52 protein-coding genes and 1 pseudogene (1 of these 53 running past the window's edge) are annotated in these 57017 nt (G+C 72.5%); 30 read left to right on the forward strand and 23 right to left on the reverse strand.

Features of this window, described 5'->3' with window-relative positions; all coding sequences use genetic code 11:
- Window positions 1-233: 233 nt before the first annotated feature.
- Window positions 234-1757, reverse strand: coding sequence for an FAD-dependent oxidoreductase (locus KUM38_RS31620; protein ID WP_217134503.1), 1524 nt, complete (start codon window positions 1755-1757; stop codon window positions 234-236).
- A gap of 86 nt (window positions 1758-1843) precedes the next feature.
- On the opposite strand from KUM38_RS31620, the gene KUM38_RS31625 reads away from it, so the two are divergent.
- Complete coding sequence (locus KUM38_RS31625; RefSeq protein WP_217134505.1) at window positions 1844-2245, forward strand: helix-turn-helix transcriptional regulator; 402 nt, start codon at window positions 1844-1846, stop codon at window positions 2243-2245.
- Window positions 2242-2727 carry an SRPBCC domain-containing protein gene (locus KUM38_RS31630; protein WP_217134507.1) on the forward strand — a complete coding sequence of 162 codons (486 nt, stop codon included), beginning with the start codon at window positions 2242-2244 and terminating at the stop codon, window positions 2725-2727. Before KUM38_RS31625 ends, KUM38_RS31630 begins: the two co-directional genes overlap by 4 nt.
- A 61-nt stretch (window positions 2728-2788) precedes the next feature.
- Here KUM38_RS31630 and KUM38_RS31635 read toward each other — a convergent pair whose 3' ends face one another.
- From KUM38_RS31635 to zapE, 5 genes are all read right to left on the reverse strand, one after another.
- The gene (locus KUM38_RS31635; RefSeq protein ID WP_217134509.1) at window positions 2789-4183 is read right to left on the reverse strand and encodes an alkaline phosphatase PhoX; all 1395 of its coding nucleotides are present in this window, start codon (window positions 4181-4183) and stop codon (window positions 2789-2791) included.
- A gap of 90 nt (window positions 4184-4273) precedes the next feature.
- Window positions 4274-5095 (reverse strand): slipin family protein, encoded by an 822-nt coding sequence (locus KUM38_RS31640; protein ID WP_254398063.1) that lies wholly within the window; start codon window positions 5093-5095, stop codon window positions 4274-4276.
- A 164-nt stretch (window positions 5096-5259) separates the two neighbouring features.
- Complete coding sequence (locus KUM38_RS31645; protein WP_308409104.1) at window positions 5260-6726, reverse strand: SulP family inorganic anion transporter; 1467 nt, start codon at window positions 6724-6726, stop codon at window positions 5260-5262.
- Between the two features lie 8 nt (window positions 6727-6734).
- A complete protein-coding gene (locus KUM38_RS31650; protein WP_217134513.1) occupies window positions 6735-7316 on the reverse strand; it encodes a carbonic anhydrase in 582 nt (193 codons plus the stop codon).
- Window positions 7317-7711: 395 nt separating this feature from the next.
- Window positions 7712-8815 carry a cell division protein ZapE gene (gene zapE, locus KUM38_RS31655; protein ID WP_217134515.1) on the reverse strand — a complete coding sequence of 368 codons (1104 nt, stop codon included), beginning with the start codon at window positions 8813-8815 and terminating at the stop codon, window positions 7712-7714.
- A 37-nt stretch (window positions 8816-8852) separates the two neighbouring features.
- On the opposite strand from zapE, the gene KUM38_RS31660 reads away from it, so the two are divergent.
- From KUM38_RS31660 to KUM38_RS31685, 6 genes are all read left to right on the forward strand, one after another.
- On the forward strand, window positions 8853-9647 hold the full coding sequence (locus KUM38_RS31660) for a pyrimidine reductase family protein (protein ID WP_217134517.1): 795 nt from the start codon (window positions 8853-8855) through the stop codon (window positions 9645-9647).
- 194 nt (window positions 9648-9841) lie between these two features.
- On the forward strand, window positions 9842-10315 hold the full coding sequence (locus KUM38_RS31665; RefSeq protein ID WP_217134521.1) for an indole-3-glycerol phosphate synthase: 474 nt from the start codon (window positions 9842-9844) through the stop codon (window positions 10313-10315).
- A gap of 98 nt (window positions 10316-10413) precedes the next feature.
- Window positions 10414-11802 carry a UDP-N-acetylmuramate--L-alanine ligase gene (gene murC / locus KUM38_RS31670; RefSeq protein ID WP_217134523.1) on the forward strand — a complete coding sequence of 463 codons (1389 nt, stop codon included), beginning with the start codon at window positions 10414-10416 and terminating at the stop codon, window positions 11800-11802.
- Between the two features lie 14 nt (window positions 11803-11816).
- Window positions 11817-12224 (forward strand): peptide-methionine (R)-S-oxide reductase MsrB, encoded by a 408-nt coding sequence (msrB, locus tag KUM38_RS31675; protein ID WP_217134525.1) that lies wholly within the window; start codon window positions 11817-11819, stop codon window positions 12222-12224.
- A 224-nt stretch (window positions 12225-12448) separates the two neighbouring features.
- Window positions 12449-13177 carry a response regulator transcription factor gene (locus tag KUM38_RS31680; RefSeq protein ID WP_217134526.1) on the forward strand — a complete coding sequence of 243 codons (729 nt, stop codon included), beginning with the start codon at window positions 12449-12451 and terminating at the stop codon, window positions 13175-13177.
- Between the two features lie 2 nt (window positions 13178-13179).
- Window positions 13180-14292, forward strand: a complete 1113-nt coding sequence (locus tag KUM38_RS31685; RefSeq protein ID WP_217134527.1) for a sensor histidine kinase KdpD — start codon at window positions 13180-13182, stop codon at window positions 14290-14292.
- Between the two features lie 55 nt (window positions 14293-14347).
- Here the strand turns inward: KUM38_RS31685 and KUM38_RS31690 are convergent, their stop codons facing one another.
- Window positions 14348-15856 (reverse strand): DUF4246 domain-containing protein, encoded by a 1509-nt coding sequence (locus tag KUM38_RS31690; protein WP_217134529.1) that lies wholly within the window; start codon window positions 15854-15856, stop codon window positions 14348-14350.
- Window positions 15857-16337: 481 nt separating this feature from the next.
- On the opposite strand from KUM38_RS31690, the gene KUM38_RS31695 reads away from it, so the two are divergent.
- The 3 genes from KUM38_RS31695 to KUM38_RS31705 all read left to right on the forward strand — a co-directional run bounded on the left by KUM38_RS31695 (window position 16338) and on the right by KUM38_RS31705 (window position 17904).
- Window positions 16338-16874 (forward strand): sigma-70 family RNA polymerase sigma factor, encoded by a 537-nt coding sequence (locus tag KUM38_RS31695; RefSeq protein WP_217134531.1) that lies wholly within the window; start codon window positions 16338-16340, stop codon window positions 16872-16874.
- Window positions 16871-17632, forward strand: coding sequence for a hypothetical protein (locus KUM38_RS31700; RefSeq protein WP_217134533.1), 762 nt, complete (start codon window positions 16871-16873; stop codon window positions 17630-17632). Before KUM38_RS31695 ends, KUM38_RS31700 begins: the two co-directional genes overlap by 4 nt.
- 92 nt (window positions 17633-17724) lie before the next feature.
- Window positions 17725-17904 carry a hypothetical protein gene (locus KUM38_RS31705; RefSeq protein WP_217134535.1) on the forward strand — a complete coding sequence of 60 codons (180 nt, stop codon included), beginning with the start codon at window positions 17725-17727 and terminating at the stop codon, window positions 17902-17904.
- 117 nt (window positions 17905-18021) lie between these two features.
- Here the strand turns inward: KUM38_RS31705 and KUM38_RS31710 are convergent, their stop codons facing one another.
- Both KUM38_RS31710 and KUM38_RS31715 read right to left on the reverse strand, forming a co-directional pair.
- On the reverse strand, window positions 18022-19425 hold the full coding sequence (locus KUM38_RS31710; RefSeq protein ID WP_217134537.1) for a cell wall metabolism sensor histidine kinase WalK: 1404 nt from the start codon (window positions 19423-19425) through the stop codon (window positions 18022-18024).
- Window positions 19426-19463: 38 nt separating this feature from the next.
- Complete coding sequence (locus KUM38_RS31715) at window positions 19464-20153, reverse strand: response regulator transcription factor (RefSeq protein WP_217134538.1); 690 nt, start codon at window positions 20151-20153, stop codon at window positions 19464-19466.
- A 149-nt stretch (window positions 20154-20302) separates the two neighbouring features.
- Here KUM38_RS31715 and KUM38_RS31720 point away from each other — a divergent pair, with 149 nt between their 5' ends.
- From KUM38_RS31720 to KUM38_RS31730, 3 genes are read left to right on the forward strand one after another with little or no spacing between them, the layout of a single operon-like run.
- The gene (locus KUM38_RS31720; protein WP_217134540.1) at window positions 20303-21643 is read left to right on the forward strand and encodes a ferric reductase-like transmembrane domain-containing protein; all 1341 of its coding nucleotides are present in this window, start codon (window positions 20303-20305) and stop codon (window positions 21641-21643) included.
- A 28-nt stretch (window positions 21644-21671) separates the two neighbouring features.
- The gene (locus KUM38_RS31725) at window positions 21672-22070 is read left to right on the forward strand and encodes an FMN-binding protein (RefSeq protein WP_217134542.1); all 399 of its coding nucleotides are present in this window, start codon (window positions 21672-21674) and stop codon (window positions 22068-22070) included.
- A gap of 1 nt (window position 22071) precedes the next feature.
- On the forward strand, window positions 22072-22812 hold the full coding sequence (locus KUM38_RS31730) for an FAD:protein FMN transferase (RefSeq protein WP_217134544.1): 741 nt from the start codon (window positions 22072-22074) through the stop codon (window positions 22810-22812).
- A 174-nt stretch (window positions 22813-22986) separates the two neighbouring features.
- On the opposite strand, the gene KUM38_RS31735 is transcribed toward KUM38_RS31730, so the two are convergent.
- The 4 genes from KUM38_RS31735 to KUM38_RS31750 form a co-directional block, all read right to left on the reverse strand.
- A complete protein-coding gene (locus KUM38_RS31735; protein WP_217134545.1) occupies window positions 22987-23745 on the reverse strand; it encodes an SDR family NAD(P)-dependent oxidoreductase in 759 nt (252 codons plus the stop codon).
- A 25-nt stretch (window positions 23746-23770) separates the two neighbouring features.
- Window positions 23771-25117 carry an MFS transporter gene (locus tag KUM38_RS31740; protein WP_217134547.1) on the reverse strand — a complete coding sequence of 449 codons (1347 nt, stop codon included), beginning with the start codon at window positions 25115-25117 and terminating at the stop codon, window positions 23771-23773.
- A 79-nt stretch (window positions 25118-25196) separates the two neighbouring features.
- Window positions 25197-25781 carry a TetR/AcrR family transcriptional regulator gene (locus tag KUM38_RS31745; protein ID WP_217134550.1) on the reverse strand — a complete coding sequence of 195 codons (585 nt, stop codon included), beginning with the start codon at window positions 25779-25781 and terminating at the stop codon, window positions 25197-25199.
- Between the two features lie 139 nt (window positions 25782-25920).
- Entirely contained in the window at window positions 25921-26763 is an 843-nt protein-coding gene (locus tag KUM38_RS31750; protein ID WP_217134551.1) for an aminoglycoside phosphotransferase family protein, read from the reverse strand.
- Window positions 26764-27202: 439 nt separating this feature from the next.
- Between KUM38_RS31750 and KUM38_RS31755 the strand changes: the two genes are divergently transcribed.
- From KUM38_RS31755 to KUM38_RS31775, 5 genes are all read left to right on the forward strand, one after another.
- On the forward strand, window positions 27203-27505 hold the full coding sequence (locus KUM38_RS31755; protein WP_217134553.1) for a hypothetical protein: 303 nt from the start codon (window positions 27203-27205) through the stop codon (window positions 27503-27505).
- 152 nt (window positions 27506-27657) lie between these two features.
- Entirely contained in the window at window positions 27658-28788 is a 1131-nt protein-coding gene (locus tag KUM38_RS31760; protein ID WP_217134555.1) for an ABC transporter ATP-binding protein, read from the forward strand.
- A complete protein-coding gene (locus KUM38_RS31765) occupies window positions 28785-29483 on the forward strand; it encodes an ABC transporter permease (RefSeq protein WP_217134557.1) in 699 nt (232 codons plus the stop codon). The genes KUM38_RS31760 and KUM38_RS31765 overlap by 4 nt, the downstream gene beginning before the upstream one ends.
- Window positions 29480-30145 (forward strand): ABC transporter permease, encoded by a 666-nt coding sequence (locus KUM38_RS31770; RefSeq protein ID WP_217134559.1) that lies wholly within the window; start codon window positions 29480-29482, stop codon window positions 30143-30145. Before KUM38_RS31765 ends, KUM38_RS31770 begins: the two co-directional genes overlap by 4 nt.
- Before the next feature lie 74 nt (window positions 30146-30219).
- On the forward strand, window positions 30220-31179 hold the full coding sequence (locus KUM38_RS31775) for an ABC transporter substrate-binding protein (protein WP_217134561.1): 960 nt from the start codon (window positions 30220-30222) through the stop codon (window positions 31177-31179).
- Between the two features lie 43 nt (window positions 31180-31222).
- Here the strand turns inward: KUM38_RS31775 and KUM38_RS31780 are convergent, their stop codons facing one another.
- The 5 genes from KUM38_RS31780 to KUM38_RS31800 are packed head-to-tail and all read right to left on the reverse strand — an operon-like array spanning window position 31223 to window position 36080.
- Window positions 31223-31819: an ATP/GTP-binding protein gene (locus KUM38_RS31780; RefSeq protein ID WP_217134563.1), complete on the reverse strand. Its 597-nt coding sequence runs from the start codon at window positions 31817-31819 to the stop codon at window positions 31223-31225.
- Window positions 31806-32165: a DUF742 domain-containing protein gene (locus KUM38_RS31785; RefSeq protein ID WP_217134565.1), complete on the reverse strand. Its 360-nt coding sequence runs from the start codon at window positions 32163-32165 to the stop codon at window positions 31806-31808. The genes KUM38_RS31780 and KUM38_RS31785 overlap by 14 nt, the downstream gene beginning before the upstream one ends.
- Window position 32166: 1 nt before the next feature.
- Window positions 32167-32598: a roadblock/LC7 domain-containing protein gene (locus tag KUM38_RS31790; protein ID WP_217134567.1), complete on the reverse strand. Its 432-nt coding sequence runs from the start codon at window positions 32596-32598 to the stop codon at window positions 32167-32169.
- Between the two features lie 29 nt (window positions 32599-32627).
- Complete coding sequence (locus KUM38_RS31795; RefSeq protein ID WP_217134569.1) at window positions 32628-35018, reverse strand: nitrate- and nitrite sensing domain-containing protein; 2391 nt, start codon at window positions 35016-35018, stop codon at window positions 32628-32630.
- Window positions 35019-35069: 51 nt separating this feature from the next.
- Entirely contained in the window at window positions 35070-36080 is a 1011-nt protein-coding gene (locus KUM38_RS31800; RefSeq protein ID WP_217134572.1) for a substrate-binding domain-containing protein, read from the reverse strand.
- A 757-nt stretch (window positions 36081-36837) separates the two neighbouring features.
- Between KUM38_RS31800 and KUM38_RS31805 the strand changes: the two genes are divergently transcribed.
- The 5 genes from KUM38_RS31805 to KUM38_RS31825 all read left to right on the forward strand — a co-directional run bounded on the left by KUM38_RS31805 (window position 36838) and on the right by KUM38_RS31825 (window position 43618).
- Window positions 36838-38640, forward strand: coding sequence for a S8 family serine peptidase (locus KUM38_RS31805; RefSeq protein WP_217134574.1), 1803 nt, complete (start codon window positions 36838-36840; stop codon window positions 38638-38640).
- 255 nt (window positions 38641-38895) lie between these two features.
- A complete protein-coding gene (locus KUM38_RS31810; protein WP_217134575.1) occupies window positions 38896-39543 on the forward strand; it encodes a ScbR family autoregulator-binding transcription factor in 648 nt (215 codons plus the stop codon).
- Between the two features lie 41 nt (window positions 39544-39584).
- Window positions 39585-40763: a damage-control phosphatase ARMT1 family protein gene (locus KUM38_RS31815; RefSeq protein ID WP_217134578.1), complete on the forward strand. Its 1179-nt coding sequence runs from the start codon at window positions 39585-39587 to the stop codon at window positions 40761-40763.
- Between the two features lie 94 nt (window positions 40764-40857).
- Window positions 40858-43017: a germacradienol/geosmin synthase Cyc2 gene (gene cyc2 / locus KUM38_RS31820; protein ID WP_217134579.1), complete on the forward strand. Its 2160-nt coding sequence runs from the start codon at window positions 40858-40860 to the stop codon at window positions 43015-43017.
- A 55-nt stretch (window positions 43018-43072) separates the two neighbouring features.
- The gene (locus tag KUM38_RS31825; RefSeq protein WP_217134580.1) at window positions 43073-43618 is read left to right on the forward strand and encodes a PDZ domain-containing protein; all 546 of its coding nucleotides are present in this window, start codon (window positions 43073-43075) and stop codon (window positions 43616-43618) included.
- Here the strand turns inward: KUM38_RS31825 and KUM38_RS42425 are convergent.
- Window positions 43611-43709: pseudogene (locus tag KUM38_RS42425) on the reverse strand (phosphodiesterase); the annotation flags it as partial. The gene KUM38_RS31825 and the pseudogene KUM38_RS42425 sit on opposite strands and share 8 nt — an antisense overlap.
- 221 nt (window positions 43710-43930) lie before the next feature.
- Here KUM38_RS42425 and KUM38_RS31830 point away from each other — a divergent pair.
- Window positions 43931-45058, forward strand: a complete 1128-nt coding sequence (locus KUM38_RS31830) for an aminopeptidase P family protein (protein ID WP_217134581.1) — start codon at window positions 43931-43933, stop codon at window positions 45056-45058.
- A 49-nt stretch (window positions 45059-45107) separates the two neighbouring features.
- Window positions 45108-46076 carry an aminoglycoside phosphotransferase family protein gene (locus KUM38_RS31835; RefSeq protein ID WP_217134583.1) on the forward strand — a complete coding sequence of 323 codons (969 nt, stop codon included), beginning with the start codon at window positions 45108-45110 and terminating at the stop codon, window positions 46074-46076.
- Window positions 46077-46212: 136 nt separating this feature from the next.
- On the opposite strand, the gene treZ is transcribed toward KUM38_RS31835, so the two are convergent.
- Entirely contained in the window at window positions 46213-47958 is a 1746-nt protein-coding gene (gene treZ, locus KUM38_RS31840; RefSeq protein ID WP_217134584.1) for a malto-oligosyltrehalose trehalohydrolase, read from the reverse strand.
- Window positions 47959-48133: 175 nt separating this feature from the next.
- Here treZ and KUM38_RS31845 point away from each other — a divergent pair, with 175 nt between their 5' ends.
- The 3 genes from KUM38_RS31845 (at window position 48134) to KUM38_RS31855 (ending at window position 50582) form a co-directional block, all read left to right on the forward strand.
- The gene (locus tag KUM38_RS31845; RefSeq protein ID WP_217134586.1) at window positions 48134-48685 is read left to right on the forward strand and encodes a DUF1707 and FHA domain-containing protein; all 552 of its coding nucleotides are present in this window, start codon (window positions 48134-48136) and stop codon (window positions 48683-48685) included.
- A 128-nt stretch (window positions 48686-48813) separates the two neighbouring features.
- On the forward strand, window positions 48814-50157 hold the full coding sequence (locus tag KUM38_RS31850; protein ID WP_217134715.1) for a M14 family zinc carboxypeptidase: 1344 nt from the start codon (window positions 48814-48816) through the stop codon (window positions 50155-50157).
- An 11-nt stretch (window positions 50158-50168) separates the two neighbouring features.
- The gene (locus tag KUM38_RS31855) at window positions 50169-50582 is read left to right on the forward strand and encodes an SSI family serine proteinase inhibitor (RefSeq protein WP_308409105.1); all 414 of its coding nucleotides are present in this window, start codon (window positions 50169-50171) and stop codon (window positions 50580-50582) included.
- 41 nt (window positions 50583-50623) lie between these two features.
- Here the strand turns inward: KUM38_RS31855 and KUM38_RS31860 are convergent, their stop codons facing one another.
- The 3 genes from KUM38_RS31860 to glgX all read right to left on the reverse strand — a co-directional run bounded on the left by KUM38_RS31860 (window position 50624) and on the right by glgX (window position 56570).
- Window positions 50624-51874: a M14 family zinc carboxypeptidase gene (locus KUM38_RS31860; RefSeq protein ID WP_217134588.1), complete on the reverse strand. Its 1251-nt coding sequence runs from the start codon at window positions 51872-51874 to the stop codon at window positions 50624-50626.
- Window positions 51875-51939: 65 nt separating this feature from the next.
- Window positions 51940-54303 carry a malto-oligosyltrehalose synthase gene (gene treY / locus KUM38_RS31865; protein WP_217134591.1) on the reverse strand — a complete coding sequence of 788 codons (2364 nt, stop codon included), beginning with the start codon at window positions 54301-54303 and terminating at the stop codon, window positions 51940-51942.
- 128 nt (window positions 54304-54431) lie between these two features.
- Entirely contained in the window at window positions 54432-56570 is a 2139-nt protein-coding gene (gene glgX, locus KUM38_RS31870) for a glycogen debranching protein GlgX (protein ID WP_217134594.1), read from the reverse strand.
- Window positions 56571-56841: 271 nt separating this feature from the next.
- Between glgX and KUM38_RS31875 the strand changes: the two genes are divergently transcribed.
- Window positions 56842-57017 carry the 5' end (the start) of an SAV2148 family HEPN domain-containing protein gene (locus tag KUM38_RS31875; protein WP_217134717.1) on the forward strand. The gene runs 1096 nt beyond the window's last position, so 176 of the gene's 1272 nt are visible here — the first part of the coding sequence; it begins with the start codon at window positions 56842-56844; its stop codon lies off the right edge, out of view.

A 57017-nucleotide genomic window follows, 5' to 3' on the forward strand; every position in this document is an offset into this window, starting at 1 on the left:
GGGGAGGAGGACGCGGAGGGTACGGAGGGCGCGGGGCGGGGCGCCTGGCGGGCGGGGGGAGGGGCGGCGCAGGCGGCGAGGGCGGTGGCCAGCACGCATACGGCGGCTGCTCGACGTACGGGAGTGATCACCGTATGACGATATGGTCATATTCATAGCATTCGTGTTGTTGTCTGTCCCGGCCGGTCTCCGCATCACCCGGGTGGGTGGGCGCCCGCCCCTGCCGCACCGCCTCAGATGTCGCGCCGCTCCAGCGGTCGCGTCGCCGGGCCCTGGATGACCTTGCCGTCCGTGTCGAAGCGGGACCCGTGACAGGGGCACTCCCAGGCGCGTTCGGCGGCGTTGAAGTCCACCAGGCAGCCCAGGTGGGTGCAGCGGGCGGAGACGGCGTGCAGGGTGCCGTCGTCGTCGCGGTAGACCGCGAGCCGGCCGCCCGACGTGCGGACCACGGCCCCCTCGCCCGGCGGCAGTGCCTCGGCCGGCGGGGCCGGTCGCAGCCGGTCGCCGACGAAGTGCCGCGCGACCTCGGCCTGGGTCCTGAGGAAGGACGGGGCCTCGCGCAGGGCCGAAGCCAGTCGGCGCGGGTCGTACAGCCCGCTCCACGCGCACTCCCGGCCGGTGATCTGCGCGGTGAGCAGCAGGCCCGCCATCATGCCGCCGCTCATGCCCCAGCCGCCGAAGCCGGTGGCGACGTAGGTGTGCCGGGCGCCCGGGTGCAGCGGGCCGACGAGCGGCACGGTGTCGGTGGGGTCGTTGTCCTGGGTGGCCCAGGAGTGGGTGAGCTCCACGTCGGGGAAGTGCGTGCGGGCCCAGGCGGAGAGGCGGTCGAAGAGGGCGCGGGTGTCGCCCGTGCCCGGCGTGAAGTGCTCGCCGGTGATCACCAGGAGGCGGCGGGTGCCGTCGTCGCCGTAGGGGGCCGTGCGGACCGAGCGGGTGTTCTCCTCGGGGGTGATGTACATGCCGTCCGGGTCCTGGCCGGCGGGGACGGGCCCGGCGACGACCAGTTCGCGGCGCGGGGAGAGGCGGGTGAACAGCAGCGCCCGGTCGAAGACCGGGTAGTGGGTGGCGACCACGACGTCCCGGGCCGTCACCGTCGCCCCGGCCGCCGTCGACAGGCGGCACGGTGTGCCCTCCTCCAGGCCGAGGACGGTGGTGTCCTCGTGGATGCGTCCGCCGTGCGCGACGATGTCGTCCGCGAGGGCCAGCAGGTACTTGCGGGGGTGGAACTGCACCTGGTCCGTCACCTCGACGGCGCCCGCCACCGGGAACGGCAGACCCGTCTCCGTCACGAAGGAGGCCGGCAGGCCCGCCTCCCGCGCCGCCTCGGCCTCCGCGCGCAGCTCCTCCACCCGGTCCGCGTCACGGACGTAGGTGTACGCGCTGCGGCGCTCCCACTCGCAGTCGACGCCGAGCTCCTCCACGACCCGGGCGGTGTGCTCGATCGCCTCGGACTGCGAACGGGCGTACAGACGCGCGCCCTCGGTGCCCCGGGTGCGGCGCAGCTTGTCGTAGACCAGTGTGTGCAGGGCGGTGACCTTGGCCGTGGTGTGCCCGGTGACGCCGGCCGCGACCCGTCCGGCCTCCAGCACCGCGACGCTCTTCCCCGCCCGCGCCAGCTCCCGGGCCGTGCACAGGCCGGCGATGCCCGCGCCGATCACGGCCACGTCGACATCGAGGTCCCCGGTCAGTGCGGCGTGCCGGCCGCCCGGTGCGGTCTGGAGCCAGTACGAGCCGCCTGCCTGCTGCTTCTCCGTCATGCGGCGCCGAGTACCCCGGCGCCGCCGGTTCACCGTCCGGGCGGCCCTCTTGCACGGCGGCCGGCCCGGGACTAACGTACAACCAAATGGTTGTAGATGGGGTCGACGAGACCGACGAAACCGTGGACCGGCTGTTCCACGCCCTGGCCGACGCGACGCGGCGCGACATCCTCCGCCGCTGTGTCCGGGGTGAGCTGTCCGTGTCACGCCTGGCCGCGGCATACCCGATGAGCTTCGCCGCGGTGCAGAAACACGTCACGGTGCTGGAGCGGGCCGGTCTGGTCACCAAGGAGCGACGCGGACGGGAGCAGCTCGTGCGCACCGATCCCGATGCGGTGGGCCGGGCGCGGCAGGCCCTCGACGAACTGGAGTCGGCCTGGCGGGCGCGGGTGGACCGGATGTCCGGTCTGCTCACGGAGGACGTCGGGACCGGCGACTCCGGGGCCCCGGCCCACGACGAGAACACGACGGAAGGACCGGACAGATGACTGTCACCAGCGTGGACAAGGACCTCGACAAGCTGACGCTCACCCTCGTCGCCGACTTCACCGCTCCCGTGGAGCGGGTGTGGCGGCTGTGGGCCGACCCGCGGCTGCTGGAGCGCTGGTGGGGCCCGCCGAGCTACCCGGCGACCTTCGAGGAGCACGACCTGACGCCCGGCGGCGGCGTGAAGTACTTCATGACCGGCCCGGAGGGCGAGAAGTACGGCGGCTGGTGGCGGGTCTCCTCGGTCACGCCGCCGACCACCCTCGAGTTCACCGACGGCTTCTCCGACCAGGAGGGGAAGCCGAACCCCGAGATGCCGACCACCTCGGTACGGATGACGCTCACCGAGCACGGGGGCGGCACCCGGATGGAACTGCGGTCCGTCTTCGACACCCGGGAGCAGATGGAGCAGCTGGCCGAGATGGGCATGGTGGAGGGGATGAGCCAGGCCGTCGGCCAGATGGACGCGCTTCTGGCGGGCTGAACGCCGTGCCGGGACGGAGGGCGGCGCACCGCCCTCCGTCCCGCTCGCCGTGCGGCTGCGGCTACCCGCGCCAGGGGCCCGTCACGGCGAACGTCGTACCGGGGTCGTAGCAGTTGACGTACATCGTGCGGCCGTCCGGGGAGAAGGTGACACCGGCGAACTCGCCCCACTCCGGGTCCTCGGGGGTGCCGACGTTCTGGCGGTTGCGGGCCATCGCGTAGACCTCGCCCCGGCGCGTGACGCCGTAGACGTGCTGGGCGCCTCCGCCGTCCTCGCACACCATCAGGCCGCCACCGGGCGCGAGGCAGATGTTGTCCGGTGACTCGCCGGGCAGCCGGACGTCGGTGTCCGGGCCGAAGACGATCACCAGGGTGAGGCGGCGCCGGTCCGGGTCGTAGCGCCAGATCTGGCCGTAGTGGTCGGCCGCCGAACCCTCGGCGCTGCGGGCGAAGGACGACACGAAGTAGACCGAGCGTCCGCCCCAGTAACAGCCCTCCAGCTTCTGCGCGTGGGTGATGCCCTTCGGGCCGAAGTCCTGGTGGCGGATGGGTGTTCCGGCGGCTCCCGGGTCCGGTACGTCCACCCACTCGATGCCGTCGAAGCGGGCACCGATGTCCTGGATCGAGGACAGGTCGGGCACCCCGGGCACCCGCATGGCCTGGAGCCGGCCGCCCGCGCGCAGCGAACCGGTGCCGCCCAGGGGTTTCTCCGGCAGGAAGCGGTAGAAGAGGCCGAAGGGCCGTTCGAAGGCGTCCTCGGTCTCGTAGACCACGCCCCGCTTCGGGTCCACGGCGACCGCCTCGTGCTGGAAGCGGCCCATCGCGGTCAGCGGTACGGCGCCCGTGCGGCGCGGGTCGGCGCCGTCGACCTCGAAGATGTAGCCGTGGTCCTTGGCGTAGCCGCCTGTGCCGGCCTTGTCCTCGGTCTCCTCGCAGGTCAGCCAGGTGTCCCAGGGGGTCGGTCCGCCCGCGCAGTTCACGGCCGTACCGGCGATCGCGACCCGTTCCGACAGCACCCGGCCGCGGTGGTCCAGGGTGAGTGCCGTACAGCCGCCCTTGCCCTCCGGGTCGTAGGTCAGGCCGTCGACCACCGGGACCGGGACCCTGCCGGTGGCGCGGTTCTCGTGGTTGCGGACCAGGTGGACGCGGCCGTGGCGGCCGGCGAAGGCGGCCATGCCGTCGTGGTTGGAGGGGACCGGGCCCTCGCCGGAGCGCAGCGGGTCGCCCTCGCGGGAGAGGACCTCGTAGCGGAAGCCCTTCGGCAGGTCGAGCAGTCCGTCGGGGTCGGGGACCAGGGGGCCGTAACCGCTGTGGCCGAGGTTCCGGGCGGCGGCGGTGCCGGTGAAGAGTTCGGAGAGGGCGCCGGTGAAGGCGATGCCGATGCCGAGGGCACCGGAACGGGCGAGCACCTGACGCCGTGTCGCGGGGGAACCGGTGGTGGACCCGGTTTCTGACATGGGGAAACCTTCCTGCTGGCGGACAGGAACTGTGACCCGGTCGTGTCTATCACCTGGTGCGGGTCCCGGGAACCACGCGCGTAGCACGTGTCACGGCCCGGGGCGGGGGCCGTCGGGCTCCGGGCGGGGTTCCGCCGGGTGGTCCGGCGCGGGTTGCTGGGCCCGTTCGAGGAAGCGGAGGAGTTCGACGGGGAAGGGCAGGACGAGGGTGGAGTTCTTCTCGGCGGCGACGGCCACGATGGTCTGCAGCAGGCGCAGTTGGAGGGCGGAGGGGGTCTCCGACATCTCCTGGGCGGCCTCGGCGAGTTTCCTGGACGCCTGGAGTTCGGCGTCGGCGTTGATGACGCGGGCCCGGCGTTCGCGGTCGGCCTCGGCCTGGCGGGCCATGGACCGCTTCATCGTGTCGGGCAGGGAGACGTCCTTGATCTCGACGCGGTCGATCTGCACGCCCCAGCCGATGGCGGGGCTGTCGATCATCAGCTCCAGGCCCTGGTTCAGCTTCTCGCGGTTGGACAGCAGGTCGTCGAGGTCGCTCTTGCCGATGATCGACCGCAGCGAGGTCTGCGCCATCTGGGACACCGCGAACCGGTAGTCCTCGACGTTGATGATGGCCGCCGGCGCGTCGACGACCTTGAAGTAGACGACCGCGTCGACCCGTACGGTCACGTTGTCCCGGGTGATGCCCTCCTGGGCGGGGACCGGCATCGTGACGATCTGGAGGTTCACCTTGTGCAGGCGGTCCACGACGGGGACGACGAGGGTGAAGCCGGGCGGGCGCGCGGTGCCGTGCAGGCGGCCGAGGCGGAGGACGACGCCGCGCTCGTACTGCTTGACGACCCGGGCCGCCGCGAGGAGGTAGGCGGCTGCGGCTGCGGCGGTGCCGGCGGCTGCGGTGAGCAGTTCCTCGACCATGGTGACCTCCCGGTTCAGAGGTCTGCTGTGCTTGCTTTCGTCCGCTGCTGCAACGATATGCCCGGTGTTCGGTGCGGGGCCACGCCGGGTGGGCGGTGGGGGCGGGACGGGAAGGGGCGGCGGGGCCGCATGCCGACACGGCCCCGCGCCCCTGGGAAGCGCCCCTAATGTGTCGCGACCGGTGTCTCCGTGAGTTTCACCGGGGCCGTGCCCGGTGTGCTGTGGCGTTCGGACCAGTTCTTCAGGGCCGTGTGACAGGCGTGGTCCAGGTGGTGGAGGCCGGTGAGGTCCAGTTCGACGGGACGGTCCTGGGGGAGGGACTCCAGGGTGTCCAGGATCTTCGGGAGGCGCAGGAAGGTCGCGTTGCCCGACAGGTACACCTGGAGGGGGCCCGCCCCCTTGTCTATGACCTCCAGCTTCGCCTGCGAGGCCTCCCAGGCCGTCTTGGCGACCGACAGGGCCAGACCGATCAGCACGCCCTCGAACATGTTGACCACGACGATCGACACGGCGGTGACCACCAGGATCAGCGCCTCGCCCCGGTGGCCCCGCCAGAGCGCGGCCACGGCCCGGAACGGGATCAGCTTCCAGCCGGCGTGGACCAGGATGCCGGCCAGCGCGGGCAGCGGAATCAGTGCCAGCGCGGACGGCAGCAGCGCGGCGAACAGCAGCAGCCACACGCCGTGCAGCACCCGGGACGCCTTGGTCCTGGCGCCCGCCCGGACGTTGGCCGAGCTGCGCACGATGACCGCGGTCATCGGCAGCGCGCCGAGGACCCCGCAGACCGCGTTGCCCGCGCCCTGCGCCATCAGCTCCTTGTTGTACTGGGTGCGCGGACCGTCGTGCAGCCGGTCCACCGCGGCGGCGCTGAACAGGCTCTCGGCGGAGGCGATCAGGGTGAAGGCGACGATCGTGCCGAGGATGCCGATCTCCAGCCCGCCGAAGGCGTCCGCGCCGGGCGGCTGGACGGCGTCGAGCAGGCCCTGCACCTCGACCGTCGCGACGGGCACGCCGAACGCGAGGGTGACCGCCGTCGCCAGCAGGACCGCCGCCAGCGCGCCCGGTACGGCGCCGGCGGGGCCCGGCATCCGGCGCCACAGCACCATCACGGCGACGGTGCCCGCGCCGACCGCGAGCGAGGCGAGCGCCTCGGTGCTGCCGAGCGCGTCCGCGGCGGCCCCCGGCAGCCCGAGGATCTTGTCGACGCCGGAGGCGGGCGCCGACAGCCCGGCGGCCGCGTAGAGCTGGCCCGCGATGAGCACGAGACCGATGCCGGCCAGCATGCCCTCGACCACCGAGAGGGATATGGCGCGGAACCAGCGTCCGAGCCGCAGCGCGCCCATGGCCAGCTGGAGCAGCCCGGTGGCCAGCACGATCACGCCGAGCGCGGGCAGCCCGTAGGTGTCGACGGCCTCGAAGACCAGCACGGTCAGCCCGGCGGCCGGACCGGACACCTGCAGGCTGCTGCCCGGCAGCAGACCGGTGACCAGCCCGCCCACGATGCCGGTGACCAGGCCGAGTTCGGCCGGGACACCGGAGGCGACGGCGACGCCCACGCAGAGCGGGAGCGCGACGAGGAACACGACGAGTGAGGCGGCGAAGTCCTGCCGCAGGTGGGGGAACCTGGACACGGCCGTGCTCACAGCGCCTCGAAGGCGTCGGTGTCCGCGCGGTGTTCGCGTACGGCTCCGGTGTGCACCTCGTAGTACCAGCCGCGCAGCCGGAGCCGGCCCGAGGCCAGCCGCTGCTCGACGCACGGGTACGAGCGCAGCCGCAGCAACTGGGCCAGGACGTGGTGCTGGACCGCCTCCGCGCAGGCCGGGTCCGTCGCGTCGGCCGACGCCGGCTCGTCGGCGGCGTGCGCCAGCCAGTCGCGCACGGCGGGCACGGCGTCCAGGTCGTCGCCGCGCACCAGCGCGCCGATGGCCCCGCAGTGGGAGTGGCCGCAGACCACGATGTCCGTCACGCCGAGGACCCCCACCGCGTACTCGACGGTGGCCGCCTCGGCGGTGGGGCGCCCGGGGGCGTACGGCGGGACGATGTTGCCCGCGGTGCGCAGCTCGAAGAGCTCGCCGGGCCGGGCGCCCGTGATCAGGGCCGGTACGACCCTGGAGTCGGAACAGGTGATGAACAGGACGTCGGGGGATTGACCCTCGGCGAGGCGGGCGAACTCCTCAGGGCGCTGTCCGAACGTGCGGGCGTTGTCGATGAGGGGCTGCATCTGGTGATTCCTCCTGGCGCGCGTGGGGGCGCGTCGGACGGGCATGACAAAGGTCGGACGCCGCTGACCCATGGCCCTTGCCTCACGAAATGTATACGCGGGTGTGAAGGGTGTGGGAAACGCGAAGAAGTGAAGCGCAGGTAAAGCGACGGCAAGGGACCGGGGTGGGGCCGCAGTCGCCGGACCTCGGGACATGCGTGCTTCGCAAGGCGGTTCGCACCTCTTCCGCGCGCCAAGGCTTGGTCAACGGTTGGTCAAGAAACACATTAACCCTGCAAAGTCGTTTGCAGGGTTAACTCAATGTTTCGTGGCGAAGAGAGCCCGAAAAGAAAGGGTGGGTTGGCGCGAATACGCCTCTGATCGACGACGGGTCGATCAGGTGTCCGACGTGCGGTTCAGCGGGCCTCGGCGAGCCGTCCCGCGTCGCGGGCCAGCGCGGTGAGCCGCGAGATCGCCCGGAAGTACTTCTTGCGGTAGCCGCCCTCGAGCATCTCCTCGCTGAACAGCCGGTCGAACGGCAGCCCCGAGGCGAGTACGGGCACCTCACGGTCGTAGAGCCGGTCCGCGAGGACGACGAGCCGGAGCGCGGTCGACTGGTCCGGCACCGGACGCACCCCGGTGAGGCACACCGCGCGGAGCCCGTCGGTCAGGGCGCCGTAGCGGCTGGGGTGGACCCGCGCGAGATGGTCCAGCAGATCGGGGAAGGCGTCGAGCGAGGCGCCCTCGGTGGCGTGCGCCGTCCGCGTCACCAGTTCGTCGGAGTGCGGCGCCGGCGCCTCGGGCAGACCCCGGTGGCGGTAGTCCTCGCCGTCGATGCGCAGGGCGCGGAAGTGGGCCGACAGGCCCTGGATCTCGCGCAGGAAGTCGGCGGCGGCGAACCGGCCCTCGCCGAGCTTGCCCGGCAGCGTGTTCGAGGTGGCGGCGAGTGCGACACCGGCCTCGACCAGCTTGCCCAGCAGGGTGGAGACGAGAACGGTGTCACCCGGGTCGTCCAGCTCGAACTCGTCGATGCACAGCAGGCGGTGCCCGGAGAGGGTCTTCACGGTCTGCTGGAAGCCGAGGGCGCCGACCAGGTTGGTCAGCTCCACGAAGGTGCCGAACGCCTTGCGGGAGGGCTCGGCGGGGGTGGCGTGCCACAGGGAGGCCAGCAGGTGGGTCTTGCCGACGCCGTAGCCGCCGTCGAGGTAGACGCCGCGCGGCCCGGCCGGGGCCTTCTTCGGCGCCTTGCCGAAGCCGAACAGCCGGCGCCGGCCCGAGTCGCCGGCCGCCGCCCCGTCGAGACCGGCCGCGAAGCCCTCGAGGACGCGCACGGCCTCGGTCTGGCTCGGCTGGTTCGGGTCCGGTATGTAGCTGGCGAAGCGGACCGAGTCGAACCGCGGCGGCGGCACCATCTCGGCGACGAGCCGGTCCGCGGGCACGTGCGGCTCACGGGCGCACAGGGACAGCGGAGCCACGTCGGCTGCCGGACCGGGACGGGAGGCGGAGGAGGAGGACGACACGGTCCCCCATGCTACGGGCCGTGGAACACTGCTCGGCATGCGACGCCTGTTCCCCGTGACCGACGTGACCGACGAAACAGCAGCTCCCGGCGGGGAGGAGGGCCGTGAGTGGAGCCTCGCCGAGCTGGCCGCCGCGTACGCCTACCCCGAGCCGGGGCCCGGCGGCCGGGAGCCGTGGCTGCGGGCCAACATGGTGTCCACCCTCGACGGGGCCGCCCAGCACGACGGCCGCTCGCAGCCCATCTCCTGCCCGGCCGACATGCGGATCTTCGGCACGCTGCGGGCGCTCGCCGACGTCGTGGTCGTCGGCGCGCAGACGGTACGGCAGGAGGGCTACCGTCCGGCACGCGCACGCGCGGAGTTCGCGGCCGCGCGGGAGGCGGCCGGGCAGGGGCCCGCGCCCGTGATCGCGGTGGTGACGGCCGGCCTGGACCTGGACTTCTCGCTGCCGCTGTTCACCTCCCCCCTGATGCCCACACTGCTGCTGACCGGCGCCGGGGCCGCCCCGGACCGCGTGGCCGCCGCCGAACGGGCGGGCGCCCGGGTGATCACCGCAGGGGAGGGGGGAGCGGTGGACCCCGCGCGGGCGGTGCGGGCCCTCGCGGACCTCGGACACACCCGGCTGCTGACCGAGGGCGGGCCGCGACTGCTGGGCCAGCTGGTGGCGGCCGGGGTGCTGGACGAGCTCTGTCTGACCGTCTCGCCGATGCTCACCGCCGGTGACGCGCAGCGCATCGCCGGCGGACCGTCCGTAACGCTTCCGAGGCGCTTCACGCTGAAGTCGATGTTGGAGGAGGACGGTTTCCTGTTCACGCGATACCAGCGGTCCTGACGCCCGAGGGAGCGCCCGACGGTGGCCGTTGGTCCGGCGATCGGCGGAACGCATTCGTCCGGCCGGCGCGGGAAGGGGCAACACTGAATCCGGCAGTACCCGTGCGAACGCGGGCAGGATGGTTTCCGCGGGGCCTGGCCCGGCCCACGGAGCAGAGAGGGGCCCTAGGGTCCTCCGAGGAGAAGGGGCGCCTGGTGTTCACAAGCGTACTGATGATCGAGAAGGCCCTGACGGCCGCCGACGTGGAGTTCGTCACCACCTTGCACGGCGACGAGCCGGTCTCCTTCCACGTGCTGCTCCAGCCACGCGGTGAACAGGCCGACCGGCTGCTGAGGGCCATCGACGACGTCGCGCTCGGCGAGCTCGACGAGGCCGTCCGCGAGGGCGAGACCCCCGAGGGCGAAGAGGCCAGGAGCATGGGGGAACGGGCCCTGGCGGTCTCCCTGCAGGCCCTGCGCGCGACCGGCGACACGGCGGACGGCCGCCTCATCGGGGACCACCCCCTGGACGCGCTGAAGGCCATGGTGGAGGAGGTCGGGGCGGACGAGGTGATCGTCCTGACCGACCCGCACTACGTGGAGGAGTTCTTCCACCGGGACTGGGCCTCCCGGGCCCGGCACAAGGTCGGGGTGCCGGTGCTGAAACTCTTCTCGCACAGCAAGGCATAGGCTGGGGCGGCGCTCTCCCGGCCCTCCCGGCTTTCCCGGCTCTCCGGCGAGAGCGCGAAGACCGCCGTCCCGCTCGTCGCACCACTGGGAGAACACGCATGGCACCCGGCCTTCCTACCGCCATGGACCGACCGCACTTCATCGGCATCGGCGGCGCCGGGATGTCGGGCATCGCCAAGATCCTCGCCCAGCGCGGCGCGAAGGTGGCCGGCAGCGACGCCAAGGACTCCCCGACCGCCGACGCCCTGCGCGCGCTGGGCGCCACCGTGCACATCGGCCACGCCGCCGACCACCTCGCCGACGACGCCAGCTGCGTGGTCGTCTCCTCCGCGATCCGCGAGGACAACCCCGAGCTGGTCCGGGCGGCCGAGCTGGGCGTCCCGGTGGTGCACCGCTCCGACGCCCTCGCCGCCCTGATGGACGGACTGCGGCCGATCGCGGTGGCCGGCACCCACGGCAAGACCACCACCACCTCCATGCTGGCCGTCTCCCTCACCGAGCTGGGACGGGAGCCGTCGTACGCGATCGGCGGCGACCTGGACGCCCCCGGCTCCAACGCGGTGCACGGCGCGGGCGAGATCTTCGTCGCCGAGGCCGACGAATCGGACCGCAGCTTCCACAAGTACGCGCCCGAGGTCGCGATCATCCTCAACGTGGAGCTGGACCACCACGCCAACTACGCGTCCATGGAGGAGATCCACCAGTCCTTCGAGACGTTCGTCGGCCGGATCGTGCCCGGCGGCACCCTGGTGATCTCCGCGGACCACGAGGGCGCCCGCGAGCTGACCCGCCGGCTGGACGGCTCGGTGCGGACCGTGACGTACGGCGAGTCGGCGGACGCCGACGTGCGGGTGCTGTCGGTCGTCCCGCAGGGGCTGAAGAGCGAGGTGACCGTCGAGTTCGACGGCGCCCCGCTCACCTTCACCGTCTCCGTCCCCGGCCGGCACTACGCGCACAACGCGGTGGCCGCGCTCGCCGCGGGCGTGGCGCTCGGCATCCCGGCCGCCGAGCTGGCCCCGGCGCTGGCCGCGTACACCGGGGTGAAGCGGCGCCTCCAGCTCAAGGGCGAGGCCGCCGGCGTGCAGGTCATCGACTCCTACGCGCACCACCCGACCGAGATGACCGCCGACCTGGAGGCGATGCGCGCCGCCGCCGGGGACGCCCGCATCCTCGTCGTCTTCCAGCCCCACCTCTTCTCCCGCACCCGCGAGCTGGGCGAGGAGATGGGCCAGTCCCTGTCCCTGGCCGACGCCTCGGTGGTGCTGGACATCTACCCGGCCCGCGAGGACCCGATCCCCGGCGTCACCAGCGAGCTGATCATCGAGGCCGCCCGGGCGGCCAGCGCGGACGTCACCGCCGTCCACGACAAGGCGGAGATCCCCGAGGTGGTCGCGGGAATGGCGAAGCCCGGTGATCTCGTTCTCACCATGGGAGCGGGCGACGTCACCGACCTCGGCCCGCGGATCCTGGACCGTCTGTCGAAGTAAGGGGCTGGAAGCTCATGCCGTACGACGTGGAGAAGCCGGACGAGCAGTGGCGCGCGGAACTGTCCCCGTCCGAGTACGCCGTTCTGCGCCAGGCGGCCACGGAACCCGCCTTCACCGGCGAGTACACCGACACCAAGACCACGGGCGTCTACTCCTGCCGCGCCTGCGGCGCCGAGCTGTTCACCTCGACCACCAAGTTCGAGTCGCACTGCGGCTGGCCGTCCTTCTACGACCCGAAGGACACCGACGCCGTGGAGCTGGTGGAGGACCGGTCGCACGGCATGGTGCGCACCGAGGTGCGGTGTGCGCGGTGCGGTTCGCACCTTGGGCACGTGTTCGAGGGTGAGGGGTATCCGACGCCCACGGACCAGCGGTACTGCATCAACAGCATCTCGCTGAGGCTGCAGCCCGCCGAGAGCTGATCCGTACCCGCCTGCCGCCCACCGGCCGGTGAGCGGCAGGCGGTCGAGGAGCGGCACGAGGACGGCCCGACCGGTCAGCCGGGCGCGCGGGCCGGGGGAGGCGGCGGTCACGGCTCCCGCCCCGCGAACGCGAGAAGGACACGGCGGGCATCGGCTCCTTACGGAACGCGGACGTCGGCGGCCCGGCCGCACCGCTCGCGCGCGCGGGGTGCGAGGCTGGCCGCATGGAGCAGCGACCACCGAACGCCGAGGCCGGAGCCCGGGTCCTCGTCGTCGACGACGACCCCACCGTCGCCGAGATCGTCACGGGCTACCTCGACCGCGCCGGGTACGTCGTCGACCGGGCCGGGGACGGCCCCGACGCGCTCGCCCGCGCGGCGGCCCACTGGCCGGACCTCGTCGTCCTCGACCTCATGCTGCCCGGCATGGACGGTCTGGAGGTGTGCCGCAGGATGCGCGGGCAGGGGCCCGTGCCGGTCATCATGCTCACCGCGCGCGGCGACGAGGACGACCGCATCCTCGGCCTGGAGGTCGGCGCCGACGACTACGTCACCAAGCCGTTCAGCCCGCGCGAACTCGTCCTGCGCGTCGAGTCCGTACTGCGCCGCACCCGACCCGCACCGGTCGCCGCGTCCGGCCTGCTGCGGGCGGCCGGTCTCGCCGTCGACCCCGCCGCCCGCCGGGCCACCAAGAACGGCACCGAACTCGCCCTCACCATCCGTGAGTTCGACCTGCTCTCCTTCTTCCTGCGGCACCCCGGGCGGGCCTTCTCGCGTGAGGAGCTGATGCGGGAGGTGTGGGGCTGGGACTTCGGCGACCTGTCCACCGTGACCGTCCACGTGCGGCGGCTGCGCGGCAAGGTGGAGGACGATCCGGCGCGGCCCCGGATCGTCCAGACCGTGTGGGGCGTCGGCTACCGCTTCGACCCCGCCGCCGGCTCCGGGGAGGAGTGAGCGTGCGGGACATGCTGCTCATCGCCCTGTTCGCCTTCCTCGGCGCCGCCGCGGCCGGAGCGCTCGGCGCGTGCGTGCTGCTGCTGATCCGGCGCCGGTCGCTCATCGCGCACCTCGCGGTGGTCGCCGGGGTCGCGGTGGCGGCGATGCTCGCGGGCACCCTCGCCGTCGCCCAGGCCATGTTCCTGTCGGCGCACGACCTGAGCGTGGTGACGACGGTCGTCGCCATGGCCGCCGTGGTCTCCACGGTCACCGCGCTGCTGCTGGGCCGCTGGGTCGTCGCCCGCAGCCGTGAACTGGCGCTCGCCGCCCGCTCCTTCGGCGACGGCGGGGACTTCGCCGCGCCCGAGCGCCCGTCCACCGCCGAACTCGCCGCGCTCAGCCGCGAGCTGGAGGCGACCAGCGTCAAGCTCGCCGAGTCCCGGGATCGCGAACGCGCCCTGGAGTCCTCCCGCCGCGAACTCGTCGCCTGGATCTCCCACGACCTGCGCACCCCGCTCGCCGGACTGCGCGCGATGGCCGAGGCGCTGGAGGACGGGGTCGCCGCCGAACCCGACCGCTACCTCAGACAGATCCGCACCGAGGTGGAGCGGCTCAACGACATGGTCGGCGACCTCTTCGAGCTCTCCCGCATCCACGCCGGCACGCTGCCCCTCTCGCTCTCCCGGATCTCCCTGTACGACCTGATCGGCGACGCCCTCGCCGGCGCGGACCCGCTCGCCCGCGAGCACGGCGTACGGCTCGTCGGGGACCGGGTGGAGCCGGTGCCGGTGGAGGTGGACGGGCGGGAGATGAGCCGCGTACTGGGCAATCTGCTGGTCAACGCGATCCGCCGGACCCCGGCCGACGGCACGGTCGCCGTCTCCGCGCGGCGCTCGGACGAGGGCGTGGTGCTGTCCGTGACGGACGGCTGCGGCGGCATCCCCGAGGAGGACCTGCCCCGTGTCTTCGACACCGGCTGGCGCGGCACCCACGCCCGGACCCCGCCGGGCGGCGCGGGACTCGGCCTCGCCATCGTCCGCGGCATCGTCGAGGCCCACCGCGGCAGCGCCGCCGTCCGCAACGTCACCGGCGGCTGCCGCTTCGAGGTGACGCTCCCGGCGACGGACGGCTGACTCACCCGCCCCGTGGGGCCCCGCCGGGCACCTGCCCGGCGGGGCACGAAGAGGGTCAGTGCTCGCAGAGGGAGAATTCCCGCTCGTAGAGCTGCTCGTTGTGTTCGGCGACGAAGAACTTGCGTTCGTGCATGAGTTGTTCGCGGTAGTCCTTGGCCTCTTCCAGCGTCATGGTCGACGTGTCGGACCATGGCTGCTGCGGTGGCACGTCGGATGTCGAGACGATCTTCTCCGACGGGTCGACCAGGAAGAACGCGAGGATCTTGCGATGTCCCGGGCGGGTGGGGTCCGCGAGGCGGAACGAGCCGACACGGTGCTGCAGGATGTTCGGGAACGCCAGGCAGCGGCCCGCCGGCGTCGACGCCGATCCCAGCACCTGGCTCAGCGCGTCCTCGTTCTCCAGGCCGTAGACCTCACGCATGCCGTTGTCGTCGTTCTGCTCGTACTCCGGGTCGTCGAGTGCCGCCCGGAAGCTCAGCCGGCTCTCGGTGATGTTCTCGCTGTCCCAGTAGTAGATGCCGGTCGAGACGATCCGCTCGTTCAGCATCCCCTCGACATGCCAGGAGCCGCCCGCGTACTCGGGCTTGTCCGGCGTGAGATGAATGGTGGCGAGCTTGACGATGACCTGGAGACGGCGGCCGCGCAGATCGACCCGGACGGATTCGTCGGGCGACTCGGGCGGGGTGAAGACCGGGGCGTCCGGGACGACCGGGCGACGGTTCTCCCACCAGTCGTCCGAGGCCTTCCCCCATTCGCGGACGGCTTCCGCGTGGGCCGCGGCGTCACTGAAGAAGGACTTGTCCGGATACACCGGCTTCGAGTCGTACCAGCGGTAAGGATCGACGTCGATCCGCAGCGGCCTCGGACAGCGCAGATCGGTGAGCACGTTCTCCCACAGCGGGCGGAAGCGCGCGAACAACTCCGGCAGCACGGCGGCCAGTTCGCGATGACGCTCGGGGTGGACGTTGTTGACGTACGACCGGAAGACGACATCGCCGTCCTCACTGACGTCGACGTCCGTGGGCAGCCACTGGAACTTCTCCGAGAACTCGTACTTCGAGTAGTGGTCCGTCGTGTTCCGCCAAGCCCGCTCGGGCTCCCCGCTCACCCCTCTCACCAGGCAGAACAGTGAGGGATGCACCAGATCCAGTACCTGGCCGTCGGATCCGGGATGCCAGTCCTGCTCCGCTTCGGGGACCTGCTCCAGGACCCGGACCGCCTCGCGCAGCCGGGCCCTGAGCTCGTCGTCGACCAGTGTGTCCGACTGCCACACCCCGTCGACGGCGGACACCTCGATGCCGGTTCGTCCGTCCCGCAGCGCGGCGTAGTGCCGGAGTTCGTCCAGCACATAGCGAACCTGCGCCTCGGTGAGCCCCTGGGCGACCGCTTCCCGCGTCCACCTGGCGACGATGTCGGCGTCGTTCATCTTGTCGAACCACCCGGGCTTCGCCCGGATGAGTGCGCTGCACTGCATCATCTCAAGTTCCCGCAGCGTTCGGGGGGTCGCGAACGGTAGGGAACGGGCAGCGTGAAAGGGCAGCGGGAAAGCAGACAGGCCAGACAATTCTCTTGGTCCCCCCAGTCGGTGTGCGGTGGCGGGAAGGATACTTCAGCGGACTGACACCGCGGCCCGCTCGTGGCGGCACGGGGAGGCGGCGCCCCGATCGCCCGCCGGCCGTGGGCCCGCCCGGCCGGTGCCGGGCCCGGATCTGCTCCGGACGGTCGCCGTCCCGTCCGTCCCGGGACCGCGTGGTCGAGCGCAACAGTGGCTGATTCGAAGGGATTTGGCCGAGATGCTGTGGCCTCGATCTGTGACGTCCGTCACCTGGAGCGACTTCACGAGGTGAGTGTCCGTCTTTCCCGGGAGATCGACGTCGCAGCTCAGATGGGATCTCCACCCCCGGTTCATGATCACCGAAGGTGACCGTTGAAATTCGGATGGTCATATTTGCGGTCGCGTGCATGCGTGTTCCGGGCGCCGGCCCGATTGAGTGATCCTCACCGGCGCACGCCGGGCACCCGAACACCCTCAACGAAGAGGATCCATGCACGAAGACGTCTTCCGGGCCGACGACGGCTCCGGTTCCTCCACGCAGGCGCCGCTTCCCCTGCCGCTGGACTTCGAGGCGCACTACGTGATGAACCAGGAGGCTTGGCACTCCTACGCGCTGTACCGGCTCCGCACCAACGACGCTGCGGAGCGCGCGGTCCACCGTGCCTTCCTGGAAGTTCTCCGGACCTGGGACGCGCTGCTCGCCGAGGCCAACCTCCCGCAGCAGACCTGGAGCATCCTGCGGCGCGTCGTCGGCGACGAAGCGCTGACCGCGGCGCGCGACGAGATCACCGCGATGGAGAGCGGGATCGGCCTCTACGCGGCGCTGCTCAACCTGCCGCAGCGGCAGCTCGACGTGATCATCCTGCGGTACGTCCTGCGCTACAGCAGCCAGAAGACCAGCTGGTACCTCGGCATCACCGTGAGCACCGTGGACTACCACCTCCGAGAGGCCCGCAAGCGCCTCGCCCCCGTCTACCACAACCACCGCGGGACGACACCGACGAAGGAGAAGGAGACAGACCAGTGACACCTCCCGTGTGGAGCAAGCGCCTGGCCGAAGCCGAGGCGACGTGGACCCGGCGCCTGGCCGAGACCGACCCGTTCGTCCGGGAGGAGCGGCGCCCCTTCGACGCCGCCGAGGGACTGCGCCGCCTGGCCGCGGACGCCGGGTACACCCGGCCCGCACCGTCCCGGCCCGACGGTACCCGCGCCCGCCACCAGCTCGACCTCATCTCCCGCTGGACCGTCACCGAGGCCGGCGCCGCCGACCACGTCGAAGAACTGGCCGCGCTCATCGGCGACGACGGCGACGGCGAGCCCACGCCCGACGACTTCACCGAGTGGCTGCCCGTCGACGTCCACGGCATCCATGTCTTCGCCTGCACCCTCCACCTCGTCGACCACCCCGAGAGCGCCGTCTTCTGGTGGCAGATCGCCGCCGGAGCCGAACACACCGGCGCCGCCTACTGTCTCCACCTGCGCCACGTCAGCCAGGGCGAGATCCGGGAAGCCGCCTTCTGGAAGCGGCAGATGAGCGTCATGCGCGACCGCACCGCACAACAGTGGTTCGACGGGCCCCCGAACGACTACACCCGCGACCTGGTCGGCGCCGTGGACGCCTTCACCACCTACTGCGCCCGCCACCGCGAACCCACGCCGATCCCCACCCGCCACCTGCGCAAGCGCTACCAGGCGCTCGCCGAACGCCACGGCGAGGACGGGCTGGTCTGCCGGCCCGACAGCCGGTTGCCCGACCGCATCCACGAACTGTCCGCCCCGCACTGACCCCGCACGAGGAAAGCCCGGCGGGGACGAAGGTTTCCGGGCCGCCCGTCCCACCGGACTCGAGAACAGCACCCACTCGAGAGAGCGCCGCCATGAACGAGCCCCACCGCACCGCCCCCACCGCGCAGGGCCCCGGCCGCTTCGACCGGTCGTCCGCCTGGATCCGCCGCCGCCGCGACGCCATCGTCTCCAGCGCCCTGCGCGGCGCCGCCTACGGCTCCGGCGCCGGCGCCGTCGGCCTCGTCTTCTGGTGGCTCCGCCAGAAGATCTGAGCCGAAATCTGAGCCGAGATCTGAGCCGAAGGTTCGAGCCGTCACCAGCCCCGCACACGCCCCGGACGCCCCGCACACGCACCGGCGGCACGAGCCGTCCGCGGCAGCCGGGGCCCGTCAGGCGCCGCCGTCCAGCGGCAGCCGTACGGTGAAGACCGTCGCCCCCGGCTCGCTGCTCAGCTCGATGTCGCCGCCGTGCGCCCGCACCAGGGACCGGGCGACCGCGAGGCCCAGCCCGCTGCCGCCGCGGTCCCGGCTGCGGGCCTTGTCGACCCGGTAGAAGCGGTCGAAGACCCGCTCCCGGTCCTCCGCCGGGACACCGGGACCCGCGTCGGCGACCCGCACCAGCGCGGAGCCGGCGGCGACGGAGACCGTCACGGACACCCGGGTACCGGCCGGGGTGTGCACGGCCGCGTTGGTGAGCAGGTTGTCCAGGACCTGCCGTACGCGCTGCGGATCGAGCCGGAGCCTCAGCGGCCCGGAGCCCGCCGTCACCGCCAGCGGATGGCCCGGGTGGCTCGCCCGGAACGCGTCGGCGGCCTGCTGGACCAGCTCCGCCAGGTCCGTGTCCGCCGTCCGCAGCGGCGCCTCCACCTCCGCCGCGTCCAGCCGGGCGAGCAGCAGCAGATCGTCCAGGAGCACGCCCATCCGGGCGGCCTCCGCGCGCAGCCGGGCCAGGTGCCGTTCCCGTTCGGCGGGTTCGTTGGCGGCGGCGTACTGGAACAGGTCCGCGTAGCCGCGCACCGACATCAGCGGGGTGCGCAGTTCGTGCGAGGCGTCCGCGACGAACCGGCGCAGCCGCAGCTCCGCCTCCGCGCGCACCGCGAGGGAGTCGTCGATGTGCTCCAGCATCGTGTTGAACGCGGTGCGCAGCTCCGCCACCTCCAGACCGCCGTCCCGGCCGTCCGCGCGCAGCGGCAGCCGCGCCGCCGACTCGCTCAGGTCGTGCGAGGCGATGCCGTGCGCGGTGTGCGCCATGTCGCTCAGCGGCTTCAGCCCGCGCCGCAGCATCCGCCGCCCGAACACCACCAGGGCCAGCAGCGCGAGCGCGAACACCACGACCTGCACCGTGATCAGCTGCCCGACGGTCTCCTCGATGTCCTCCACGGGCGCGGCGCTCACCAGCACCACCCCCGGTTCGACCTCGCAGCCGCGCAGCCGGTAGGTGCCCTCCCCTCTGATCCGCGCGGTGCGCGTCAGCTCCGTGTCGGAGTGCGCCATCTCCCGTGCGAGGTCGGCCAGGGCGCGGGTGTCCTCGGGCACGTCGGAGGGCCTGCGCAGGCTGACCGCGTCGCCGGAGACGTCGTACACCGCCGTGTACCAGCCGTAGTACGGCTTCCGCCGCACCGTGCCGTGCGCCGCCGCGTCCTTGGCCTGCACGGTCTGGATCAGCTTCAGCTGGTCGCCCAGCTGCCGTTCCAGATAGTCGTGCATGTACGTGGTGAGCGCGGTGCCGACGACCGCGAACACCGCCAGCGACAGCACCCCGAGGCCCAGCGCCAGCCGGGTGCCCAGCCGCATCCGCCGGTACGTGTCCCGCGGCCGCCGGAGACACGCCCTCACTCGGCGGCCTGCCGGATCACGTACCCGAAGCCCCGCACCGTCTGGATCAGCGGCGCACCGGTGTCGTCCAGCTTGCGCCGCAGCCGGCTCACCACCAGCTCCACCACGTTGGAGCGGCCCCCGAAGCCGTACTCCCACACGTGGTCCAGGATCTGCGCCTTGGTCAGCACGGTCGGCGACCGCCGCATCAGATAGCGCAGCACCTCGTACTCGGTCGGCGTCAGCGACAGCAGCCGCTCACCGCGCCGCACCTCACGGGTGTCCTCGTCCATCGTCAGGTCCGCCACCCGCAGCACCGACCGCTGGAACCCCGGCCCCGCGCTGCGCCGCAGCACGGTGCGCAGCCGCGCCATCAGCTCCTCCACGGCGAACGGCTTGACCAGGTAGTCGTCCCCGCCCCGGGTCAGCCCCGCCACCCGGTCGGCGACCCCGTCCCGGGCGGTGAGGAACACCACCGGCACCATCGTCCCGGAACGCCGCAGCCGGTCCAGGACGCCGAAGCCGTCGACGTCCGGCAGCATCAGGTCCAGCACCACGATGTCCGGGCGGAACTCGGCGGCGCGGCGCAGCGCCTCCGCACCCGAGTTGGCGGTGGCCGCCTCCCAGCCCTCGTAGCGGGCGACCGTCGCCACCAGGTCGGCTATCGGCGGGTCGTCGTCCACGACGAGGAGTCGTACTTTTTCCACCCGCCCATACTGCGGCACACCGCCCGCGGCGCCAGAGGCGGTGCGCCTCCGCGTCCTGATCGATAAAAACTTGAAAGTTGACCGACAGGGAATCGACAGCGCCTGTGACCAAGCTCGGAGTCCCAGGACCCGATCAAGGAGTTTCCGGCGTGACAGCTGTCCAATCGCCTCCCGCACCCCCCACCGCGAGGCGACGCCCCAAGGCGGTGGCGCGCATCGGCCTGTACGGCCTGCTCGCCGCGAACGCGGCGGTGGTGGCCGTCTTCTTCGTCCAGGCGGGCTTCGGCGCGAACGCCCTCGTCGTACTCGGCCGCCTCACCGGCCTCTACGCCGCCCTGCTGATGGCGTTCCAGCTGCTGCTGGTGGCCCGGCTGCCCTGGCTGGACCGCCGGATCGGCATGGACCGGCTGACCCTGTGGCACCGCTGGGTCGGCTTCGGACTGCTGTGGACGCTCCTCGGCCACGCGGTCTTCATCACCTTCGGCTACGCCGAGATGTCCTCCATGGACCCGGTGAACCAGCTCGTCGACCTCGCCGAGACCGTCGAGGGCGTGCTGCGCGCGGTCGTCGCACTGGTGCTGATCCTCGTCGTCGGCGCGGTCTCCGCCCGCCGCGCGCGGCGCCGCCTCGCCTACGAGACCTGGCACTTCATCCACCTGTACACCTACGTCGCCGTGGTGCTGGCCTTCACCCACCAGGTCGCCGTCGGCTCCACCTTCACCGCCTCGGCCGCCGCCACCGCCTACTGGTACGGGCTGTGGGGCGCCGCCCTCGCCGCGGTGTTCGCCGGCCGGCTGGTCCTTCCGCTGTGGCGGAACCGGCGCCATCGGCTGCGGGTCACCGCCGTCGTCCCGGAGAACGACGACGTGGTGTCCGTCCACATCACCGGCCGCGATCTGGACCGGCTGCCCGCCCGCGCCGGGCAGTTCTTCCTGTGGCGGTTCCTGACGAAGGACCGCTGGTGGCAGGCGAACCCGTTCTCCCTGTCCGCCGCGCCCGACGGCCGCACCCTGCGGCTCACCGTGAAGGCGGCCGGCGACGGCAGCGCGGCCCTGCGCCACCTCGAGCCCGGCACCCGTGTCTTCGCCGAGGGCCCCTACGGCGCCTTCACCACCCTGCACCGCACCCGCCCGGACGCCCTGCTCATCGCCGGCGGTGTCGGCGTCACCCCGATCCGGGCCCTGCTGGAGGAACTGCACGGTCACGCCGTCGTCCTCTACCGGGTGAGCACGGAGACCGACGCCGTCCTCCACGACGAACTGCGCGAACTCGCCCGCGCCAAGGGTGCCGAGCTGCACCTGATCACCGGCCCGCCCGTACCGGACCGGCTGGCCCCCGGTGAGCTGTCCCGCCTCGTGCCCGACCTCACCGACCGGGACGTCTACGTCTGCGGCCCGCCCGGCATGACCACCGCGGTCCTGCGCACCCTGCGCGGGCTGGGCGTACCGAAGCGGCAGGTCCACTACGAGCGCTTCAGCCTGGCCGGATGACGGACGCGCGGAGAACGAGGAGAACACCGTGAAGCGAGCACTGCCCGTCCTGGTCCTGACCGTCGCCGGGCTGATCCCGGTCTGGCGCTACACCCCGTCGGCCCCGGAGCCGGCGGTCGCCGAACCCGCGCCCGCCCCCTCGGTGTCCGCCTCCCCGGGCAGCGCCACCCGGGTCGTCGCGGGCCCCACCGTCGACACCGAGAAGGGCCCCGTGCAGGTCGAGGTCACCCTCGACGGCGACCGCATCAGCGCCGTACGGATGCTCCGGCAGCCGGACCACCCGCAGACCACGGCCGCCGTACCGGTCCTGATCGAGGAGACGTTGGAGGCACAGAGCGCCGACGTCGACACGGTCTCCGGCGCCACCGTCACCAGCGACGGCTACCGGGAGTCCCTGCAGGCCGCCCTCGACGCGCAGGGCTCCTGACGTGCGGCGCGTCGAACACGTCATGGGGTTCCCGGTGTCGCTCCGCGTCGACGACGAAGAGTTCCGGGAATCCGTGGCGGACGACCTCTTCGCCTGGCTGCGCGAGGTCGACGCCCGCTTCAGCCCGTTCCGCGAGGACAGCGAGGTCTCCCGCCTGGACCGGGGGGAGTTGAGCCCGGACCGGCTGAGCCCCGAGCTGACCGAGATCCTCGGCCTGTGCGAGCGGTACCGGAGCGCCACCGGGGGCGCGTTCGACGTACGGCTGCCGGGCCGGCGCCTCGATCCGTGCGCGGTGGTGAAGGGCTGGTCGGTGCAGAAGGGCGCCGATCTGCTGCGGGCGGCGGGAGCGCGGCGGTTCTGCCTCAACGCCGGCGGGGACGTGGTCGCGGCCGGCGGGCCCTGGCGCGTGGGCGTACGGCACCCGGAACACGCCGACCGGCTGTGCACCGTCCTGGAGCTCACCGACGGCGCGGTCGCGACCTCCGCGCGCTACGAACGCGGCGACCACATCATCGACGGCCGCACCGGCCGCCCGGCGACGGGCCTGCTCGGCCTCACCGTGGTCGCCCCCACCCTGACGGAGGCGGACGCGGTCGCCACGGCGGCCTTCGCGCTGGGCGCGGAGGGGATCGCGTGGGCGGCCGCGCGCCCCGGCTGCGAGGTGTTCGCCGTGAGGGCGGACCGGCGGGTCGTGCGATCACCGGGGTTCCCGGCGACGGGGGCGGCGGGGGAGGCGGCGTAGCCGCCCGCCACAGCGTCCCGGTCGTGGAGGCGGCAAGCCACCAGACCGTCCGTCGTCGGTGTTCTCGCCGGCCGCACCGGGGTACGGCCGCTCTGGTGGGGATGCGGCTCGCGTTCCAGCCCGTCGTGGCGGAGTTCCTTGCTGGGGAAGGGTGCCGCCGAAGCCTACGAACCGTCAGGCCGAGGATCCACTGTCGAGGACCAGGTCGGCGCCGACCGCCGCGCCGGCCGCGGGCGAGGCGAGGTAGAGCACCGCGGCCGCCACTTCTTCGGCTTCCGCGACCCGGCCGAGCGGGTTTTCTGTCTTCACTCGCTCGGCGCGGTCGGCCTCGGTCTCGCCGGGCCGCAGCGACATGGGGGCGGCGGAGGCGCCGGGGCTGACGGCGTTGATGCGGATGCCCTGGTGGATGTGGTCGAGAGCGGCGGCGCGGGTCAGCGCGGAGACCGCCGCCTTGGACGTGATGTAGGCGGCGACGTTCGGGATCCGCAGGTGTGCGCCCAGGTTGGAGGAGATGTTGACGATGGTGCCGCCACCGTTCTCCCTCATGTGCGCGATCTCGTGCTTCATGGCCAGCCAGACGCCGGTGACATTGGTTCGCAGCACCGCGTCCCAGTCCTCCTCGCTCACCTCGCCGACGGGTACGGTGCCGCGGAGTATTCCGGCGTTGTTGACCGCGATGTCCAGTCCGCCGAAGCGGGTGACGCTCTCACGTACGAGGTTCTGGAGCTGGTCGGAGTCGGTGACATCGGCGGTGACGGCGGCGGCCGTGCCGCCGGTGGCCTCGATGAGACCGACCGTCTCGTCCAGGGAGGCCGCGGTGCGTCCCGCGGCGACCACGGACGCGCCCTCGGCGGCGAAGGCGAGCGCGATTGCGCGGCCGAGGCCGGAGCCCGCGCCGGTGACGAGGACGGTCTTGCCGGTGAAGCGGTTCATTTCGGTGGCTCCCTTGAGTGATGGATTACTTGGTGCGGTGGTTCAGGAGGGCCACGAGGGCCAGGCCGGCCCCCGTCGCGGCGAGCGACCAGGCGTCGCTGCCGAGCGTGAGCAGGATCGCGAACAGGACGGTCGGGCCGAATTCCATCGCGGTGTTCAGCACGCCGCCCGCGAGCCCGGTCTGCTGCTGCGGCACGTCTTCGGTGGCGAGCACGGCGGCTCCCGCGAAGGAGGCCGCCGTGCCGGCCGGCAGCAGCACGAGGCCCGGCAGCAGTCCGTACCCGTATGAGATGTGTGCGTCGATACCGGTGAGCGCGAGGAGGGCGAGCCCGCCCGCGCCTGTGCAGAGCCCGGCCGCTGTGACGGTTCGGGCCCCGTACCGGCCGATGAGCGGCCCTGCCGCCCGGCCCGAGGCGATCAGCGCGACGGCGAACGGTACGAACGCCGCCGAGGTCTGCAGCTGTGACCAGTCGCGCGCCTGCTGGAGGTGGAGCGAGAGGACCACGAAGGTCAGCGCGGTCCCGCAAGCGCTCAGTGCGATGGCCGCGAGAGCGAGGACCCGCCGCCGGCCGAGCAGGAAGCGGGGCGGCAGCAGCGGGTCGCGGGCGCGGTGCTCGGCATACCAGAAGGCGGCCAGCAGCGCGGCCCCGCAGAGCAGCGGCACGAGCACGCCGGCCGACGACCAGGGGAGGGTGTCGGTGACGACGAGTCCGTAACTGGCGAGGGTGATCCCGGAGGTGGCGAGCAGGGCACCCGGCAGGTCGAGAGCCCTGCCCCGGCTCGGCGTGATGTCCGGCAGCAGCCGGAACGTGAGGGGGAGGGCTGCGAGGGCCACCACGAGTGGTATGGCGAAGGTCCAACGCCAGGACAGCAGAGCTGAGATGACGCCGGAGAGCAGATTGCCCGCGGTCGCGCCGAGTACCGAGAGCCCGCCCCAGGTGGCCATCGCCCTGCCGTACGCGGGTGGGGAGGGGAAGACGGCTCGCAGCAAGGCCATGGCGGCGGGCGCGATCAGAGCTGCCCCCGCGCCCTGCGTGAAGCGCGCTGCGAGCAGTGTCCCCATGCCGGGGGCGAGCGGGGCGGCGGCCGAGGCGGCGGCGAAGAGGACCAGGCCTGAGGTGAGGGCACGCCGCCCGCCATAGCGGTCCGCGAGGCGTCCGCCGAAGAGCAGCAGCCCGGCGAAGGTCAGTCCGTAGGCGGCGCTGAGCAGGATCAAGTCGGCGCGGTGCAGGCCTAATTCGCGCCCGATGAGGGGAAGCGGTATGGCGAGCGCAGCGAGCGTGAAGATCAGCGTGGTCTGGACGCCACCGAGGAGGACGAAGGCGTATCGCTGCTGCACAGCGGCGACGCGGGCAGCGCCCGTGGCGGTCATGCCGACCTCCTGATATTTGACCGATCGGTTCATTATTCGGGCATGTGGAAGGGGGCCCGGTGGTTTTGGCGCGTGTGAGTCAGTCCAGCAGGGTCAGGGCCTGTTCAGCCGCGTCCCGCACCCGGGCGGGATCGTTCGACGCCTTGCCGACGATCCGTACCCCCTGCAGCAGGACGAGCAGCATGCGGGCCAGCGCACGCGGATCACGGTCCTCGGGCAGCTCGCCCTGAGCCCGGGCCCGTACGAGCGCGGAGTGCAGCAGGGTCTCGACGTGCTCCCAGCTGATCTCGACCCGGCGGGCCGCCGCAGGGTCGTGCGGGGCCAGCTCGGCTGCCGTGTTGGTGACGAAACAGCCGTTCAGCCGGCCTTCCGGGGAGGCGGCCTCTGCGGCGAAGCGACGCACCACCGCCCGCACCGCAGGCAGTGCGGGGCCCGGCTGGGACAACTCGGCGAGGAGAGCCGGGTCGCGTGTCTCGGAGTACCGGTCCAAGGCCTTCAGATACAGCTCGTGCTTGCTGCCGAAGGTCGCGTAGATGCTGGCGCGGCCGATGCCGAGGTGCTCGACGAGGTCCGTTATCGACGTCGCTTCGTAGCCGCGCCGCCAGAACAGCTCAAGGGCCGACCGCAGCGCGGCGTCCGGATCGAATTCCTTGGTCCTGGCCACGTCGAAGACCATAAACTTATCTGGAACGGTCGGTCAAATAATTGTGCACCGTGGCCGGGTCCGTGACGACTCCTGGCTTCGGGATGCCGCACACGGTGCAGCGGATCGGGGCCGGCCCGACAGCCCCTCTGTCTCCGGTTCAGCCCAGTCCGCAACGATCGAGTGCGGCACGAACTCGGTCGAGCCCTTCGACTCTCCAGTGGTCCCGGTCGGGCATCTGGTCGTCTCGGCGCCAGCGCCAGGCGGAGAACATCGCCCAGTTCAGGGCACGGCATCGGTGGATCAGGTCGTGGTCGGCCCCCGCGCAGTGCTTTGCCACTTCTTCGGGTGCGTGGGCGAGGTCGAACTCGATCGGTCCACGGCAGCACGTGGCGAGGTCCACGAAGAGCGGCCCCCTCCTTGTGTTCAGGAGGTTGCCCGGATGCGGCTCGCCGTGTAACAGCTGGTCGTCGGCTTTGCCGACGCTGATCGCGGCGCTCAGGCCGGTGAGAGTGTTGCCGAGGAGTTCCCGGTCGGAATCGGGCAGTTCGGGGGACCGGTCCCGGTCGCTCACCTCTCTCAGTGCCATGGCGACTCGATCGGTGAAATGCGGTGCGTCCAGATCGATCTGCCGCAGGGCGGCGTGGTGCCGCATGAACGCGTCCGCGTAGTCGGCCGGCGCGATCTCTGATCCCACGGGTTCGTAGTAGGTCCAGAGCGAGATGGCGAAGGCATCACGCGAATAGACCCGGGGGTCGACACGAGGGTCGAGCTCGGCCATCGGAGCGTCGACGTCGGCGAGACGGCGGGCGACCTCTACTTCGAACGCGGAATCAGCCAGATGCCCCGAAGGCGCGACCCGAGCCAGAACGTCGCAAGGGACCAGGCGCAGCGCGACGCGGTCCGAGTTGTGGATGACGACCACATCGTCGACCTGAAGGCCCAGCTCCGAAGCGGTCGCCCGTGCTGCCTCAACTGCTCGGCGGAGTTCCGATGGCTCCATACAGTCCTCCCTCGTCGTTGTGTACACATACCTGTCTGGGGACAGCAGGGCGGTTCGGTGCGTTTTTCCTGGTTACGTGGCCGTGGGATTCCCAGGTCCACGGGGACCCGGCGGATGAGTCGTGCGGCATCTGCCTGCTTGGTCCGGAGGAAGGCGGGTGGCATGTCGATTCCTTCGATTTCGCCGGACCATTGCTCCTCGTGGGCCCTCTTGCGTCTCAGCGAGAGATCCTTCTCCAGCTCGGCGAGCCTGGGCAACATCTTTGTGCTGACCTGGAGCATGGGGCATCGGATGCAGGCGCGCTCGTGCCGGCAGGGTGATCCGCAGAGGCGGGCGCGGTTGCCGAGTTCGGCCTTGCGCTTGTCGAAGTGCTCTCGAACTCCGCCCGTTCCCCGGGTGTGACGTCGGTGTACCCGCCCTCGGGGCGCAGGGTTCGGCGGTGGTCGAGGAACTCCTGGTAGTGCTTGACGACGTCCTCGGCGAAGAGCCGGCGGAAGTCGTGGGGAGTGAACCTGGTGCCCGCGAAGGCCGGGTTCGTCTCGGCGATCTCTTCGCGGCGGCGTCCGGTCATGTCGAGGACCGTGGCTGGGGCGATGACGCCCCGGACGGTGCCCGGCTGTCGCCGGAAGAGGGACAGCTCAGTGGGCATCGGGATGACCCGCTCGTATCGGCGAATGCCGAGGTGGGTGAGCTCGACAAGGTCACCATGCGCATGCCGAAGATCAAGGAGATCAAGCGCTGACCCGCGGCGCTTCCCGAACGCACCCCGGCGCCCGTCCCGGTGGCGACACGGGCATCCGGCGCTTCGAGGCGCTTGTCAGGGGCGGCGTCTAGACTCGACCGGCGTCAGGCTATGGCCAGAACCGTCCGCCCACCGGAAGGGTATTCCGCGTCTTGATACGGATCGATTCAGTCACGAAGCGGTACCCGGACGGCACGGTGGCGGTCGACCGGCTGTCGCTGGAGATCCCCGACCGCTCGATCACCGTCCTCGTCGGACCCTCGGGGTGCGGCAAGACGACCACCCTCCGCATGATCAACCGGATGGTCGAACCCACCGAGGGAACGATCCTGCTCGACGGCGAGGACATTCAGCGGCAGCCGGTCACCACCCTGCGCCGGTCCATGGGGTACGTCATCCAGAACGCCGGGCTCTTCCAGCACCGCACGATCGTCGACAACATCGCCACCGTGCCCCGCCTGCTCGGCTGGGGCAGGCAGCGGGCCCGGGAGCGGGCGGCGGAGCTGATGGAGCGGGTGGGCCTGGACCCCTCGCTGGCCAAGCGGTACCCCTACCAGCTCTCCGGCGGGCAGCAGCAGCGCGTCGGCGTGGCGCGGGCGCTCGCCGCGGACCCGCCGGTGCTGCTGATGGACGAGCCGTTCTCCGCCGTCGACCCCGTGGTGCGCAAGGGACTGCAGGACGAACTCCTGCGCATCCAGGACGAGCTGGGCAAGACCATCGTCTTCGTCACCCACGACATCGACGAGGCGATCACACTGGGCACCATGGTCGCCGTACTGCGCGAGGGCGGCCGGCTCGCCCAGTACGCGCCGCCCGCCGAGCTGCTGTCGAGCCCCGCGGACGGCTTCGTCGAGGACTTCCTCGGCGCCGACCGCGGCATCCGGCGGCTGTCCTTCTTCTCCTCCGCCGCACTGGAGTTGACCACCGACGCCGTGATCCCGGCCGACGCCACCGCCGGCCGGATCGCCGCCACCAAGGCACCCCACCTCCTCGTCACCGACGCCGACGGCCGCCCGCTCGGCTGGGCCGCACGGGAGGAGTTGACCGCCGGGGACATCAGGACCGACCGACTGCTGCCGTACGGACGGCCGTTCGTGCCCGGTACCGACTCCCTGCGGGTCGCCCTCGACTGCGCCGTGCTCTCACCCGTCGGCCGGGCGGTCGCCGTGGACGGAGGCGGCCGGGTGACCGGCGTCGTCTCCCAGCAGACCATCGGCGAGGCCGTCCGCAGCGCCCATACCGAGAGCCGGGTGGACACGCACAAGGTCGAGGTCACCAAGTGAACGGCTTCTTCGACATCCCCAGCGACCTCCAGCACAGCTGGGCCGGGCTGATCGGACTGCACATGAGGGAGGCCCTGCTGCCGGTGGCCGCCGGGCTGCTCCTCGCGCTGCCGATCGCGCAGCTGTGCGGGCGCTTCCGCTGGCTCTACCCGCCCGTGCTCGGCCTGACGACCGTGCTGTACGCCATCCCCTCCCTGGCGTTCTTCGTCGTCCTCATCGACTACACCGGCCAGACCGAACTCACCGTGATGATCCCGCTGGCCCTGTACAGCCTGGTCGTCCTGGTCCCGGCCATCGTCGACGGCGTGCGCTCGGTGCCGGACGAGACCCTCGCCGCGGCCACCGCCATGGGCTTCGGCCCCGTACGCCGTTATCTCCAGGTGCAGTTGCCCATCGCCGCGCCCGCCGTCATCGCCGGACTCCGGGTCGCCACCGCGTCCAGCATCTCCCTGGTCAGCATCGGCGCCCTGATCGGCAACCAGGGGGCCCTCGGCAATCTGCTCGCGGCCGCGCAGAAGTACGACCGGCCCGAACTCGCGGTGAACGCCGTGGTCACGATGGCCGTCCTGGCGATCGCCTGCGACGTTCTGCTGGTCGCGCTGCGGGTGCTGCTGACGCCGTGGATGCCGCGCGGCACGCGTCCGAAACCTACGGCACGGCGGGCGGAGATCACCCCGAAGGGCGCGGTCCGGTGAACGTTCTCGACTTCGTCAACGCCTTCTTCAGCGACAGTGCCCACTGGCACGGCTACGACGGCATCCCGCAGCGTTTCTGGGAGCACCTCCAGTACTCCTCGCTGGCCCTCGCCGTCGCGGCCGCCATCGGGCTGCCCGTCGGCCTGCTGACCGGTCACACCGGACGCGGCGGCAACGCGCTCGCCTTCATCGCCAACGCCGCCCGCGCCCTGCCCAGTTTCGGCCTGCTGGTCCTTGCCGTGCTGCTGATCGGCTTCGGCCTGCTGCCCGTCATGATCCCGCTGGTCGTGCTGGCCGTGCCGCCGATCCTGGTGACCACCTACGAGGCGGTCCGCTCCGTCGACCCCGCCCCCGTGGACGCCGCCAGAGGCATGGGCATGCACGAGTCGCGGATCCTCTTCCAGGTCGAGGTGCCCGTGGCGCTCCCGCTGATCCTCAGCGGCCTGCGCTCCGCGGCCATCCAGATCGTGTCGACGGCCACCATCGCCGCGTACGTCAGTCTCGGCGGACTCGGCCGGTACATCATCGACGGGCTCTACCAGCGCGACTACGAGAAGGTGGTCGGCGGCGCCACCCTGGTGGCCGTCCTCGCGCTGCTCACCCTCGCGGTGTTCTGGGCGGCCGGACGACTGGCGGTGTCCCCCGGAGTACGCAGGCGCTGACGTTCGATCAAATGTGCGACAAACGTGACCCGGACGTCCTTGACTCACCGTGAACGGCTGGATTGGATCGGCGAATGACTTTCACCGCGAAGAGCAGCAGGTCCAGGACGAGGCACACCGGCGCGGCGGCCGTCGCGCTCGCCGCCGCGGCGGCGCTGCTCGCGGGCTGTTCCTCCTCCGACGGCACCTCCGACAACCCCCTCGAGGGCGAGAAGGCCGAGGCCGGCACCGTCGTCGTCGGCTCGAACAACTTCGCCGAGAGCACCCTGCTCGCCGACATCTACGGCGAGGCGCTCCGCGCCGCCGGCCTCAAGGTCGACTACAAGCACAACATCGGCAGCCGTGAGACGACGTACGGCCTGATGAAGAACGGCTCCATCACGGTCCTGCCGGAGTACAACGGCTCCCTCCTCGCCTACCTCGACCCCGAGGCCGAACAGCAGTCGGCGGACGCCGTGAACGAGGCCGCCAAGGCCAAGCTGGACAAGTCGTTGACGCTGCTGGAGTCGTCGCCCGCCGAGAACAAGGACTCGGTCAGCGTCAACGCCGAGACGGCGAAGAAGTACGGCCTCACCGCCGAGTCGACCCTCGCCGACCTCAAGGACGTCGCGCCTCAGATGGTGATCGGCGGCTCGCCCGAGTTCCAGACCCGGCAGCAGGGGCTGAAGGGCCTGGAGACCGTCTACGGCCTGAAGTTCAAGTCGTTCAAGGCACTCGACGCGGGCGGCCCGCTCACCCAGGCGGCCCTCACCGAGAACGAGGTCCAGGCCGCGGACGTCTTCACCACGGACCCGACCATCGTCAAGGAGAAGTTCGTCGTCCTGAAGGACCCGGAGAACCTCTTCGGCTTCGCCAACGTCACCCCGCTGGTCAGCAAGGAAGGGCTGCCCCAGGAGGGCGTGGAGGCGCTGAACGCGGTCTCCGCGAAGCTGGACACCGAGACCCTCCTCGACCTGGACGCCCAGGTGCAGCTGGAGAAGAAGGACCCGCTGGACGTGGCGAAGGCCTGGCTGAAGTCGGCCGGCCTGGACTGATCCCGCCCGGGGTGCGGCCGACGGGCCGCACCCCGCGGGCCGTTCACCGCGCCGGGGCCGCCTGCGCGATCAGCCGGTCGATCAGCGCGATCAGCACGTCCCGGCACGACTCCCGCTCCCGCGCGTCGCACAGCAGCACCGGCACGCCGTCCGGCAGCGTCAGCGCCTCCCGGATGTCCTCGACCGGGTACGGGTGCTCCCCGTGGAAGCCGTTGACGGCGATCACGAACGGGATGCCCCGGCGCTCGAAGAAGTCGATCGCGGCGAAACTGGTCTTGGGCCTGCGCACGTCCACCAGGACCACCGCGCCCAGGGCGCCGACGGCCAGGTCGTTCCACATGAACCAGAACCGCTGCTGCCCCGGCGTGCCGAAGAGGTACAGCACGAGGTCGTCCGAGACGGAGATCCGGCCGAAGTCCAGGGCGACCGTGGTGGCACGTTTCTCCTCGACGCCGTTCAGGTCGTCGACGTCCAGGCCCGCCATGGTCAGCGGCTCCTCGGTGCGCAGCGGGGCGATCTCGCTGACCGAGCCGACCATGGTCGTCTTGCCCACGCCGAAACCGCCGGCGATCAGGATCTTGACCGTGTCGGGTGCCGAACGCCCGGCGGACGCCCGAGCGGTGGTGTCAGAGCCGGCCAAGGCCCTCCCTCACTTTCTGCAGCAGATCCAGGTCCACGGTGGTGCGGTCGACGGGGTGCGGCGGGCGGACGGTGATCCGGCCCGCCTCCAGCAGGTCGCACAGCATGATGACGACCACGCTCATCGGGAGGTCGAGACGCGCGGCGAGCTCGGCGACCGCCACCGGCTCGGCGCACAGCCGCAGGATCCGGGAGTGCTCGGGCTGCGGCCGGGCCGCCCCCTCGGGCTGCGGATCCGCCGCCGTCACCGTCGTGATGAGCGTGAAGTCGGCGCGGCTGGGCCGGGTCCGGCCACCGGTCAGGGTGAACGGCCGTACGAGCCGGCCCGCCGAGTCGCTTCCGCCCACCTCACGCGCCGGGGTCGACGGCCGGCCCCGCGATGTCCCGCGGGGCCGCGCTGAGGTGCTCGCCGATCTTCTTCACCAGCATGTTCATCTGGTACGCCACCACGCCGACGTCCGCGCCCGGGCCGGTCAGCACCACCAGATGGGCGCCGGGACCGGCCGAGGTGAGGATCAGGTAGCTGTGCGCCATCTCGATGAGGGCCTGGCGCACCGGGCCGCCGCGGAAGTCCATGCTGACGCCCTTGCTGAGGCTCATCAGACCGGAGGCGGTCGCCGCCAGGCGTTCCGCGTCGTCCCGCAGGAAGCCGGTGGACTTGCTCACCACCAGTCCGTCCTCGGAGAGCACCACGGCCTGGTTCACGTCGGCGACCCGTTCGACGAGTCCGGTCAGCAGCTGGTCCAGCTGGGCGTGGGTGGCGGGTACGGGGCGTGTCATGACGGTGTTCCTTTGTAAGCGGTCGGCGGTCAGCGGTCGGCGGGCGAAGTCGGGAGCTCGGCGGGCGGAGCAGGGAGCTCGGCGGGAACGTGCGCCGGTGCGGCCGCCCCGTCCGCGTCGTCCGGCGGCCCGGCCTCGTCGGTGTCGTCGTCCCGTGCCTGGGACGTGCCGCGCTGGAAGCCGGCGAGGGAGGAGGCGGCGTGTTCCGCGGTGAAGTCGCCGGAGTCGTCCTCGGCGTCCGGGACGGACTCCTCGCGGAGTTCGGCGGCCAGGCTGGTCTGCGGCACCCGGCGGGGGAGCGGGGTGAGCCCGTCCCGGCGGGGTGCGGGCACCGACGCGGCCGGCGCGGCCGGTGCGGGGGCGGTCCGGACGGCGGTCGCCGACCGGGGCGCCGCGGCCTGTGCCACGCCGGCGGTCACGGTCTCCTCGCGCCGGCCGTCGACCCGGTCCGCCGCGGCCGCGGTGCGCGTTTCCCGCCGGCCACCGTCGGACGGCACGTCCGGCACCACGACCTCGTGCGGGATCAGCACGATCGCCGTCGTCCCGCCGTACGGCGAGGGACGCAGGGTCACGGAGATGCCGTGCCGGTGCGCGAGCTGGGAGATCACGAACATGCCGAGCCGGAGGTCGTCGGCGAGCGCCACCACGTCGAACTGCGGCGCCTTGGCCAACTGGGCGTTCAGGGAGGCGTAGTCGTCCTCCGACATGCCGAGGCCCCGGTCCTCGATCTCGACGGCGAGGCCCTTGGCCACCATCGCCGCCCGCACCCCGACGGGGCTCGGCGCCGGCGAGTACACCGTCGCGTTGTCGATCAGCTCGGCCAGCAGATGGATGACGTCGGCCACCGCGGGCGGGGCGAGCGACACCTCCTCCTCGGTGAGCACCTCCACCCGCTGGTACTCGGCGACCTCACCGACGGCACTGCGCACGATGTCGATCAGCGCGACCGGCTCGCTCCAGGTACGGCCGGGGCGCTCACCGCTGACGATGACCAGGTTCTCCTCGTAGCGCCGCAACTGGCTGGCCGTGGAGTCCAGTTCGTACAGGCCCTTGAGGACCTCGGGGTCGGTGTGCCGGCGCTCCAGCGCGTCGAGCTTGCTGAGCTGGAGGTTGACCAGGTTCTGGCTCTGCCGCGCGATACCGAGGATGACCTTCTGGAAACCGCGCCGGGTGTCGGCGAGTTCGACCGCGGTGTGCACGGCCGTGCGCTGCGCGGTGTTGAACGCCTGTGCCACCTGGCCCAGTTCGTCGTGGCCGTAGTCCAGTGGGGTCGTCGCCGACTCCGCGTCGACCTTCTCGCCCCGCTCCAGCCGGGCCACCACATCGGGCAGCCGCTCCTCGGCCAGGCCGAGGGTGGCCACCCGCAGACCGCGCAGCCGGCGGGACAGCGAGCGGGTGATGCGCCAGGACAGGCCGACGCACAGCAGCAGCGCGATCAGTCCGCCGGCGCTCAGGGAGCCGGCCGTCAGCAGCAGGCCCCGGGCCTCGTCGGCGCTGCGGACGAGCAGCGCGTCGGTCTGCTGCCGGATCATGGCGGAGTACTGCGGGGAGACCCGGTCCATGGCCTCGTCCCAGCGCTCCCGCAGGTCCGGCAGTTCGACGCTGCGCCTCTCGCCCGTGGGCGGGGTCGCGAGCACCTGGTCCTCGACCGCCTCCAGGGCGCGCCACTCGGCACTCCGCAGGATCCGCTCGGTCTGGGTCTTGGTCTCGCCGCGCAGGGAGGGAACGATCTGGTCGTTGACCAGCCAGCGACGGGTGTGGACCAGCTCCGCGAACTCGCTCCAGCCCTGCGTGTCCAGGCGCCCGGAGGGCCAGGCGAGGGTGAGCCGCGCGTCCTCCTCGGAGACCAGCTCCGCCGTGTGCTCCAGGGCGATCAGCGGCTCGGCCTGCGAGGTCAGGTCCCCGTCGTCCACCTGGGAGAGTTCCTGGAAAGCGTGGATCTGGTCGTCGATGATCGAGGTGTACTGGTCGAGCGCCTCCTCGGCGGTGATGTCGCTGGGGTCGTCTATCTGGTCCCGGTAGTACTCCAGGCTGCCCACCGAGCCGAGCACCCCGTACAGCCGGTCCGAGATGCGCGCCGGTGCCTCGGCGATCGCGTCCGCCTGACCGACCAGCTTCGCCACCGCCTCGTCGGTCTTCTCGCGCTGTGCCTCGAGGGCGGTCCGGGAGGTGTCCGGTTCGGCCAGCCACGCGGCGGTCAGCCTGCGCTCCTGCTGCAGCGCGAGCGTGGCGTGCGTGCCCATCGCGCCGGTCGACCGGCTCAGCTCCGTCTGGGAACGCAGCTGCAGGCCCTCGGAGAACATCTGGATCGTCGTCAGGCCCCACATGCCGGCGAGGGTGACGCTGGGCACCAGGGCGAGGAGGAACAGCGAGAGACGAATGGAGCCGAGACGGCGCCGGGCACCTGTCCGTGGAGACATCGTGGTCCTAGAGCGGTCGGGTGATGGGGGACGTACGCATGGGCGGGCCCGTCAGCGGGTTCCGTCGGCGGCGAACCCGGCGACGGAGGCCGCGTTGGTCTTCGTGACGAACGCCGGCCCGGTGAGCACGGGCGCGACCCCGCCGCCGCTGATGTTGCCGTTGGTCCGGTACAGCCACAGCGCGTCGACGGCGAGGTAGCCCTGCAGATAGGGCTGCTGGTCGACGGCGAACTGGACGTTGCCGCCGCGCACGGCGTCCACCAGGTCGTTGTTGAGGTCGAAGGTGGCGACGTCGGCGTCGCTGTCCGCCTCCGCGGCGGCCTCGACCGCGGTGAGCGCGAAGTCCGCCCCGTTGGTGACGACCTCGTCGATGGTCGGGTCCTGCCGCAGCCGGGCGGCGATGATGCCGGAGACGGCGCGCATGTCGGTGCCGTCCACGTAGAGGTTCTCGGTGGTCCCGCCGAACGCCTTCTTCACGCCGGCGCAGCGGGCCTCCAGGGCAACGTTGCCACGCTCGTGGACGACGCACAGGGCGTGCTCGGCCTTCAGCTCGTCCAGCTTGTCGCCGACGGCCCGGCCCGCCACGCCCTCGTCCTGGCCGAAGAACTCCAGCAGTCCCGCCGACTTCCAGGAGTCGATACCGGAGTTGAGTCCGACCACGGGGATGTCCGCGGCCCGTGCCTCGTTGACCGGGCCCTTCATCGCCGCCGGCTTGGCCAGCGTCAGCGCGATGCCGTCGACACCGTCGCGGACCGCCTCGCGGACCAGCTCGGCCTGCCCCGCCGGGTCCGGGTCGCTCACGTACGTCAGCTCGATGCCGTCCTTGGCGGCCGCCGCCTCGGCGCCCCTCTTCACCCGGTCCCAGAACGCGTCGCCCTCGCTGCCGTGGGTGACCATCGCGACCCTGATCCCTCCGGCGCCGGAGGCGCCCGCGCCGTCGGAGTCCGAGGAGTCGTCGGCCGAACCGAAGGCGGAACAGCCGGTCGCCAGCAGACCGACCGCGGCTGCCAGCACCGCCAGACGGTGTCTCGGGAGGCGGCGGGACGGGGGACGAGTGTTCATGAGGAGTGCGGACCTCGCTGTACGGCCGAGCAAGAGCAGGGGGAGAGCACCGACGGAACCACGGGAGCGTGCGCCGAACGGGTGACTATCGCTGGCCCGGAGCCAACCCTGTGGGACCACTGGTCGTCAAGTGAACAGCCACGTGAAGTGAGGCGATGCTGCCGCATTGTGATGAACCGTGAGTACGGTGCGGCCGTTTCGCGTCGCCGAACCGAATGGACGGTACGGAGCCGCCTCGACTCCTTTCCGCGTCCCCGCCGTTCAGCGCCGACGCGGCACCACCGGTGAGCACCGGGACGGCGGCGGCCGCGGTGGTGTGCGCGACGGCACGGGGCGCGGCCGGGCTCCGACAGGTACCCGCGGAACGTGCCGGTGTGCGGGCGTCCGGGGCGTTCGGGCCGCTTCCTCCGGAGGGTGGGGAACGCGGGGGACTCCTTCCGCGCGGTACGGAGCGAACGCCCGGCCCGTTCACCTCCGTGGCGATGCGGGCATAGCGGTCCGTTCCTGGTCAACCGCCTTACGGCGAGGGTGGTTCCCCGGACGGATCGAGGGTTTCCCCCGTATCCGGGAAGCCTGCGCGCTGCCTATCGTTCGACCGCAGTCGGCCCACCGGTAACCCCGGACGGGCCGCTGCTCGCGCCCGGCCGGCCGATTCGCCGCACGTCGATTCACCCCACGCCGCTTCGAGGACGAAGCGAATCGATCTTCCCTCCCCACGCTCCGCGCTGCCCGGAGTCCCGGCACGAAAGGCACCCCCTTGCGCACCTCATCGAGCTCTCCCCGCGGCTCCTCCCCGAGACGGAAGCTGATATCCGTCGCCGCGCTCTCCGTCGCGCTGCTGACGGCCGCGTCCGCCCAGGTCGCCGTCGCCCAGGACGCCCCCTCCGAGACGCCCGCCGCCCGCACCGAGGCCGCCCCGGGCACCCCGGCCGAACGGCTCATCGTCGGCTACAAGTCCGGTGCCGCCGAGGCCACGTCCGACAAGGCCGCCGCCGCGGACGCCGCCACCAAGGGCGAGAAGGCCGGGGAGGACGTCGACTTCCGGCGCCGCCTCGGCACCGGCGCCGCCCTCGTCGACCTGGGCACCGGGCCCACCACGGCGGACGTCGCCGACGTCGTCGCCGAGTACCGGGCCGACCCGCAGGTCGCCTACGTCGTGCCGGACCGCCTCAACAAGCCGCTGGCCACCCCGAACGACACCGAGTACCCCAAGCAGTGGGACCTGTTCGAGTCCACCGCCGGCATGCGCGTGCCGGGCGCCTGGGACCTCGCCACCGGCAGCGGTGTCACCGTCGCCGTCATCGACACCGGATACGTCGCCCACTCCGACCTCGCCGCGAACATCGTCGGCGGCTACGACTTCATCTCCGACACCGCCGTCTCCGTCGACGGCAACGGCCGCGACAGCAACCCGGCCGACCCGGGCGACTGGTACGCCGCCGGCGAGTGCGGCCAGGCCACCGGCGGCTCCTCCTCCTGGCACGGCACCCACGTGGCGGGCACCATCGCCGCGGCCACGAACAACGGCAAGGGCGTCGCCGGCGTCGCGTACGGCGCGAAGATCTCCCCGGTGCGGGTGCTCGGCAAGTGCGGCGGCTACGACTCCGACATCATCGACGCCATCACCTGGGCGTCCGGCGGCACCGTCTCCGGCGTGCCCGCCAACGCCAACGTCGCCAAGGTCATCAACATGAGCCTCGGCGGGGGCGGCGCCTGCTCCACCGCCACCCAGAGCGCCATCAACGGCGCCGTGAGCCGGGGCACCACGGTCGTCGTCGCGGCCGGCAACGAGAACCAGAACGCCGCCAACTCCTCACCGGCGAACTGCGGAAACGTCATCACCGTCGCCGCCACCGACCGCTCCGGCAACCGCGCCTCCTACTCCAACTACGGCACGATCGTGGACATCGCCGCGCCCGGCGGTGAGACCGCGACCGCGGCCAACGGCATCCTGTCCACGCTGAACTCCGGCACCCGCACCCCGTCGACCGAGAACTACGCCTACTACCAGGGCACCAGCATGGCCACCCCGCACATCGCGGGCCTCGCCGCGCTGATGAAGTCGGCCAACCCCGCCCTCACCCCGGCCCAGATCGAGTCGGCGGTCAAGTCCAACGCCCGTGCGCTGCCCGGCACCTGCTCCGGCGGCTGCGGCGCGGGCCTGGCGGACGCCGCCAAGACGGTCCAGGCGGTCAAGGGCGGTACGTCCACGGGCTCCACGTACTCCAGCACCACCGCGATGTCCATCCCGGACAACGGCTCGGCGGTCGAGTCGCCGATCAGCGTCAGCGGCCGCAGCGGTTACGCGCCCTCGACCCTCCAGGTCGGCGTGGACATCACCCACACCTACCGCGGTGACCTGGTGATCGACCTGGTGGCGCCGGACGGTTCGGTGTACCGCCTGAAGTCCGCCGCCGGTTCGGACTCCGCGGACGACGTCAACACCACCTACACCGTGAACGCCTCCGCCGAGACCGCCAACGGCACCTGGAAGCTGCGGGTCCAGGACACGGCGTCCTACGACACCGGCCGGCTCAACGGCTGGCAGCTGACCTTCTGATCCACCCCCGAAAAGGGCGGGCCGGCCGGTGCGGATGGGGCACCGGCCGGCCCGCCGTTCTCTTTTGCCCCCGCACCTGACACACTTAGATACCGGACGCGCTGTTTTCTTTCGGAGAGTGCGTTTGCTTTGTCCGATGTGTGCAAGTCCGGTGGGATACCCGCGCGATGAGGGTCATCGCAGTGTGAGATATCGTGTACCCCGCGTGAAAACAAACAGCACGACCCGTTCCTTTCCGGCTCAGGAGTTCAGGCGATGGCGAGGCAGGTACGCGCCGAGCAGACCCGCGCGACGATCATCACGGCCGCCGCCGAGCTGTTCGACCGGCAGGGCTATGAATCGACCAGTCTCAGCGACATCGTCGAGCACGCCCAGGTCACCAAGGGGGCCCTCTACTTCCACTTCGCCGCGAAGGAGGACCTCGCCCACGCCATCCTGGAACTCCAGTCCGCGACCAGCCGCCGGCTGGCCCGGGACACCGAGATGCGGGGGCACACCTCCCTGGAGGCGCTGATGCGCCTCACCTTCTGCATAGCCAGGATGTCGGCCGAGGACCCCGTCCTGCGGGCCGGACTGCGGCTCGCCACCGGCGGCACCCGCCCGCGCCCCCCGCTGAGCCATCCCTTCACCGAGTGGCTGGACATCGTCACGGCCCGGCTCCTCGGCGCCGTCAAGGAGTCCGACGTCCACCCGGACGTCGACATCGACGTCGTGGCGCACTCCCTGGTCTGCTTCTTCGTCGGCACCCGCGTCGTCGGCCACTCCCGTGAATCCGTCGCCCGGCAGCCCCGCCGTACGGCCGAGATGTGGCAGATCCTCATCAGGGGCCTGGTCCCCGTCACCCGGCGCGCCCGCTACCTCAGCCTGGCCGCACGGCTGGAGCGCGAGATCGCGCCGGTGTGACCTGCGGCGCGCGACGACCGGCGCGCGTTACGGTGAGCCGCATGTCCGACCACCCCACCGCGCCCGTGATCGTCGCCGACGAGCCCGGCACCTTCCCGCACAGCGTGCTGGCCGAACGGCACCCCGCGATCATCCGGCAGGTGCGCGAGGCCTTCCCGTACGGGCCCGAGCAGCACCGCGCGCTCGACGCCCTGCTCGCCGACTGCGCCGGGGGCACGATCGAACCCCTCCCCGCCGACGCGCACGACCGGCGGCACTGGGAGACCTGGGGGATGGACACCTACGCCGGCCGTTCCTGGTACGACGTGCCGTGGCTGTGGTCCGAGAGCTGGTTCTACCGCCGGCTGCTGCACGCGGTGGGCTACTTCGCCCCCGGTCCCTGGCAGGGCATCGACCCGTTCCGCCCCGCCAAGCTCGCCGAACTCGACTCGCCCGCCACGGACGAGGAACTCGCCGCGCTCGACGACCTCGCCGCACGCCCGGTGGACGAACGGGCCCGCGCCCTGCTGCACGGCTCCCTGTGGGGCAACCGCGCCGACCTCGGCTTCCGGCTGTCCGCCGGGGGAGCCGAGGAGACGGCCGCCGTACCCGCCCTGGTGGCCGACGACAGCGAACGGCTGTGGTCCCTGCTCGGCGCCTCCCCCGCGGGCACGCTGTGCCTGGTCGCCGACAACGCGGGCCGCGAACTCGTCCCGGACCTGCTGCTCATCGCCCACCTGCTGGCGCACGGCCGGATCGCCCGGGCGGTGCTGCACGTCAAGCCGTACCCGTACTACGTCTCCGACGCCACCACCGCCGACGTCGTGGACGCGGTGCGCCGGCTCACCGGTGCCGAGGGCGCGGCGGCCGAGTACGGCCGCGGCCTGTGGGCCGCCCTCACCGACGGCCGGCTCACCCTCCGCGCCCACCCGTTCTCCTGCGCGCCGCTGCCGTACGAGGACATGCCGGACGACCTGCGCGCGGACTTCGCCGCCGCCGCGCTCACCGTCGTCAAGGGCGACCTCAACTACCGTCGCCTCGTGGGCGACCGGTACTGGCCCCCGACCACACCGTTCGCGGAGGTCACGGCCTACTTCCCGGGCCCGGTCGCCGCCCTGCGCACCCTGAAGTCCGACGTGATCACCGGTCTGACCGCCGCCACCGAGGCGGCACTGGTCGCGGCGGAGGCGCAGCGCTGGCGCACCGGCGGCACCCACGCGCTGATCCAGGTCCGGACATAGTCCGGGAACTCCCGAACCGAGCACTGTTCACGCGATGGTGTGATCACGTCCCGGCCGGTGGATGCCGCCACCGGGCCGCGGGTAGCCCCCGGCCATGACGCAGCCGTTCGAACTCCCGCACTTCTACCTGCCGCATCCCGCGCGGCTCAACCCGCATGTCGACGAGGCCCGCGCCCATTCGACCGGGTGGGCGCGCGACATGGGCATGTTGGAGGGCAGCGGGGTCTGGGAGCAGGCCGACCTCGACGCGCACGACTACGGCCTGCTCTGCGCCTACACCCATCCCGACTGCGACGGGCCCGCCCTCTCGCTCATCACCGACTGGTACGTGTGGGTCTTCTTCTTCGACGACCACTTCCTGGAAAAGTTCAAACGCACCCAGGACCGCGCCGCCGGCAAGGCCCACCTGGACCGGCTGCCGCTGTTCATGCCGCTCGACCCGGCGGCTCCCGTGCCCGAACCGGAGAACCCGGTCGAGGCGGGCCTCGCCGACCTGTGGGCGCGCACCGTGCCGGCGATGTCCGCCGGCTGGCGCCGCCGGTTCGCCCTCGCCACCGAACACCTCCTCAACGAGTCGATGTGGGAGCTGTCCAACATCAACGAGGGGCGGATCGCCAACCCCGTCGAGTACATCGAGATGCGCCGCAAGGTGGGCGGCGCTCCCTGGTCCGCCGGGCTCGTGGAGTACGCGACCGCCGAAGTGCCCGCCGCCGTCGCCGGAACCAGGCCGCTGAGGGTGCTGATGGAGACCTTCTCCGACGCCGTGCACCTGCGCAACGACCTGTTCTCCTACCAGCGGGAGGTCGAGGACGAGGGCGAACTCAGCAACGGCGTACTCGTCCTGGAGACCTTCTTCGGCTGCACCACCCAGGAGGCCGCCGACATCGTCAACGACGTCCTCACCTCACGCCTCCACCAGTTCGAGCACACCGCGTTCACCGAAGTCCCCGCCGTGGCCCTGGAGAACGGGCTCACCCCGGCCGAGACCGCGGCCGTCGGGGCGTACACGAAGGGCCTGCAGGACTGGCAGTCCGGCGGCCACGAATGGCACCTGCGCTCCAGCCGCTACATGAACGAGGGCGCGCGGTCCGCCGCCCCCTGGCAGTCCCCGTCCGGCCCCGGGACGTCCGCCGCCGACGTCGGCGCACTGCTCGCCGGCGCGGGGGCCGAGAGGCTGCGCGCCCACGCGCACGTGCCGTTCCGGAAGGTCGGCCCGTCGATCATCCCCGACATCCGCATGCCGTTCCCGCTGGAGCTCAGCCCCGCGCTCGACGGCGCGCGGCGGCACCTGCGGGAGTGGTCGCGGCGGATCGGCTTCCTCAACGAGGGCGTCTGGGACGAGGACAAGCTCGAGAGCTGCGACCTCCCCCTGTGCGCGGCGGGCCTCGACCCGGACGCCACCCAGGAGCAGCTCGACCTCGCCTCCGGCTGGCTGGCCTTCGGCACCTACGGCGACGACTACTACCCGCTCGTCTACGGCCACCGCCGCGATCTGGCCGCCGCGCGGCTGACCACGGTCCGCCTGTCGGCCTGCATGCCCCTCGACTCCGGCGAGGTCCCGCCGCCGCCCGTCAACGCCATGGAGAGGGCGCTGATCGACCTGTGGAGGCGTACGACGGCCGGTATGACGCCCGATGAGCGCCGCCCCCTGAAATCGGCCGTCGACACGATGACCGAGGCCTGGGTGTGGGAGCTGTCCAACCAGATCCAGAACCGCGTCCCGGACCCCGTGGACTACCTGGAGATGCGGCGCGCCACCTTCGGCTCCGACCTCACCCTGGGGCTCTGCCGCGCCGGACACGGACCGGCGGTGCCGCCGGAGGTCTACCGCAGCGGTCCCGTCCGCTCCCTGGAGAACGCGGCGATCGACTACGCGTGCCTCCTCAACGACATCTTCTCGTACCAGAAGGAGATCGAGTTCGAGGGCGAGATGCACAACGCGGTCCTCGTCGTGCAGAACTTCTTCGGCGTCGACTATCCGACCGCGCTGCCCGTGGTGCAGGACCTGATGAACCAGCGGATGCGCCAGTTCGAGCATGTCGTGGAGCACGAACTGCCCGTCGTCTACGACGACTTCCAGTTGTCGGACGAGGCGCGGGCGATCATGCGGGGCTATGTGACGGACCTGCGGAATTGGATGGCGGGCATCCTCAACTGGCACCGCAGCGTCGACCGTTACAAGGACGAGTACCTGTCCGGCCGGGTCCACGGCTTCCTCCCGGACCGCGCACCGGCACCGCCGGTCCCCGTCTGACGCCCGGCACCGCCGGCACAGCCCGTACCGACCGCACCGCCGCCGGAGGCGAACCATGGAACAGACCGCGTTACGGCCCAGGCCGATGCCCGGCGACGGGGGCGGCGGCGGATCCGGGGGCGGGCCGGACTCCGGCCCGCCCGGCAGGCGCCCCGGGCGCCGGCGCGGGCGGCCGGCGGCCGTGCTGCTCGGGGTGCTGGCGGGGATGGTCCTGGTGCTCGCGGGGGCCGGGCTGGGGGCGGTGGGGGCCACGGTCGTCGGCGCGGGCGGGCTCGCCGAGCCGAAGCGGCAGACCGGGGCGGCCCCGGCACCGCGGTCCGCCCCGCCCGCGCCCGTGGTCACCAGGCTCGGCGTGGAGGTGGCCGACGACAGGAGACCCGGGGCGCTGGTCGTCGCCGTGCACGTGCCCGGCCCGGGGGCCTCGGCCGGTCTCGTGCGCGGCGACGTCCTCCTCGCCTTCGGCACCACCCGTGTCGACTCGGCCGCCGACCTGGCACGCGCCGTCTCCCGGGCCCGCCCGGGAGACGAGGTGAGACTGACGGTGCGCCACCGCGGCGGCGGCTACCGGCAGCTGACGGCCGTCCCCGGCATCGTCACGTGACCACGCGGAAGTGGGTCGTCAGCCGGCCCTCGTCGTCCCGGACGTGGAAGGCGGGCCCGACCGGGGCGTCCGGGTCCGGGACCTGCTCGCCGGATCGGCGGACTCACTCCCGCTCGGCCCGTACGCCTCCTCGACCGCGCCTGCTGACGGTCTGATGCGATCGGACCGTTCCAGGTATTGGAGATGGAAGGGGAACGCTCAGCCATTGGTCGTGGCGGGTCGCGGGGCGAACACGGCGAACCGGCTCGCGCCGCCCCCGCCCGCCGGGCAGGATGCTGCCCGTAACCCGCTGTCGCCCTGGGAGGCCCCCGAATGACCGGCGCCGTGCCCGCGTCCTTCACCGCCGACGACTACGAGGCCCGCATGGAGCGTGCGGCGCGGCAGGCCGCCGACGCCGGGCTCGCCGGACTGCTCGTGGCACCCGGCCCCGACCTGGTGTGGCTCACCGGCTACACCCCCACCGCCGTCACCGAGCGGCTCACCCTGCTGGTCCTGGCGGCCGGCCGGGACCCCGTGCTCGTCGTCCCCACCCTGGAGGCCCCGGACGCCGAGCGCGCCCTGGGCGCCTCCGCTCTCACCCTGCGCGACTGGACCGACGGCAAGGACCCCTACGCCACCACCGCCGCCCTGCTGGACGCGGACGGACGGTTCGGCATCAGCGACAACGCCTGGGCCATGCACCTGCTGGGCCTGCAGAAGGCGCTGCCCGGCACCTCGTACGCCTCCCTCACCGAGGCCCTGCCGATGCTCCGCGCCGTCAAGGACGCGGCGGAGCTGGAGCTCCTGGCCGCCGCCGGGGCCGCGGCGGACGCGGCCTTCGAGGAGATCAGGGGCGTCGCCTTCGCCGGCCGCCGCGAGACCGACGTCGCCGCCGACCTGGCCGCCCTGCTGCGCCGGTTCGGACACTCCCAGGTCGACTTCACGATCGTCGCCTCCGGCCCCAACGGCGCCAACCCGCACCACGAGATCGGCGACCGCGTCATCGAACGCGGCGACATGGTCGTCCTCGACTTCGGCGGCCTCAAGGACGGCTACGGGTCCGACACCTCCCGCACCGTCCACGTCGGCGAACCCACCGACGAGGAGCGCCGGGTGCACGACCTCGTGCGCGAGGCGCAGGAGGCGGGCTTCCGCGCGGTGCGGCCCGGAGTCGCCTGCCAGGAGGTCGACCGCGCCGCCCGCGGGGTCATCGCCGACGCCGGGTACGGGGAGTACTTCATCCACCGCACCGGGCACGGCATCGGCGTCACCACGCACGAGCCGCCCTACATGATCGAGGGCGAGGAGCGGCCCCTCGTCCCCGGCATGTGCTTCTCCGTGGAACCCGGCGTCTACCTGCCCGGCCGGTTCGGCGTGCGCATCGAGGACATCGTGACCGTGACCGAGGACGGCGGACGGCGGTTGAACAACACCGTGCGGGAGATGGTCATAGTGGACTGAACGGCCCCCCCGTCCCCTCCCTGCCTCCCCGAACGGCAACGGCGCGATCATGACCCAGGCACCGACACCCACCGCGGACACCGTCCGCCGACTGGCCCGCTCCCTGCTGCAGGACAGTGGGAAGGGCGGCGGCGGGAAGGGCGGCGGCGCGGATTCCGCCGCAGGCCCCGACGTCCGGCCCGCCGCCGCGGGCGCCGGGCCCGCCACCTGGTGGGTCGGCACCCGCCACGTGCTGCGCCTCGCCCCGGACCGTGAGGCGAGCGTGCGCCGCCGCCGCGAACTGCGGCTGCGCGACCTCGTCCGCCCGCACGTCCCGGTCGCGCTGCCGTCCGCCGTGGCGCACGGCGAGTGGGCGCCCGGTCTGTTCTGCAGCCTGGACACCCGGCTGGCCGGTGGCACGGGGGAGGAGCACACCGTCTCCGCCGTCGGCGAGGCCGACCTGGCGGGGCTGCTCACGGGGCTGCGGGAGGTGCCGGTGCGGCAGGCGGAGACGCTCGGCGTGCCGCGCGTCTCCCCGCGCTCCCTGGAAGCCCTGCGCCGGGCCGCCGCGGAGGCCGCCGGACGGCTCGCCGAGGCCGACGAGTTCGACCCGGACCGGCTGAACCAGCTCACCCCGCCCGCCGCGGTCCAGCTCGCCGCCCAGCCCGGCACGGCCGTCCTCGTCCACCACGCCCTCACCGGCGGACACCTCGTGGTGAGCGCGGACGGCAGGGTGCGCGGCGTCCTCGGCTGGGACGCGGCGGTGGTCGGCGACCCCGCCGAGGACATCGCGGGCCTCGCGCTCGCCGTCGGCGCCCCGGCCGCCGTACGCGCCGCCACCCTCGCCGGCTACGGCGCCCGCCCCTGTCTGCGCGGCCTGTGGCTGGCCCGCTGCGACTCGGTCCTCCACCTCGCCGAGGCCCTCACCGGCCGCACCACCGTCCCGCCGCCTGTCCCGCGCGCCCGGCTGGGCCGTGCCTGGGAGCCGATCATGCTGGAAAGGGTGACGGACTTCGGCCGCGCGGACGACGCGCGGTAGAGGGCCCCTCCGGCACGATCCGCCGGAGGGGCCCCGGTCACGGCCCGCCCGCGCCGGCCGCCGGCGGGACCGCTCCGGGACCGGACCGTGTGGCCGGGGCAGGCGTGTCGCGGCCTTCGCGAGCGCCGGGCGGCCCTCAGACCTGGAGGAGGACGACCGCCGACCGGCCCGGCAGCCGCAGCACCCCGTCCGCGCCCGGGGTCTCCACCGGCTCCCACGCCGCGAGGACGCGCGCCCCGGGGACGCCCAGGGGGATCGCCGCCCGCTCGGCGCCGAGGTTCACCGCGACCCGGACGTCCCCCCGCCGGAAGGCCAGCCAGCGGTGCTCCTCGTCGTAGGCCACCTTGGTGTCGCCGAGGTCGGGGTCGGTGAGGTCCGGCTGTTCCCGGCGCAGGGCGATCAGGAGCCGGTACCAGGACAGCACGCGCGCGTGGGGCTCGCGTTCCGGCTCCGACCAGTCGAGGCAGGAGCGGTCGCGGGTGGCGGGGTCCTGCGGGTCGGGCACGTCCTGCTCGGCCCAGCCGTGCGCCGCGAACTCCCGGCGCCTGCCGTCGCTCACCGCCTTGGCGAGCTCCGGGTCGGTGTGGTCGGTGAAGAACTGCCAGGGTGTGCCCGCCCCCCACTCCTCGCCCATGAACAGCATGGGGGTGAAGGGAGAGGTCAGCGTGAGGGCCGCCGCGCAGGCCAGCAGGCCGGGGGAGACCAGGGCGGCCAGCCGGTCCCCCCGGGCGCGGTTGCCGACCTGGTCGTGGGTCTGGCCGTAGCCGAGGAGCCGGTGCCCGGCCACCCGGTTGCGGTCCAGGGGGCGGCCGTGGTGCCGGCCCCGGAAGCTGGAATACGTCCCGTCGTGGAAGAAGCCGCCGGTGAGCGTCTTGGCGAGGGCCGCGAACGGGGCGCGCGCGAAGTCGGCGTAGTAGCCCTGCGCCTCACCGGTCAGCGCGGTGTGCAGGGCGTGGTGGAAGTCGTCGTTCCACTGTGCGTGCAACCCGAGGCCGCCCTCCGCGCGGGGCCGGATGATCCTGGGGTCGTTCAGATCCGACTCGGCGATCAGGAAAAGGGGCCGGCCGGTGTCGGCGGCGAGGGTGTCCACGGCCCCGGACAGTTCCTCCAGGAAGTGGCACGCGCGCGTGTCCGCCAGCGCGTGCACCGCGTCGAGGCGCAGCCCGTCGAACCGGTAGTCCCGCAGCCAGGCCAGCGCGCTGTCCACGAGGAACGCGCGCACCTCGTCGGAGCCGGGCGCGTCCAGATTGACCGCCGCCCCCCACGGGGTGTGATGGGTGTCCGTGAAGTACGGTCCGAACAGCGGCAGGTAGTTCCCGGACGGCCCCAGGTGGTTGTGCACGACGTCCAGGACGACGCCGAGGCCGAGGGCGTGGGCCCGGTCGACGAACCGTTTCAGTCCCTCGGGTCCGCCGTACGGTTCGTGCACCGCCCACAGCGAGACCCCCTCGTACCCCCATCCGTGCCGGCCCGGGAACGGGCACACCGGCATCAGCTCCACATGGGTCACGCCCAGCTCCGCGAGATGGCCGAGCCGCTCGGCGGCGGCGTCGAAGGTGCCCTCGCGCGTGTACGTGCCCACGTGCAACTCGTACAGCACCGCGCCGGGCAGCGGGCGCCCCGTCCACTCCGTGCTCCAGGTGAACCGGTCGTGGTCGACGACGGCGCTCAGGCCGTCGGGACCGTCCGGCTGCCGGCGCGAGCGCGGATCGGGCAGGACGGGACCGTCGTCCAGCGCGAAGCCGTACCGGGAGCCGTCGTGTGCCCCGGCCTCCCCCCGCCACCACCCCTCCCGCTCCGGATCACGCTCCAATGCCCGCGTGACGCCGTCGCACTCGAGCGTCACTCGGCCGGCCTGCGGTGCCCACACCTCGAACTGCACGGACGGTTCCCCTTCGTCTGCTCACCGTGATGTAGCCCGTCCATCGTGCTCCATGGGAGATCAATTCGCCGGTGGATCCGCCCTTTTGCGGCAGGTGTCGCCGGGCAGGCCCACGCGTGCGGCCGTTTCCCCGCTTTCTGGACAGCCCGGCCGTCACTGACCGACAATCGGCGGCGTGACGTCGTCCTTCGAGTTCCACACGTATCCCGCGCGGCTCTCCGACGCGGAGCGCGACAAGGCGCTGAGCGTGCTGCGGGACGGCGTCGCCATGGGCCGCCTGTCCCACGACACGTTCGTCCGGCGGATGGAACTCGCGCTCGCGGCGCGCCGTTCCGACGAACTCGCCGCGCTCACCGCCGACCTCCCGCAGGAAAGCCGCTTCTCCCGCCTGGTGTTCGGCACCGTGGAGGCCGTCTCCGGATTCACCGTGCGGCTGCGCCGGGCCTGGCAGGCCGAGAAGCTCCCCAAGCTGCTGCTGCCGCACCCGGCGACCGGCCACCCCCTGCGCATAGGCCGCGATCCCGGCAGCGGGCTGCGGCTCAGCCACGAGACGGTCTCCCGCGTGCACGCCGAACTCCGCCACCAGGGCGGCCTCTGGGTGCTGCGGGACCTCGGCTCCACCAACGGCACCACGGTGAACGGGCGTCGGGTGGTCGGCGCGGCCGTCGTCCGCGAGGGCGACCAGATCGGCTTCGGGCAGATCACCTACCGGCTCGCGGCACACTGACACCCGGCGGGTCCCCGGCGAAATCCCCACGATCGTCGCGGTGTTGACGTACCCCCGAAGTCGTGACTGACTGTGCGTACGCCATGCACTCCCGGTGAAACGACGGCGCCGCTTCGTGGAGGTGTGCCCTGCCGCCCCTCCCGCACTACCCGACCGTCGACGAACTGGGCGCGCGGGCCGCCGCCCTCGTCGCCCGGCATCCCCGCGACGCCCGTCTGCGCCGTGTCGGCGCCTCCCGCGCGGGCACCCCCCTGTGGCTGCTCAGCGTCGGCCACGGCAGCCGCCAGGCCCTCGTCGTCGCCGGGCCGCACGCCAACGAGCCCGTGGGCGGCGCCACCGTGCTGCGGCTGGCCGAGCGCGCCCTGGCCGACCCCCGGCTCACCGAGGGCGCCGACGCCACCTGGAACCTGCTGCTCTGCCTCGACCCCGACGGACTGCGCCGCAACGAGCGCTGGCTGACCGGCCCGTACACCCTCGGCCACCACTTCCGGAACTTCTTCCGGCCCGGTTTCCTGGAACAACCCGAGTGGCTGCCCGACGGCGCCGCCGCTGCCGCACTGCCCGAGACCCGCGCCCTGCTCGCCCTCCAGGACGAACTGCGGCCCTTCCTCCAGTGCTCCCTGCACGGCGTCGACGTCGGCGGCGGCTTCGTCGAGCTCACCCGTGACCTGCCCGGCCTCGACCGGCGGGTCGCGGGCATCGCCGCCCGCCTCGGCGTCCCGCGCGAACTCGGCGCCTACGACGCCCTGTACTGGCCCGGCCTCGGCCCCGCCGTCTACCGCATCCCGCCCCCGCGCCGCCGCGACCTCGCCGCCGCCATCACCGAGGCCGCCGTCGAGTCGACGTGGTTCCACCCGCACGGGTACGGCACCGTCACCGCGGTCGTCGAGGCACCCATGTGGGGGGTGACGGCCGTCGGGGACGGTTCCCCGTACGCCGGCGTGGAGGCGGAACTGCGGTCCGTCAGCCGCACCCTGCGCCAGGACACTTCGTTGCTGGCGGGCCTGACGGACCGGATCCGGCCGTATCTCGGCGGCGTACCCGACGCGGCGCGGTTGCTCGCCCCGGTCGACGACTACCTCCTGGTCTGCCCGGGGCTCGCCGACGCGTGGGATCCCGACCGCGGGAACGATTCTGCTCATCCGCTGCCGCCCATGACCACCGCCGGCCTCGCCGCCCTGCGCCTCTCCGGGCGGCGGCTGGCCCTGCGCACCGCCGGGCTGCTGCACCAGCTGGTGACGCGCTCCGGGCACGACCCGGCCGGGGCGCTGCCGGAGCTGGACCGGCTCATCGACGCGCGGTGCGCCGACTGCCGGGACGTGTTCGGGGCGCGCTGGATCGCGGTCGCACGCCAGGCCGAGTACCAGGCGCGGGTCGTCCTCGCCGCGTTCGGGCTGGCCGGACACGGGGCCTTCCGTTCGGGTGAGCCGGGGTGGGGTCCGGACACCGTCGTGCCGATGTACCGGGAATGACACACATCTCAGTGAAAACGGTACGGGCGGGACTGGTCACCGCCCTCGTCCTGCTCGCGTGCGCGGTGCCCGCGCAGGCCGGTGCCGGGCACTCCGCCGAGGACGCCGGGGACAGCTGGCTGATGCTCACGGTCAGCCACGGAGGGGCGCAGTCCGCCGCGCGGGGCGGCACCATGCTGCGGTGCGACCCGCCCGGCGGGGACCACCGGCACGCCGCCGCCGCCTGCGCGGAGCTGGCCGCGGCGAACGGGCACGTCTCCGACATCCCGAAGAAGTACGTCGACTGCCCGGAGGTCTTCGCCCCGGTGACCGCCCACGCCCAGGGGAAGTGGCGCGGACGGCAGGTCGAGTACAGCGGGACCTTCTCGAACACCTGCGTGCTGAACGCCCGGACGGGCTCGGTCTTCGCCCTGGACGAGGCGTAGCGCCTCCCGCGCCACGGCCGCGGCGGTGCCGCGCGGTGCTGTCAGCCCGCCCGCTCGCGGGCGTGGTGGGCGGCTGCCAGCACCGCGCGGGACTGGTGCTCGACCTGATGGTTCACCGGCACCCAGCGGGCGCGGAAGCGGTCGGCGAACGCGGCGCTCCAGCGCGCGACCAGCCCTTCCAGACGAGCCGCCGCCCCCGCGTCGCTCTCCCGCAGCGCCCGCCGCAGCATCGCCGCCGCCCTGAGCGGCACCCGGCGCGCGAACGCGTCCACGCTCCCCACGTACGCCCGCGTGCCGTCGGCGGGCGGTGTGCGGGCCAGGTCGGCGGCCAGCCCCGGCACCAGCTCCAGCCCCCAGGTGGCCGCCCGCAGCAGCGGCCCGCCCGCGTCCCCGTGCCGCGGACGCGCCTCCTCCAGCACCCGCCGCACCTCGCCCGAGTCCCGCAGCAGCCGGTCCGCGAGCCGGCGCATCACCGCGTCCGGTGCCGGATGCGGTGCCGGGTCGTCGACCAGGTCGCTCGCCCACATCGGCACCTCGATCACCGCGGTCATCCCGCCGTACCGGTGGGCGTGGTACCAGGTGCTGTGCCGCGCGTCGTCGGTCAGGCTCGGATAGGCCGGCGCGGCCTCGGGCGCCGGCATCACATGCACCCCGGGGCCGGACACCGGCCAGCCCGCCGCGTCCGAGGCGCCCGTCTCCACCGGAATGTGCAACTGCGCCGCCGACTTGGCGAACGGCTCCGCGAGCCCGGGCACGTCCCTCGTCAACTGCACCCAGCTGCCGCCCAGATCGGTGCCGTGCAGGGACACCTGCAGATAGGGCCGCACCTCGTCGATGACCCCGGTCAGCGCCCGGGTCTCGGGCGGCAGCCGGCCGGGCGGCAGCACCGACGGCGCCCACTCCGGCTGCTCCGGCCCCGCCGGACGGAAGAACCCCAGGTGATAGTCGTACAGACTGCGCGGCGCCGGCGTCACATGGAGGCTCGCCCCGTCGGGGTCCGCGCACAGCAGGAAGTGCCACGACGTGCCGTCGCGCAGTTCCCGTTCCCGGACCGTCCGTCGGGCCAGCGCGAGCAGCGTGCCCCCGCCGGCCGGTTCGTTGGCGTGGGCGCCGGCGACCACCAGCACGGCCCGCCGCGCGTGTCCGACGGACAGCAGGTGCAACGGCCGGCCCGCGCGGGACGCCCCCACCTGCCGCAGGACGCACAGACCGGGCGCCCCGGCGGCCAGCGCGCGGGCGGCGGAGACCAGTTCGGCCACCGTCGGATAGCGCAGCTCCAGCAGCGGACCCACCCCCCGTCACCACCCGAATCCGCACTGCGCAGTACCCCACGGCGGGGAGGTGGTGTCAAGGGTGCTCAGTCCGGGAGCCGCTCCAGCAGCGCCACGGGTGAGCGCCCGAGCAGCTCCTCCACGCGCGCGTGCCCGCTGAACTCCCGCCCCTTCTCCCGCACGTCGGCCCACCGTCCCGGCGGCAGGGGCAGGCGGGTGTCGCGCCAGCCGCCCGCCTCCGCCAGCCGGAGCGACAGCCGGGTCACGGCGGTGAGCACCTCACCGGAGCGCACGAAGGCCAGGCAGTGCGCCGCCGCGGGCCCCTCGGCGGACAGCGGTTCGTACGAGGCCGTGTCGCCGAAGACGTCCGGCCGCCGCGCCCGCAGCCGCAGCGCCGCCCGCGTCACCGCCTCCTTCTCCTTGCTGCTTCCGTCGCCCCCGTCGCCCGTGAACCGCACGGTCCGCCGGTTGTCCGGGTCGACCAGCGCCCGGTACTCGTGCTCCGTGCCCTGGTAGAGGTCGGGCACCCCCGGCATCGTCAGGTGGACCAGCGCCGTGCCCAGGACGTTCGCCCGGACGTGCGCCTCCAGCGAGGCGCGCAGCGCCGCCACCCGCTCGCCCGGCACCCCGCACGGCCCCGCCGCCACGAACCGCGCCACCGCCTCCTCGTACGGCGGCTCCTGCTCCGTCCAGCTCGTGTACAGGCCCGCCTCCCGCACATGCTTCAGCAGCGCCCCCCGCACCCGCTCCTCCTCCGCCGGGCCGAGCCCGAACACCGTCTGCCAGGCCGCCCACGCCAGCTGCGCGTCCGGCACGCCCTCGCCCGCGCGGGTGACCTCCGCCAGGACGTCCGCCCAGCGCTCCGGGCACTCGGTGAGCACCTGCAGCGCCGCCCGCACATCGGCACTGCGCTTGGTGTCGTGCGTGGAGACGACCGTCCCGGTCGACGGCCAGTCGCGCTGCACGCGCGCGCAGTACGCGTGGAACCGCTCCGGGGACACGGCCGGGGCACCGGGGTTCCCGCCCACCTCCGTCGCCGACAGCAGCGGCACGTAGCGGTAGAACGCCGTGTCCTCCACGGACTTGGCCCGCAGCGCCGACGCGGTCTGCGCGAACCGCGTACGGAACTCCACGTACTCCGCGCCGTCCCCGTACCGCCCGAGCACCAGGTCCCGTACGACGTCCACCGCCCCGGCCTCCTCGGGGACGGCGAAGGCGAGCCGGGCCTCGGCGGCGGCCGCCTCGGTGACCACCGCGGACGCGTCCACGGAGTCGTACGGGCGGTACACCTCCAGCCGTACCAGCAGCTCCTGCAGGGCGGTGCGCAGCGCCCAGGGCGCGCGGTCGCGCAGCCCGGTCTCCGGAGCGGTCGCGCACAGCCGGCCCGCCACCCGGGTCAGCCGGTCCATCTCGGTGGCCAGCTCGTGCGTGAGCACCTTGTACGCGGCCCGCCGCACCGTGGCGTCCCAGTCGCCGCCCCGGTCCGTCTGCGGGGCCGCGAACCGCCGGTACCGGCCGAGCAGCTCCCCGAACCCCGCCGGGTCCGTGAACAGCCCGTCCACGTGCCGCAGGGCGTCGTAGCCGGTGGTGCCGGCGACCGGCCAGGAGGCGGGCAGCGGCTCGCCGTCGGAGAGGATCTTCTCCACCACCGTCCACCGGCCGCCCGTGGCCTCGTGCAGCCGCCGCAGATAGCCGTCGGGGTCGGCGAGCCCGTCCGGGTGGTCGACGCGCAGCCCGTCGACCACGCCCTCCCGGAGCAGCTGGAGGATCTTGGCGTGCGTGGCCTCGAACACCTCCGGATCCTCCACCCGCACCCCGATCAGCTCGGAGATGCTGAAGAACCGCCGGTAGTTCAGCTCGGTCCGCGCGAGGCGCCACCACACGGGGCGGTACCACTGCGCGTCCAGCAGCTCCGGCAGCGGCAGCCCGGCCGTCCCCTCGCGCAACGGGAACGCGTGGTCGTGGTAGCGCAGCACGTCGCCGTCGGTCTTCAGGTGCCCGGCCTCCTGACCGAGCGGCCCCCCGAGCACCGGCAGCAGCACCTGGCCGCCCTGCGCCTCCCAGTCGATGTCGAACCACCGCGCGTAAGGCGACGCGGGACCCTCGCGCAGCACCTCCCACAGGGCCCGGTTGTGGCGCGGGGACATCGCCATGTGGTTCGGGACGATGTCCAGGACCAGGCCGAGACCGTGCTCCCGCGCGGTGCGCGCCAGCTCCCGCAGCCCCTCCTCGCCGCCCAGCTCCTCGCGCACGCGCGTGTGGTCCACCACGTCGTAGCCGTGCAGCGAGCCGGGCACGGCCTCCAGGACGGGCGACAGGTGCAGATGGGACACGCCGAGCGAGGCCACGTACGGCACGGCGCCGGCCGCCGCCCCGAACGGGAAGCCGGGCTGCAGCTGCAGCCGGTAGGTGGCCGTGGGCACCGCCGGGTCAGGTCGCTCAGAGGTCATGGGAACCTACGTACCCGCGTGGCGGCCTTATCTGTCATCGCTCCTCCCGCCGAGCCACCCGTCGCCCGGACGGGTGGCTCCGAGAAGTGCCGGGTGCGCCGGGTGCGCCGGATGCGGCGGGTGTCGCGCTACACCGGCCGCTGCAGCACCGTCATGCTGCGGTCGATCAGCGTCAGCCGGGTGCCGGCCGCCACCTTCGGACCGGTCCCCGGCGGTACGCCGTCCGCGCGGGCGGTGTCGACGACCACCTGCCACTGCCGGCCGTGGTCGACCGGCACCACGAAGTCCAGCGGCTTGGGGGAGGCGTTGAACATCAGCAGGAACGAGTCGTCGGTGATGCGCTCCCCGCGCTGCCCGGGCTCGGAGATCGCGTTGCCGTTGAGGAACACCGTCAGCGCCGACGCCCGCGCCGAGTCCCAGTCCCGCTGGGTCATCTCCGCGCCCTCGGGAGTGAACCAGGCGATGTCGGAGAGGTCGTCGTGGGTGCCCTCCACCGGCCGGCCGTGGAAGAAGCGGCGCCGCCGGAACACCGGATGGTCCTTGCGCAGCCACACCATCGCGCGGGTGAACTCCAGCAGCCGCCGGCGCGGGTCCTCCCCGCCGTCCTCCCCCTCGCCGGGCGCGGGCCAGTCCAGCCAGGCCAGCTCGTTGTCCTGGCAGTAGGCGTTGTTGTTGCCGCGCTGGGTGCGGGCCACCTCGTCGCCGTGGCTGATCATCGGCACGCCCTGGGACAGCATCAGCGTGGCGATGAAGTTGCGCATCTGCCGGGCCCGCAGCCGCAGCACGTCCGGGTCGTCGGTCTCGCCCTCGGCGCCGCAGTTCCAGGACCGGTTGTGGCTCTCGCCGTCCCGGTTGTCCTCGCCGTTGGCCTGGTTGTGCTTGTCGTTGTACGACACCAGGTCGTGCAGCGTGAAGCCGTCGTGGCAGGTCACGAAGTTGATCGAGGCCAGCGGGCGGCGTCCGTCGTCCTGGTACAGGTCGGAGGAGCCGGTCAGCCGGGAGGCGAACTCCGCGAGCGCGCGCGGCTCGCCCCGCCACAGGTCCCGCACGGTGTCGCGGTACTTGCCGTTCCACTCGGTCCACAGCGGCGGGAAGTTGCCCACCTGGTAGCCGCCCTCCCCGACGTCCCAGGGTTCGGCGATCAGCTTCACCTGGGAGACGATCGGGTCCTGCTGCACCAGGTCGAAGAACGACGACAGCCGGTCCACCTCGTGGAACTGCCGCGCGAGGGTCGCCGCCAGGTCGAAGCGGAACCCGTCGACGTGCATCTCGGTGACCCAGTACCGCAGCGAGTCCATGATCATCTGCAGTACGTGCGGGGACCGCATGAGCAGGGAGTTCCCCGTGCCCGTCGTGTCCATGTAGTACCGGGGGTCGTCGGTCAGCCGGTAGTACGACGGGTTGTCGATGCCCTTGAGGGACAGCGTGGGGCCCAGGTGGTTGCCCTCGGCGGTGTGGTTGTAGACCACGTCGAGGATCACCTCGATCCCGGCCTCGTGCAGCGCCTTCACCGCCGACTTGAACTCCAGCACCTGCTGGCCCCGGTCGCCCCAGGACGCGTAGGCGTTGTGCGGGGCGAAGAAACCGATCGTGTTGTAGCCCCAGTAGTTGTTGAGGCCCATGTCCACCAGTCGGTGGTCGTTGACGAACTGGTGCACCGGCATCAGCTCCAGCGCCGTCACCCCCAGCCCGGTCAGGTGCTCGATCACCGCCGGGTGCGCGAGACCCGCGTAGGTGCCGCGCAGCTCCTCCGGCAGCCCCGGGTGGCGCATGGTGAGGCCCTTGACGTGGGCCTCGTAGATCACCGTGTGGTGGTACTCCGTACGGGGGCGCCGGTCGTCGCCCCAGTCGAAGTACGGATTGACCACGACCGACGTCATCGTGTGCGGCGCCGAGTCGAGGTCGTTGCGCCGGTCGCGGTCGTCGAAGTGGTAGCCGTACACCTCCTCGCCCCACCGGACCGCCCCGGCGATCGCACGTGCGTACGGGTCGAGCAGCAGCTTCGCCGAATTGCAGCGCAGCCCCCGCTCGGGGGCGTACGGCCCGTGCACACGGAAGCCGTACCGCTGCCCGGGCATGACCCCGGGCACGTACGCGTGCCGCACGAACGCGTCGCTCTCGCGCAGCTCGACCGCGGTCTCGGAGCCGTCGTCGTGCAGCAGACACAGCTCCACTCGGTCCGCGGCCTCCGTGAAGACCGCGAAATTCGTTCCGGCGCCGTCGTACGTGGCACCGAGCGGATACGCCTCGCCAGGCCAGACCTGCATGGATACGACTCTTTCAGGTGTACGGCGCCGGTGGGGCGCCTTGGCTCCGAGTGTTTCCGTGTCTCTTCGAAAGGGCGGGAACCACCTTCTACCCAGGCCCCCCGGGTCCGATGACCTCCGCCAGCAGCCGATCCCGCTATGAATCCGCTCACTCCCGGGCGCCCTCGGAACGGAACGGTCCCGTGAATACGGGAAGTTGGGAAACGACCCTGTCCATCGGGCTGCACCGTGCGCCGCTGGCGGAGTACTCTCCTTGATCGTCGGGACGGGAGTGCTCGGGGGAGCGGAAGGCGGTACGCGGGTGGGCGCGGGAGGGCTGGAACTGCCCCCTGGTGACGAGGGTCACGAGGGGAGCAGTTCCACGGACGTCCCGCCCGGTGCGGTGTCCCTGGCACGGCCGATGGACGCGGGCTCGATCGGGCCGGAGCTGGACTGGGGCGCCGACGC

Origin of the sequence: Streptomyces sp. AC558_RSS880 (genome assembly GCF_019049255.1) — a bacterium.
Classification (GTDB): Bacteria; Actinomycetota; Actinomycetes; order Streptomycetales; family Streptomycetaceae; genus Streptomyces.

What these genes read in the sequence shown, in the direction of transcription:
- KUM38_RS31620 (WP_217134503.1), bottom strand. Translation starts at nt 1,757, where the DNA reads ATGACGGAGAAGCAGCAGGCAGGCGGCTCGTACTGGCTCCAGACCGCA.
- KUM38_RS31625 (WP_217134505.1), top strand. Translation starts at nt 1,844, where the DNA reads ATGGTTGTAGATGGGGTCGACGAGACCGACGAAACCGTGGACCGGCTG.
- KUM38_RS31630 (WP_217134507.1), top strand. Translation starts at nt 2,242, where the DNA reads ATGACTGTCACCAGCGTGGACAAGGACCTCGACAAGCTGACGCTCACC.
- KUM38_RS31635 (WP_217134509.1), bottom strand. Translation starts at nt 4,183, where the DNA reads ATGTCAGAAACCGGGTCCACCACCGGTTCCCCCGCGACACGGCGTCAG.
- KUM38_RS31640 (WP_254398063.1), bottom strand. Translation starts at nt 5,095, where the DNA reads ATGGTCGAGGAACTGCTCACCGCAGCCGCCGGCACCGCCGCAGCCGCA.
- KUM38_RS31650 (WP_217134513.1), bottom strand. Translation starts at nt 7,316, where the DNA reads ATGCAGCCCCTCATCGACAACGCCCGCACGTTCGGACAGCGCCCTGAG.
- KUM38_RS31660 (WP_217134517.1), top strand. Translation starts at nt 8,853, where the DNA reads ATGCGACGCCTGTTCCCCGTGACCGACGTGACCGACGAAACAGCAGCT.
- murC (WP_217134523.1), top strand. Translation starts at nt 10,414, where the DNA reads ATGGCACCCGGCCTTCCTACCGCCATGGACCGACCGCACTTCATCGGC.
- msrB (WP_217134525.1), top strand. Translation starts at nt 11,817, where the DNA reads ATGCCGTACGACGTGGAGAAGCCGGACGAGCAGTGGCGCGCGGAACTG.
- KUM38_RS31680 (WP_217134526.1), top strand. Translation starts at nt 12,449, where the DNA reads ATGGAGCAGCGACCACCGAACGCCGAGGCCGGAGCCCGGGTCCTCGTC.
- KUM38_RS31695 (WP_217134531.1), top strand. Translation starts at nt 16,338, where the DNA reads ATGCACGAAGACGTCTTCCGGGCCGACGACGGCTCCGGTTCCTCCACG.
- KUM38_RS31705 (WP_217134535.1), top strand. Translation starts at nt 17,725, where the DNA reads ATGAACGAGCCCCACCGCACCGCCCCCACCGCGCAGGGCCCCGGCCGC.
- KUM38_RS31710 (WP_217134537.1), bottom strand. Translation starts at nt 19,425, where the DNA reads ATGCGGCTGGGCACCCGGCTGGCGCTGGGCCTCGGGGTGCTGTCGCTG.
- KUM38_RS31735 (WP_217134545.1), bottom strand. Translation starts at nt 23,745, where the DNA reads ATGAACCGCTTCACCGGCAAGACCGTCCTCGTCACCGGCGCGGGCTCC.
- KUM38_RS31740 (WP_217134547.1), bottom strand. Translation starts at nt 25,117, where the DNA reads ATGACCGCCACGGGCGCTGCCCGCGTCGCCGCTGTGCAGCAGCGATAC.
- KUM38_RS31750 (WP_217134551.1), bottom strand. Translation starts at nt 26,763, where the DNA reads ATGGAGCCATCGGAACTCCGCCGAGCAGTTGAGGCAGCACGGGCGACC.
- KUM38_RS31775 (WP_217134561.1), top strand. Translation starts at nt 30,220, where the DNA reads ATGACTTTCACCGCGAAGAGCAGCAGGTCCAGGACGAGGCACACCGGC.
- KUM38_RS31790 (WP_217134567.1), bottom strand. Translation starts at nt 32,598, where the DNA reads ATGACACGCCCCGTACCCGCCACCCACGCCCAGCTGGACCAGCTGCTG.
- KUM38_RS31795 (WP_217134569.1), bottom strand. Translation starts at nt 35,018, where the DNA reads ATGTCTCCACGGACAGGTGCCCGGCGCCGTCTCGGCTCCATTCGTCTC.
- KUM38_RS31800 (WP_217134572.1), bottom strand. Translation starts at nt 36,080, where the DNA reads ATGAACACTCGTCCCCCGTCCCGCCGCCTCCCGAGACACCGTCTGGCG.
- KUM38_RS31810 (WP_217134575.1), top strand. Translation starts at nt 38,896, where the DNA reads ATGGCGAGGCAGGTACGCGCCGAGCAGACCCGCGCGACGATCATCACG.
- KUM38_RS31815 (WP_217134578.1), top strand. Translation starts at nt 39,585, where the DNA reads ATGTCCGACCACCCCACCGCGCCCGTGATCGTCGCCGACGAGCCCGGC.
- cyc2 (WP_217134579.1), top strand. Translation starts at nt 40,858, where the DNA reads ATGACGCAGCCGTTCGAACTCCCGCACTTCTACCTGCCGCATCCCGCG.
- KUM38_RS31825 (WP_217134580.1), top strand. Translation starts at nt 43,073, where the DNA reads ATGGAACAGACCGCGTTACGGCCCAGGCCGATGCCCGGCGACGGGGGC.
- KUM38_RS31830 (WP_217134581.1), top strand. Translation starts at nt 43,931, where the DNA reads ATGACCGGCGCCGTGCCCGCGTCCTTCACCGCCGACGACTACGAGGCC.
- KUM38_RS31835 (WP_217134583.1), top strand. Translation starts at nt 45,108, where the DNA reads ATGACCCAGGCACCGACACCCACCGCGGACACCGTCCGCCGACTGGCC.
- treY (WP_217134591.1), bottom strand. Translation starts at nt 54,303, where the DNA reads ATGACCTCTGAGCGACCTGACCCGGCGGTGCCCACGGCCACCTACCGG.
- glgX (WP_217134594.1), bottom strand. Translation starts at nt 56,570, where the DNA reads ATGCAGGTCTGGCCTGGCGAGGCGTATCCGCTCGGTGCCACGTACGAC.